This is a genomic window from Nostoc sp., from assembly GCF_036919895.1.
In the GTDB taxonomy this organism is placed as follows: domain Bacteria; phylum Cyanobacteriota; class Cyanobacteriia; order Cyanobacteriales; family Nostocaceae; genus Nostoc.
Map to the genome: position 1 here is coordinate 1 of NZ_JBALBW010000095.1, position 57,671 is coordinate 57,671.

The 57,671-nt window shown below is 39.3% G+C and carries 51 protein-coding genes and 1 pseudogene (1 of these 52 running past the window's edge); 15 read left to right on the forward strand and 37 right to left on the reverse strand.

The features are described 5' to 3' along the window. Positions 1-55: 55 nt before the first annotated feature. On the reverse strand, positions 56-718 hold the full coding sequence (locus tag V7K55_RS19120; RefSeq protein WP_334834112.1) for a hypothetical protein: 663 nt from the start codon (positions 716-718) through the stop codon (positions 56-58). Between the two features lie 791 nt (positions 719-1,509). On the opposite strand from V7K55_RS19120, the gene trmB reads away from it, so the two are divergent. After that, positions 1,510-2,145 (forward strand): tRNA (guanosine(46)-N7)-methyltransferase TrmB, encoded by a 636-nt coding sequence (gene trmB / locus V7K55_RS19125; RefSeq protein WP_334834114.1) that lies wholly within the window; start codon positions 1,510-1,512, stop codon positions 2,143-2,145. 99 nt (positions 2,146-2,244) lie between these two features. Here trmB and V7K55_RS19130 read toward each other — a convergent pair whose 3' ends face one another. The 4 genes from V7K55_RS19130 to ppsA all read right to left on the reverse strand — a co-directional run bounded on the left by V7K55_RS19130 (position 2,245) and on the right by ppsA (position 7,181). Then, positions 2,245-3,846: a dolichyl-phosphate-mannose--protein mannosyltransferase gene (locus V7K55_RS19130; protein ID WP_334834116.1), complete on the reverse strand. Its 1,602-nt coding sequence runs from the start codon at positions 3,844-3,846 to the stop codon at positions 2,245-2,247. A gap of 71 nt (positions 3,847-3,917) precedes the next feature. Then, on the reverse strand, positions 3,918-4,277 hold the full coding sequence (locus V7K55_RS19135) for a XisI protein (protein ID WP_334834118.1): 360 nt from the start codon (positions 4,275-4,277) through the stop codon (positions 3,918-3,920). Next, positions 4,247-4,681, reverse strand: coding sequence for an element excision factor XisH family protein (locus V7K55_RS19140; protein WP_334834120.1), 435 nt, complete (start codon positions 4,679-4,681; stop codon positions 4,247-4,249). Before V7K55_RS19140 ends, V7K55_RS19135 begins: the two co-directional genes overlap by 31 nt. Positions 4,682-4,700: 19 nt before the next feature. Further along, positions 4,701-7,181, reverse strand: coding sequence for a phosphoenolpyruvate synthase (gene ppsA / locus V7K55_RS19145; RefSeq protein ID WP_334834122.1), 2,481 nt, complete (start codon positions 7,179-7,181; stop codon positions 4,701-4,703). A gap of 189 nt (positions 7,182-7,370) precedes the next feature. Here ppsA and V7K55_RS19150 point away from each other — a divergent pair, with 189 nt between their 5' ends. Then, positions 7,371-7,772 (forward strand): hypothetical protein, encoded by a 402-nt coding sequence (locus tag V7K55_RS19150; RefSeq protein ID WP_334834124.1) that lies wholly within the window; start codon positions 7,371-7,373, stop codon positions 7,770-7,772. Positions 7,773-8,039: 267 nt separating this feature from the next. Here V7K55_RS19150 and V7K55_RS19155 read toward each other — a convergent pair whose 3' ends face one another. Both V7K55_RS19155 and V7K55_RS19160 read right to left on the reverse strand, forming a co-directional pair. Next, positions 8,040-8,768, reverse strand: coding sequence for a hypothetical protein (locus tag V7K55_RS19155; RefSeq protein ID WP_334834126.1), 729 nt, complete (start codon positions 8,766-8,768; stop codon positions 8,040-8,042). Between the two features lie 421 nt (positions 8,769-9,189). Beyond that, positions 9,190-11,118, reverse strand: a complete 1,929-nt coding sequence (locus V7K55_RS19160; RefSeq protein WP_334834128.1) for an alpha-amylase family glycosyl hydrolase — start codon at positions 11,116-11,118, stop codon at positions 9,190-9,192. A gap of 307 nt (positions 11,119-11,425) precedes the next feature. On the opposite strand from V7K55_RS19160, the gene V7K55_RS19165 reads away from it, so the two are divergent. The 3 genes from V7K55_RS19165 to V7K55_RS19175 all read left to right on the forward strand — a co-directional run bounded on the left by V7K55_RS19165 (position 11,426) and on the right by V7K55_RS19175 (position 15,136). After that, positions 11,426-12,481: a hypothetical protein gene (locus V7K55_RS19165; RefSeq protein ID WP_334834131.1), complete on the forward strand. Its 1,056-nt coding sequence runs from the start codon at positions 11,426-11,428 to the stop codon at positions 12,479-12,481. A 244-nt stretch (positions 12,482-12,725) separates the two neighbouring features. Further along, complete coding sequence (locus V7K55_RS19170; protein ID WP_334834133.1) at positions 12,726-14,537, forward strand: protein kinase domain-containing protein; 1,812 nt, start codon at positions 12,726-12,728, stop codon at positions 14,535-14,537. A gap of 380 nt (positions 14,538-14,917) precedes the next feature. Further along, positions 14,918-15,136, forward strand: a complete 219-nt coding sequence (locus V7K55_RS19175; protein ID WP_334834135.1) for a hypothetical protein — start codon at positions 14,918-14,920, stop codon at positions 15,134-15,136. 29 nt (positions 15,137-15,165) lie between these two features. On the opposite strand, the gene ribD is transcribed toward V7K55_RS19175, so the two are convergent. The 3 genes from ribD to V7K55_RS19190 all read right to left on the reverse strand — a co-directional run bounded on the left by ribD (position 15,166) and on the right by V7K55_RS19190 (position 17,301). Continuing rightward, positions 15,166-16,377 carry a bifunctional diaminohydroxyphosphoribosylaminopyrimidine deaminase/5-amino-6-(5-phosphoribosylamino)uracil reductase RibD gene (ribD, locus tag V7K55_RS19180; RefSeq protein ID WP_334834251.1) on the reverse strand — a complete coding sequence of 404 codons (1,212 nt, stop codon included), beginning with the start codon at positions 16,375-16,377 and terminating at the stop codon, positions 15,166-15,168. Between the two features lie 174 nt (positions 16,378-16,551). Further along, positions 16,552-17,151 (reverse strand): MBL fold metallo-hydrolase, encoded by a 600-nt coding sequence (locus tag V7K55_RS19185; protein WP_334834137.1) that lies wholly within the window; start codon positions 17,149-17,151, stop codon positions 16,552-16,554. Positions 17,152-17,166: 15 nt separating this feature from the next. Further along, positions 17,167-17,301 carry a hypothetical protein gene (locus V7K55_RS19190; protein WP_334834139.1) on the reverse strand — a complete coding sequence of 45 codons (135 nt, stop codon included), beginning with the start codon at positions 17,299-17,301 and terminating at the stop codon, positions 17,167-17,169. Between the two features lie 102 nt (positions 17,302-17,403). Between V7K55_RS19190 and V7K55_RS19195 the strand changes: the two genes are divergently transcribed. After that, entirely contained in the window at positions 17,404-18,150 is a 747-nt protein-coding gene (locus tag V7K55_RS19195; protein WP_334834141.1) for a creatininase family protein, read from the forward strand. A 95-nt stretch (positions 18,151-18,245) separates the two neighbouring features. Here the strand turns inward: V7K55_RS19195 and V7K55_RS19200 are convergent, their stop codons facing one another. The 12 genes from V7K55_RS19200 to V7K55_RS19255 form a co-directional block, all read right to left on the reverse strand. Next, positions 18,246-19,070 (reverse strand): WecB/TagA/CpsF family glycosyltransferase, encoded by an 825-nt coding sequence (locus V7K55_RS19200; protein WP_334834143.1) that lies wholly within the window; start codon positions 19,068-19,070, stop codon positions 18,246-18,248. Between the two features lie 125 nt (positions 19,071-19,195). Next, entirely contained in the window at positions 19,196-20,347 is a 1,152-nt protein-coding gene (locus V7K55_RS19205; protein WP_334834145.1) for a glycosyltransferase family 4 protein, read from the reverse strand. Positions 20,348-20,461: 114 nt separating this feature from the next. Then, on the reverse strand, positions 20,462-21,355 hold the full coding sequence (locus tag V7K55_RS19210) for a glycosyltransferase family 2 protein (RefSeq protein ID WP_334834147.1): 894 nt from the start codon (positions 21,353-21,355) through the stop codon (positions 20,462-20,464). A 75-nt stretch (positions 21,356-21,430) separates the two neighbouring features. Then, on the reverse strand, positions 21,431-22,447 hold the full coding sequence (locus V7K55_RS19215) for a hypothetical protein (protein WP_334834149.1): 1,017 nt from the start codon (positions 22,445-22,447) through the stop codon (positions 21,431-21,433). Between the two features lie 24 nt (positions 22,448-22,471). Then, positions 22,472-23,743: a glycosyltransferase family 4 protein gene (locus V7K55_RS19220; protein WP_334834151.1), complete on the reverse strand. Its 1,272-nt coding sequence runs from the start codon at positions 23,741-23,743 to the stop codon at positions 22,472-22,474. Between the two features lie 73 nt (positions 23,744-23,816). Further along, complete coding sequence (locus V7K55_RS19225; protein ID WP_334834153.1) at positions 23,817-24,644, reverse strand: class I SAM-dependent methyltransferase; 828 nt, start codon at positions 24,642-24,644, stop codon at positions 23,817-23,819. A gap of 42 nt (positions 24,645-24,686) precedes the next feature. Then, positions 24,687-25,907 carry an O-antigen ligase family protein gene (locus tag V7K55_RS19230; RefSeq protein ID WP_334834155.1) on the reverse strand — a complete coding sequence of 407 codons (1,221 nt, stop codon included), beginning with the start codon at positions 25,905-25,907 and terminating at the stop codon, positions 24,687-24,689. A gap of 33 nt (positions 25,908-25,940) precedes the next feature. After that, complete coding sequence (locus V7K55_RS19235; RefSeq protein WP_334834157.1) at positions 25,941-26,867, reverse strand: glycosyltransferase family 2 protein; 927 nt, start codon at positions 26,865-26,867, stop codon at positions 25,941-25,943. 53 nt (positions 26,868-26,920) lie between these two features. Next, positions 26,921-28,243: a flippase gene (locus V7K55_RS19240; protein ID WP_334834160.1), complete on the reverse strand. Its 1,323-nt coding sequence runs from the start codon at positions 28,241-28,243 to the stop codon at positions 26,921-26,923. Between the two features lie 96 nt (positions 28,244-28,339). Further along, a complete protein-coding gene (locus V7K55_RS19245) occupies positions 28,340-29,293 on the reverse strand; it encodes a glycosyltransferase family 2 protein (protein ID WP_334834163.1) in 954 nt (317 codons plus the stop codon). A gap of 51 nt (positions 29,294-29,344) precedes the next feature. Further along, positions 29,345-30,286 (reverse strand): hypothetical protein, encoded by a 942-nt coding sequence (locus V7K55_RS19250; RefSeq protein ID WP_334834165.1) that lies wholly within the window; start codon positions 30,284-30,286, stop codon positions 29,345-29,347. A 73-nt stretch (positions 30,287-30,359) separates the two neighbouring features. Next, the gene (locus tag V7K55_RS19255; RefSeq protein WP_334834167.1) at positions 30,360-32,564 is read right to left on the reverse strand and encodes a GumC family protein; all 2,205 of its coding nucleotides are present in this window, start codon (positions 32,562-32,564) and stop codon (positions 30,360-30,362) included. A 1,333-nt stretch (positions 32,565-33,897) separates the two neighbouring features. Here V7K55_RS19255 and V7K55_RS19260 point away from each other — a divergent pair. The 5 genes and pseudogenes from V7K55_RS19260 (at position 33,898) to V7K55_RS19280 (ending at position 37,203) form a co-directional block, all read left to right on the forward strand. Beyond that, the gene (locus V7K55_RS19260; protein WP_334834169.1) at positions 33,898-34,314 is read left to right on the forward strand and encodes a hypothetical protein; all 417 of its coding nucleotides are present in this window, start codon (positions 33,898-33,900) and stop codon (positions 34,312-34,314) included. A gap of 86 nt (positions 34,315-34,400) precedes the next feature. Next, positions 34,401-34,745 (forward strand): deaminase, encoded by a 345-nt coding sequence (locus tag V7K55_RS19265; protein ID WP_334834171.1) that lies wholly within the window; start codon positions 34,401-34,403, stop codon positions 34,743-34,745. Positions 34,746-34,827: 82 nt separating this feature from the next. Continuing rightward, positions 34,828-34,941: pseudogene (locus V7K55_RS19270) on the forward strand (DUF3172 domain-containing protein); the annotation flags it as partial. Positions 34,942-35,569: 628 nt separating this feature from the next. Further along, complete coding sequence (locus tag V7K55_RS19275; protein WP_334834173.1) at positions 35,570-36,589, forward strand: RNA polymerase sigma factor, RpoD/SigA family; 1,020 nt, start codon at positions 35,570-35,572, stop codon at positions 36,587-36,589. Positions 36,590-36,708: 119 nt separating this feature from the next. Continuing rightward, on the forward strand, positions 36,709-37,203 hold the full coding sequence (locus V7K55_RS19280) for an ureidoglycolate lyase (RefSeq protein WP_334834175.1): 495 nt from the start codon (positions 36,709-36,711) through the stop codon (positions 37,201-37,203). Between the two features lie 268 nt (positions 37,204-37,471). Here the strand turns inward: V7K55_RS19280 and alaS are convergent, their stop codons facing one another. Beyond that, complete coding sequence (gene alaS / locus V7K55_RS19285) at positions 37,472-40,114, reverse strand: alanine--tRNA ligase (RefSeq protein ID WP_334834177.1); 2,643 nt, start codon at positions 40,112-40,114, stop codon at positions 37,472-37,474. 35 nt (positions 40,115-40,149) lie between these two features. Then, positions 40,150-40,314: a hypothetical protein gene (locus V7K55_RS19290; RefSeq protein WP_334834179.1), complete on the reverse strand. Its 165-nt coding sequence runs from the start codon at positions 40,312-40,314 to the stop codon at positions 40,150-40,152. A gap of 43 nt (positions 40,315-40,357) precedes the next feature. Between V7K55_RS19290 and V7K55_RS19295 the strand changes: the two genes are divergently transcribed. Both V7K55_RS19295 and V7K55_RS19300 read left to right on the forward strand, forming a co-directional pair. Beyond that, the gene (locus V7K55_RS19295) at positions 40,358-40,555 is read left to right on the forward strand and encodes a heavy-metal-associated domain-containing protein (RefSeq protein WP_334834181.1); all 198 of its coding nucleotides are present in this window, start codon (positions 40,358-40,360) and stop codon (positions 40,553-40,555) included. A 735-nt stretch (positions 40,556-41,290) separates the two neighbouring features. Then, a complete protein-coding gene (locus tag V7K55_RS19300) occupies positions 41,291-42,316 on the forward strand; it encodes a GGDEF domain-containing protein (protein WP_334834183.1) in 1,026 nt (341 codons plus the stop codon). 13 nt (positions 42,317-42,329) lie between these two features. Here V7K55_RS19300 and V7K55_RS19305 read toward each other — a convergent pair whose 3' ends face one another. Beyond that, complete coding sequence (locus V7K55_RS19305; RefSeq protein WP_334834185.1) at positions 42,330-43,013, reverse strand: ATP-dependent Zn protease; 684 nt, start codon at positions 43,011-43,013, stop codon at positions 42,330-42,332. Between the two features lie 464 nt (positions 43,014-43,477). Between V7K55_RS19305 and V7K55_RS19310 the strand changes: the two genes are divergently transcribed. Further along, on the forward strand, positions 43,478-44,113 hold the full coding sequence (locus V7K55_RS19310) for a PEP-CTERM sorting domain-containing protein (RefSeq protein WP_334834187.1): 636 nt from the start codon (positions 43,478-43,480) through the stop codon (positions 44,111-44,113). 270 nt (positions 44,114-44,383) lie between these two features. On the opposite strand, the gene purU is transcribed toward V7K55_RS19310, so the two are convergent. The 9 genes from purU to V7K55_RS19355 all read right to left on the reverse strand — a co-directional run bounded on the left by purU (position 44,384) and on the right by V7K55_RS19355 (position 54,399). Then, the gene (gene purU, locus V7K55_RS19315) at positions 44,384-45,238 is read right to left on the reverse strand and encodes a formyltetrahydrofolate deformylase (protein WP_334834189.1); all 855 of its coding nucleotides are present in this window, start codon (positions 45,236-45,238) and stop codon (positions 44,384-44,386) included. A gap of 24 nt (positions 45,239-45,262) precedes the next feature. Then, positions 45,263-45,889 carry a DUF4340 domain-containing protein gene (locus V7K55_RS19320; RefSeq protein WP_334834191.1) on the reverse strand — a complete coding sequence of 209 codons (627 nt, stop codon included), beginning with the start codon at positions 45,887-45,889 and terminating at the stop codon, positions 45,263-45,265. A 77-nt stretch (positions 45,890-45,966) separates the two neighbouring features. Beyond that, positions 45,967-47,703, reverse strand: coding sequence for a GldG family protein (locus V7K55_RS19325; RefSeq protein ID WP_334834193.1), 1,737 nt, complete (start codon positions 47,701-47,703; stop codon positions 45,967-45,969). Between the two features lie 157 nt (positions 47,704-47,860). Continuing rightward, positions 47,861-48,673 carry an ABC transporter permease gene (locus tag V7K55_RS19330; RefSeq protein WP_334834196.1) on the reverse strand — a complete coding sequence of 271 codons (813 nt, stop codon included), beginning with the start codon at positions 48,671-48,673 and terminating at the stop codon, positions 47,861-47,863. Further along, positions 48,674-49,678 (reverse strand): ABC transporter ATP-binding protein, encoded by a 1,005-nt coding sequence (locus V7K55_RS19335; protein ID WP_334834198.1) that lies wholly within the window; start codon positions 49,676-49,678, stop codon positions 48,674-48,676. A 163-nt stretch (positions 49,679-49,841) separates the two neighbouring features. After that, on the reverse strand, positions 49,842-50,000 hold the full coding sequence (locus V7K55_RS19340) for a hypothetical protein (RefSeq protein WP_334834200.1): 159 nt from the start codon (positions 49,998-50,000) through the stop codon (positions 49,842-49,844). Positions 50,001-50,178: 178 nt separating this feature from the next. Next, entirely contained in the window at positions 50,179-51,915 is a 1,737-nt protein-coding gene (locus tag V7K55_RS19345; protein ID WP_334834202.1) for a diflavin flavoprotein, read from the reverse strand. Positions 51,916-52,072: 157 nt separating this feature from the next. Continuing rightward, positions 52,073-52,585, reverse strand: a complete 513-nt coding sequence (locus tag V7K55_RS19350) for a phosphate-starvation-inducible PsiE family protein (protein WP_334834204.1) — start codon at positions 52,583-52,585, stop codon at positions 52,073-52,075. An 83-nt stretch (positions 52,586-52,668) separates the two neighbouring features. Continuing rightward, the gene (locus V7K55_RS19355) at positions 52,669-54,399 is read right to left on the reverse strand and encodes a diflavin flavoprotein (protein WP_334834206.1); all 1,731 of its coding nucleotides are present in this window, start codon (positions 54,397-54,399) and stop codon (positions 52,669-52,671) included. Between the two features lie 208 nt (positions 54,400-54,607). Here V7K55_RS19355 and V7K55_RS19360 point away from each other — a divergent pair, with 208 nt between their 5' ends. Further along, positions 54,608-55,552 carry a 1-aminocyclopropane-1-carboxylate deaminase/D-cysteine desulfhydrase gene (locus V7K55_RS19360; protein WP_334834208.1) on the forward strand — a complete coding sequence of 315 codons (945 nt, stop codon included), beginning with the start codon at positions 54,608-54,610 and terminating at the stop codon, positions 55,550-55,552. A 30-nt stretch (positions 55,553-55,582) separates the two neighbouring features. Here V7K55_RS19360 and V7K55_RS19365 read toward each other — a convergent pair whose 3' ends face one another. The 3 genes from V7K55_RS19365 to V7K55_RS19375 form a co-directional block, all read right to left on the reverse strand. Further along, positions 55,583-56,101, reverse strand: coding sequence for a DUF2079 domain-containing protein (locus V7K55_RS19365; RefSeq protein WP_334834210.1), 519 nt, complete (start codon positions 56,099-56,101; stop codon positions 55,583-55,585). Between the two features lie 167 nt (positions 56,102-56,268). After that, positions 56,269-56,529 (reverse strand): hypothetical protein, encoded by a 261-nt coding sequence (locus V7K55_RS19370; RefSeq protein WP_334834211.1) that lies wholly within the window; start codon positions 56,527-56,529, stop codon positions 56,269-56,271. A gap of 187 nt (positions 56,530-56,716) precedes the next feature. After that, positions 56,717-57,671 carry the end of a protein phosphatase 2C domain-containing protein gene (locus V7K55_RS19375; protein ID WP_334834212.1) on the reverse strand. The gene runs 1,103 nt beyond the window's last position, so the window shows 955 of its 2,058 coding nt (coding positions 1,104-2,058); its start codon lies off the right edge, out of view; the stop codon is at positions 56,717-56,719.

Below are 57,671 nucleotides of genomic sequence, written 5' to 3' on the forward strand. Positions count from 1 at the left end.
AATTGCGATTTGACACACGGTAGTCGATGCGTTATGCAAAATTTGCGCGCTCATCTTACCATATACTGGACAGATTTAGAATGAAATAGCCCTGAGCGTAATCAGAGTAAAGTTGTTCTCCACTCTCAATCAATCCATTATTATTCTTATCATAATAAATGAATGCATTCACATAGGATTGAGTCACTCCACTCAAAAGTAAAGTGATATTATTTGTGCCTGTCAGAGAGAATTTGTAGTAATCAACTGGATCTACATTTCCAACAAACTCGTTAATAGTCTGAGTAGCAGTCAGAGTGCCAATATTATAAGCAGTGCTGAGTGTGTTCCCAGGATTTGAGGCAATGGAAGCAGGTGCAGATGTAGCTGATAGCTGTAGAGAATAGTTGGAGTTGACATTGTTGGAGTTTTGAGTAATTCCAACATAGTAATTCCCAGATCCTAATGTTGTAGTAATTTCACCGTTTCGACTGGAACCAGCATAATCTGAATAAAGTTGTTCTCCAGTCTCAATCAATCCATTATTATTGCTATCATAATAGATGAATGCATTCAGATAGTTTTGAATAACTCCCTTCAGAAGCAGAGTAATATTATTTGTGCCTGTCAGAGAAAATTTATAGTAATCAACTGGATTTGCATTTCCTATAGCATCATTATAGTTAAAAGATGTGAGAACACCAATGTTTTGAGCAGTTGCTAATGTACTTCCTGGCATATTGTTCCTTTGGTAAAATTTGGACAAGGATTCTTATAGATTGAATATCGGAATCCGGTTTGATTTTTGAAAAAGACTACAACAAAATACGGAGTTTTACTAGTAAAGTCAAACCCATCAAAAATATAAAGTTATCAGATGCTACTGCACTTACGCTGCTACCATACTGATAGTATTGGATTCCTACTCATTAACAATATTAAGTATACAGAGAATCGTGCTACTAAAGTTAATTATATTAATCATTTAGAACCAGATGATTTTAGAAATTTTTATTACTCTCGTTAGAGAATATTCAAAACATTGTTTCTCTGTCCTTGATTCCAAACAATGACTTTTTAACTTTGCCGATCAAGCGAGGCTTTGAAAGAGATTCAAGGTCAGCATCTTATTTTCTCTATTCAGAGATATAAAAGAGCGTTTGGTAATTTACTAAAATTACTAGCTTGTCAATAAAAGAGGCTGGGAATTTGAGCAAAAGCGCGATCACAGTAATAATAACCCCATTTTTGCTGTATCAATAGCAATGTAAGACCAATAAACCTTAAAGTAAAAAGGCTGTTGTTGATGAACTCAAAAGCCTACACTTACAAGTGAGAGAGGTGTGGGTAGTTTAGTCAATCATCTTTTGTCTATAGGGAGCGATCGCTTCCTGATTTAGTACAATTTAAAATGTTTGTGACAGTTCATCAATCTAAAATCAGTTTTACCGTTAGTACATTTGGTTAAAAAACCAAACTTATGGCGATCGCACACACCACAGGATATTTTGACGTAAAGGAGAGAGAATTTTGGCAGCAGTCCGAGTCCGCCAGCATGTTAATCCACTCGCTAAAAAGTATCAAACACCAGCAAGTCCCCTTGACTGGGGAAAGATTTATGCAAAGCCAAATCAACCCCTACATTTAGATATTGGCTGCGCTAAAGGGCAATTTTTGTTAAAGATGGCCCAAATAGAACCCAACTGGAATTTTCTCGGTTTAGAAATTCGAGAACCTCTGGTGGTAGAGGCGAATAAATTACGTTCTGAGTTGGCTTTAACAAATCTGCACTACTTATTTTGCAATGTGAATAACTCGCTGGACTCTCTATTATCTTCACTCCCTCCAGGGAGTTTACAGCGCGTTACAATTCAATTCCCCGATCCTTGGTTTAAAACCCGCCATGCTAAACGTCGTGTAGTGCAACCAGAACTAGTGGCGGAGTTAGCCAGTTATCTTGCAGTTGGTGGGATTGTGTTTGTGCAATCAGATATGGAATTTATTGCGGTGGAAATGCGCGATCGCTTCGCTGCCCACCCAGCTTATCAGAAAGTTGGTACAGAAGAATGGTTAGCAGAAAATCCGCTACCAGTCCCCACAGAACGGGAAATAGGCACGCAAAAAAAGGGTGAACCTGTTTATCGGGCTTTATTTGTCAGGCGATAATTTGTGAATGAGGGGTAGCGATCGCCCGATCGCTAGCCCAGGCGAGTATTAATAATGTTTTAAAAGTTACTCTTCTGATTACCCTATATCCCGCTTTACTCAAATCCAAGAGTTAAACCACATTCGCATTTTATAACCGTCAGGGGAAAGAGGTAAACCCAAATAAATAGGCATCCAGAAAATAAAAGCAGCCAGAATCATAAAAGTAATGGTGACACCTAAAACCCGGAGTTGTTGATAATAACTGCGAAGACACTGATCGACAAACCAAGCGATCGCTAAAAATACAAATACTACTGCACACATATAGTGGTAGATGAAAACGCACCTCGTCACTTCCACCCAAGGTGCTAAGTTAGCAGCATAATTTACAACCAAGTACAAGGCAATCCAAGTATCAACACTAAGGGTTGCAGGCACAGAAAAACGCTTTTCCTTCACCCAAGGCATTGCGATTTGTGCGACTAACATTCCTGCTAAAAATAGCATGGCAGCAAGACCAAACCACCATAAAAATGGATTACCCATTGCATGGACATCATAAATAACTTTTCCAGCACCAGCAGGCAAAGGTGGCCCCATTACAGGTAATGGTTCGGTGATCCTTTCAGCCGTCTGATAATAATATGCCATTGGCCGAGTCATCAAAGGCCATTTATACCAGGCAGCACAATAAGGATGCACGTTCGGACTATTACCACCTAGTTGTAAGTGAAATTTCAAAATTTGCCGATGTACTTCTATAAATCCATAAGTTTTATCTAGCTGAAGGTGGGGAATCCAGATGATGCTGTAGATAGAAGCTGGGATAATTCCTAGATAAAACAGCATCTGAAAAATATTTAGCTGAGTTAAATTTTGTAGCGGTGTCTGAGATGGGGGAGATGGGGGAGAATAAGTACTAATTCCTGCCGACGCTCGCGGACTCGCTACCACTGGGCTATCGTGACTCTTGCTTTCTCCATCCTCTTCTGCCTCCTGCAATGAGGGGGATTTAAAAAAGAGTTTGAGGTTAGGAAAAGAATGCATTCCCCGAATTACCCAAGCTACTATCCAAATTAGATAAGCACCTGATAGGAACCATAAACCATTCCACTTAGTACCGATTGATGCACCAAAAGTAATGCCAGCAAAAACTAAGAAAAATCGGCGACGCTCATTGTGGTTATCTAATGCCAATAATAAAAACCAATGCCCTAATAAACCAAAGATGACGATATAAATATTACTTAAAGCATAGCGAGATTCAACTAGAAAAATGCCATCACAAGCTGTAAACAAACCCGCAAGTAAAGCAAAGCTACGGCGATAACTCAACTGATAAGCGATCGCAGCCACAACTAAAGGGATAAATGAGCCAGTAATGGCATTGAACCACCGATAAGTCCAAGGCGATCGCATTGAACCCGTTAGCCCATTTACTGTATCGTGCCAAAAAGGAATGTGACTGCCAATCCAAATGCCGATGCCGATCATATACTGACTTAGCGGCGGATGAGCATTAAAAAATGGTGTGTGCGTGAGATAATTATTACCAAATTTGGCAAAGTAAACTTCATCAAATACCAGAGTATTGAATCGCTCCAATCCCCAAAACCTCAAGGCGAGTGAGAGGATAAATATACCCAACAGCCCAATTCGGAACCATTTTTTGGTTATTGGGTATTCAGTATGGGGCGTGGGGTATGGGGCATTGAGCATGGGTTAATAATTAGCATAATATAGCGATCGCTATATTACAGGCAGTGATCCAGAAGTTCAACTATTGCAGGTTATGCGATGGCGAATTCTGAATCTTTTCGCAGTTCTTCAGATCGAAATCCCAACACAATCCGATCCTTTGGTACACCAGCGCTCACCAGTTCCGTTGCTACCCCATCTTCAGTACCATCACGTTGAATCCAAATTTTGCCATCAATAATATCAATGTGAATCAGACAGCCATGAACGCGTCGAGTCACAGTAGGCGACAAATCATAGGCTGGTTCTCTTCCCAAAATCATCAAGAGATAGCGGTCTTGTTCGTTGTCAAAAATTGTCTCAAATTGAATATTGCCAGCACTGAAAGGAATTTTTGTATGTTCAATCAGAATATTCCGAATCAACTGCCTGTATTGCTCCAAGGTATCCATCTAAAAATAACCTCTTGCTCTAGCTGAAATAGAACAATATTAACTTTGTAATCTTCTACTAAAAGTTTAGCAATTGGCTCATCAAAGATATCGGCATATACTTCGTCACGAACAGCAAGATAGAGGACGCGTTCGGGATTGGTTCTACTCATCACAGAGCGGTATGCAAGGTACTGTCCTAATGCGTGTTCAAGAGCGGTCATGTCCGATACGCTGCGAAACGTTTTAATCTCAACGGCTATCTGCTGTCCTTCCTTTTCAGCAGCAATCAATTTCTCTGCACCCAGGTCAACATACATATCCCTTTTTCCCCACTTCAAATGAAATGGATCGTCGGTAATCGTCCAGCCATCTTTGATTAGGCCATTTTTGACGTTCTGATGGTAGCGGTCTTTAGCTGGCATAAATGACTCGAATTACGAATTATGAATTACTACCCTCGACTTTTGCCACTTCTAGCATTGTCTTTAAAACCGAATCTGGATTCAGACTAATTGAGTCAATTCCTTGTTCAACCAAAAACTGAGCAAATTCTGGATAGTCGCTGGGTGCTTGTCCACAAATGCCGATTTTGCGATCGCATTTTTTCGCTGTTTCTATGACCATTTTCACCATTCGTTTGACAGCCGGACTGCGTTCATCAAACAATCGCGCTACCAACGCCGAATCCCTATCTATCCCTAGTGTTAATTGAGTTAAATCATTAGAACCAATGGAAAAGCCATCAAATACCTCGGCAAATTCTTCAGCCAGAATCACATTGCTGGGCAACTCACACATTACATAAACCTGCAAGTCGTTAACACCCTGCTTTAAACCATTTTTCGCCATCTCTGCCAAAACTAACCGCCCTTCATCGGGAGTGCGGCAAAAAGGAATCATCGGAATAACATTCGTTAAACCCATATCTTCCCGTACCCGTTTCAGGGCATGACATTCTAGGGCAAAAGCTTCTCTGTAGCCTTCATCATAGTAACGTGCTGCTCCTCGCCAACCTAGCATTGGGTTTTCTTCATGGGGTTCAAACTGTCGCCCACCTAACAAATTCGCATATTCATTACTTTTGAAATCTGACATTCGCACAATTACTGGTTTAGGATAAAATGCTGCGGCAATTCGACCTATCCCTTGAGCTAATTTATCTACAAAATATTGGGGTTTATCATCGTAAAGTGAGGTGATTTCAGCAATTTTAGCTTTTGCAAATTCATCTTTTAATAATTCATAATGAATCAACGCCATTGGATGAATTTGAATTTGGTTAGCGATGATAAATTCTGTCCGTGCTAAACCTACGCCATCGTTAGGAATTGCCGATAAACTCAATGCTTCTTGAGGATTACCCACATTCATTAAAATTTGAGTATGAGTACGCGGTAAGTTTTCTAAAGGAACTTCTTCAACTTCAAAAGGTAATAAACCTGCATAAACTTTTCCCTCTTCTCCTTCAGCGCAAGAAATTGTTACCTCTTGACCAGGTTTCAATATTTCTGTAGCATTGCCACATCCGACGATCGCAGGTACACCCAATTCTCGCGCAATAATTGCGGCGTGACACGTTCTACCACCAGAGTTGGTGACAATTGCACTGGCACGTTTCATAATCGGTTCCCAGTCAGGATCGGTTCTTTCTGTCACCAAAACTTCCCCAACTTGAAACTGTTCGAGTTTCTGAACATCTAAAATTAGGCGGGCTTTTCCTTGACTAATAGCTTCTCCAATTGCACTTCCCGTAATCAGGGGAGTTGGGAATTGGGAAGATTTTTCGCCATTCCCGATTCCCCATTCCCTATTCCCCAATACCAACCGATAACTCCGCAACACATTTCCTGTCTTCTGCGACTGGACGGTTTCGGGACGCGCTTGCACAATAAAAAGTTGGTTAGTAATTCCATCTTTTGCCCACTCGATATCCATTGGAGTTAAAATACCGTGGACTTGAGAGTAATGGTCTTCAATTAAACACGCCCAAGTTCCTAGTTGTAAAATCTCTTCATCACTGAGGGCAAATTTGCCTCTTTCCCCGACAGAAACAGACACATTTTTCGTAAATTTGGAACCGTCATAATAAATCATTTTCAGTTCTTTACTGCCCAATTTTTTATCGATAATTGGACGGAAACCAGCTTTTAAAGTTGGTTTAAAAACATAATATTCATCGGGATTAACAGAACCTTGAACAACATTTTCACCTAAACCATAAGCAGCTGTAATCAGTGCTGCATCCTTAAATCCGGTTTCTGTATCAATGGAAAACATCACCCCAGAGGTTGCTAAGTCAGAGCGCACCATTTTTTGCACGCCCACAGCCAGAGCAATGCTAAAGTGGTCAAATCCCTTGGTGTGGCGATAAGAAATGGCGCGATCGGTAAAGATGGAAGCAAAGCATTTATGACAAGCGGCTAAAACTCCCTCAACACCGACAACATTGAGGTAAGTTTCTTGCTGTCCAGCAAAACTAGCATCAGGTAAGTCTTCGGCGGTGGCGCTAGAACGGACTGCAACATCTGTCTCTGCATGGTATCGTTCGCAAAGACTATGGTAGGCTGTGGCGATCGCCTCTCGCAATTCTACAGGGAATGGGGTGTGGATTAATAGCGATCGCGCTTTTTTACCCCGTTCGCGTAAATTTTTGACATCATCAACATCCAAGTCAGCAAAAAGTTTGCGTAGCTTTGCTTCTAAACCTGCTGATTCGATGAAATGACGATAGGCGTAAGCAGTGGTGGCGAATCCGTTAGGAACGTTAATCCCTTTGGGCGTTAGCTGTTGAATCATTTCCCCCAGTGAGGCGTTTTTGCCACCAACTAATGGGATATCAGCAATGCCAACTTCATCAAACCACAAGATGAGCGATCGCTCTTGGGCAGATGGAGATAAAGTGCTTTTAGATATTGTAGTCATAATTACCTTTTAAATTTATACTCAATTTGTAAGTGCGTAACCTTTAGTATATTTTTCCCATCTTTAATTTTAGATTTTTCATTCTGTCGTGTAACTTTAAATTTGGCGATTAAATACAATTTAATAGTCAATAAAAATTAACAATTATTTAGGTTAATAGCTGTATCAAAATACTGGATGCAATATACAATGGCACAACTAGAACGACTGCTAAAAATGGCAGAAGATGAGTTAACTGAGTACAGTACTGATGCCCGCAAAATGGAAAAACTACGCCGTAAAATAGGTTTAACAGTGTCGGCGGCTGAACAGCGACAAGTCAAAGAAGCATTATTAGCTAATAAGAAATCTAATATAATTACTCAAATTGTGGAAGAACAAAGACAAACAGTAGCCTTACCATTTTGGGGAATTGCTGGATTGGGTTTGTTATTCGGAATTTCTTTAAATCAACCCTTTTTTTTATTAGCAGCTATAGTTGGGACTGTATCAGCTTACAGAATTCAAAAATGGGGTTGGCAATTGCAAGCAAGGAGTCTATTGTTACAAACATTAGAAGATATTGAAGCACGTATTGCCCAACCTAAATAGATATATTTTATAGATAAGCTATCTCCGGGTGGTTGTATTTTAATATACAAAAGAATTTATTGTTTACTCTATTGGCACTTTTTAAGTACTTAACAATTCCTTTGGGATCACCATAACAAAAAAATTAGATATTGGATTTGATTCAGATGTTTACGCTTCTGCGTTACGTATAACAAATACTACATGAACATTCAGTGTCTCGCAGAGAAGTAAAAACCAACAGCTGCGGTAAATTCATTAATGGAACTCACCTTAGTGGATACAATATTATTGCCTCTTCACAGCAATTGTGTAACTAGGTAGATGTGAGGAATCTGTTTGAGTTTTCACAAGTCGCCAGTCATTATCTATATATAAATTCTCAAAAACTTGAGAAGTTGCTAAGGATGTTTTTTGAAATTCATTAGCATGATTTATCTCTATGTTGTCTAAACTTAGAACTTTAGGCAAATCATATTTTGGCGCGTTCAGGTTTACTTTAGTATTAACTACATTAGTAAACCAGTTATAGACTGATTCTAAAGTTAGAGGAATTTCTCTATTTTGAAAAGCTTGAAATCTATCTATATTTTGAAGATACCATTTACCATTTTGAACTCCATATTTTTGGATTACCATGAAATCATAAGCTGGTAAACTTAATTGAGAATTCTGTGATAAAGACGGCTCTTTACCCATGATGTAGCGAGCTACACTAGCACAGTAACCATCATGCTGGAAAATTTGGAAAGACTGCTCTTGTATTCTTTTTGGTAAACTTTCATGAAACGATATGGTAGACCAAATTGGTGTCCAAACACCCACTAAAAGCCGTAATTGTTCTGTAACGCTGGCAACAGGATTATGTTCGCTCAACTTTATAAAATAGGGAAGTAATTCAGTTTTGTAAAAATTTATTTCATCATCTAAATAGTCTGGATTCCGCCCTTGAACTCGTGCCAAAATTTCTTTTTTAAATTTTCGTTTTTTTGAAGCGCTTAATTTATTTTCTAGCAAGAGGTCGAACATCACCATTTACCTTTTTCTCATTTTTTTAGATGACTTGGTAAGAATTAAAAACTGGTGAGTTTAATACTCGTAAAGGTATCATCTATTCTTTTATCCTATAAAAAATAGAGGTTTTTAGCTCCTTATTTTGACAGTTCTTAAATGTTTATGTGCTTGATACTATCTATTTTTACTGACAAAATGGTGTGATCCAGATCACTCTAAGCTAAAATATATATTTATCGGAGAAGCATTTAAAAATCAGATATTGGATACATAGATATGTAGCGGCTACTCTTCGAGTTCTCCAACGGAGTACCCATAGCGTACAAGAAGCCCAGAAGCGTTATTAATTCACAAAAAATAAAGTGCGAAGGACAAAAATTTTGTTCCTTCGCACTTTATTGTTTATCTGAATGAAATTAAATTTCTAAGATTCTCTTCCCGATGCCCAGGTATCACGCCATTTAACAGTACCTTCTTTGGCAATCACCCAGCGACGATTTACCAAATTTTCGCGCAGAGGCGATTGCCCTTCCCGCCACATGACATATTTATAAGCAATCAGCTTACCAGCACTTTCATCAAAAGGAATCTCGGCAGACCAGGTATTTGAGTTGATGTACTCTAATGGATATGCTTTGCTGATATCCCAGTTACCCAACTCTGGGCAATCTCCTGTCACCACAACGATTTCACCGGGTTTGGTATCTACGCCATTGAGTTGGACGCGCACAATTGTTTGTGCTTTGATGCGTTCCCCAACGTGGCTGAAAACAAGCACTCCCCGTTCTTGTAGTACTAGGTCATAAATCTTGCCATCTTTTACTTCATACTTATTGCGAGTCACCACACAAGTATGTTCACCATCAGGTAATTCCGTTTCTACTTCTGGGATAGTAACTTCCCCTCCCCGGTTTAAAGCTACAAAACACAGAGAATCACGAGAACGGCGCACATAACAGTAAACATCAGGGGTCAAGTATTTTTGCCAGTGGCTACCCATTGACACGGCTGGATTCAGTCGCCGTAAACCAGAGAGTAGTCTGATACAACGGTAAATCTCGCTATCGGTATCCCAATTTTCCATCATTGGGCGGTTATATGGGTCATTACCGCCATCAGTATCGTTATGTAAATACTGTTCTGTGCCGTAATATATACAGGGAATACCGCGAGATGTCATAATTAAGGCGATCGCAACCTTCAGCATCGCTGGATCAGGATTCAGCGATTGGAAGCGGCACATATCATGATTATCGATGAACGTAACTAACTCTGTTGCCCCGTTATAGCGATAATCCTGGTCAAAAATGTATTGAATTGTTTGGAATCCCATTTCTGAACCTTGACCTAGTGCGGCTCGAATTGCTACACATAGCCCAAAGTCTAGAAGTGTCATGCCTGAGTGGTTAACAAATTCTACCGAGAGATCGTCACTAGGATTACTATAAATCCATTCACCAAAAATAAATACATCTGGTTTATGATTGCTCATCTCGCCAGTAAATTCTTGCCAAAACCAGATGGGCATGTGCTTGACAGTATCAACCCGCAGTGCATCTACACCCCTATCTAACCATTGTTTAATAGCTGACTTAATATACTGCCGATATTCTGTATTGTTTTCATTGAAGGTTGCTAGACCAGATAGTTCACAATTCTGTACTTGCCAGTCGTCTTCCCAGTTTTGCACTTCGCCATAGTGGTGATACCAATTATTGACATCATCATTGAAGTCAGCAATTTTAACACCATCATCATACAATTCACCTTTGCTCCCACTGGTATCAGGGCTGCTATGGTTGCAGACAATATCCAGCACCAGCTTCATATTCCGCTTGTGCAGTTCTGTAATTAACCGATCGAAGGTCGTATTTTTTTCTTCTTGAGTAGCATTTAAAGAAGGATTCTCTCCATTAGCAATGTAGCGAGGATTAATCCGCTTAAAATCTTTTGTCCAATAGCCATGCATCGCTGCATTGCTAATAAATAACTCTTCTACTTGCTCGAATAATGGAGTTAGCCAAAGGGCAGTAACTCCCATATTTTTGAGATAATCTAATTTATCAATGACACCTTGCAAGTCACCACCCCAGTACTTACCCCATTCTTGTCTATTGGGATCGTACAGTTCTGAGTTTTCACCTTCGCTGTTATCTAGATCGCCATCATAAAAGCGATCGACCACAAGAAAGTAAATAGTTTCTTGACGAAATTCAATATCTCTGGTGTAAAGAAACTCTAGGTCAATCTCAGTCTCTGATGGTGGTGTTTCTATAATAGCGTCTACTTTTTCTTGTGCAGAATCAACTTTGTATTGATCTGGGGAAAACTGAGATGGAGGGGTTTTTACCATAAAAAGACTCAAAATTTAATTTATGTAATTCACAGTTGTAGAACTAACAGTACAAAGATTTCGAGTATTGTGTGTAACTACAAACATCGGTATTGTGACATCCTGCTCGCGGTGTAGGTATCTATCGTTAGCTAGTTTATAATTCTATCGATAGATATAATTCATCTGCTAGAGGATAAAAACAAAGAAATATTGATTCAACCAGGTATTCGCTAACTTTTTCTCTAGAAGATTCGCTCCATTGGTAAACTGACCATTGTCGCTTTAAATCTGTTATTACTATCAAGGATTAATTTAGGTAGCAATTATGACCAAATATGACAAGGTTTTTAACTCACCAAAGACATCAGAGGAATCACTAAGTCCAGAGGAGGCGGTGGCGGCGATCGCAACTGTCACTGCGATCGCTGATTCATTGATTGAAGATGTAGATGCAGAAAGTTTAGCGGGTATCCTCTGGGAATTCGAGGTTTTTGAGGAATACTCAGAAGATGAAATCACCGAAATAGTTGATAGACTCATCTCCATTGCACAAGAAGAGGGAATTGGGCCTCTGTTTAATGCGGCTAAAGTATCTCTCTCAGATGAATTAGTGCTGGATGGTTTTGCAGCTGGGGTAATAGTGCTTTTAGACGATGAACTCGCGATCGCCAAACCAAAACAAGCCTACCTCAAAAAGCTACAAGCAGCCTTAGAACTGGAAGATGAAGAAGCAGAGGAAATTATTAAGGAAGTAATTGCAGCTTTTAAAGAAGCAGAAGAGGAAGAAGAATATGCAGACGATGACGAAGATGAGACAGTAGTCATAGAAGACTTTAGCGAACAGACATATCAATCCCCTTTAAGTAATTTTACCGTGCCAATTCCGGTTGATCCGCAGCAGGGCGGTAGAATTCAAAGCCAAGAAGGAGTAGTTGGCTTTTCTGATGACATCGGTACTTTATTGAGGATCGATTATTATCCTTTCCCTCTAGAACAGTTAGAGGAACTGGAATCTGTTGGACAAGAAGAATATTTACAAACAATTTTAGTAGACAAGTATGTACCCCAAGCGATTTTTGCCAACGTACCAGAGGCTTCTGTGCAGTATAGCGAATATCTGAAAGATACTTTGCGAGGTGCTTACTATGTGTTAATCGATATGCCCAAAGGTTCCACAATTTCTAAGCAAGAAAATAATGGAACTGCGATCAGATTAGATGCGTACCGAGGGCTGCTCACCTTTATTAGTGGTGAATTTTTGTATATAGTTAGTAGTCAGCACAGCTTTCTTGACGGCGAAACTCCCGATTCTCTCGAAGAAGAAGCTGAAGATATTAAGGAGAGTATTTTAGAGTTTGTTGAAACTATAGAGTTTGCTTAAAACATCTCCGTGGGTTTCAAACCCTTAACTTTTCTGAGCAAAATCGGCGGTTAAAAACCACGTCTACATAACCAAAAACTCCGAGGTGGGTTGAAATTCTTAGTCCACGGAGGTAAATTTTGCTTGTGTAGACGCGAATGACCTTCGCCCTGGCTTTACTTATGTGATGTACATTTGGAAAGGGCGATGTCTGACGACAAGCCCAGAGGCGGAGTGTCTCCGATGTCTATGCTTGTGATTTTTCATGACAATAACCCTGCTAAACAATCGCTATCAAGTTATCCAGGTAATCGGCGCTGGTGGTTTTGGCGAAACCTTTCTGGCAGAAGATGTTCACATGCCTTCTCGCCGTCGTTGTGTTATCAAGCAACTTAAACCGATAACCAATAATGACCCGCAAAATTACCAACTTATCCAACAACGGTTTGAACGGGAAGCCGCAACCTTAGAGTATTTAGGTGAAAGTAGTAACCAAATTCCTAAACTCTACGCTTACTTTTCTGAGAACGGGCAATTTTATCTTGTCCAAGAATGGATTCATGGCCAAACTCTGACAAAAATTGTCGAAGCCAAAAGATTTGAGAGTGAAACTGCTGTTCGGCAAATTCTCTTGAGTCTGCTATCAGTTTTAGATTATGTCCACAGTAAGGGCATTATTCACCGGGATATCAAGCCAGAGAACATCATTCTCCGTTCGATTGATAACAAGCCAGTTTTGATTGATTTTGGCGCAGTCAAAGAAACAATCCGTTCCGTAGTAAATCCTCCAGGATACCCCACGCGATCGCTCGTTATTGGTACGCCTGGATATATGCCTAGCGAACAAGCCGTTGGCCGCCCAGTTTATGGCACTGATATCTACAGTTTAGGTTTAACGGCGGTTTATCTGCTGACCGGCAAACACCCGCAAGAATTGCAAACCGATCTGAAAACTGGGGAAATACTTTGGCAACAGTATGCTCCTAACGTCTCTTTCCAATTGGCGGCAATACTCAATCAGGCAATTAAGCCTCATCCTGGCGATCGCTACAGCACTGCTAGTAAAATGTTATACGCTTTGCAATCTGCTAGTAATATCCCTCCTGAGTTAGCTGCAAATCCTCCCACTGTTGCATCAACTCGACAAACCCAGCCATTATATTCGCCGCAAAAAAATTCTGTGATTCCAGGGTCTTCCACTCCTGGAAACTGGCAAAAACCAACATTGATTGTTGGTACTTTGCTGGTAGGCGGCTTGATTGGTGCAGTAGTAATTCCTAACATCATTCGTCAGCAGCAACCAGAAACAACCATTGCCACAAGTTCCACTCCATCGCCAGAATCTTTGCCCACTCCCACATCCACCAAATCGCCCGTTTCTTCCCAAACTTCTCCGGTTCCAGTTGCACCCATCTCACGACCACGACAGCGAGTAATTCCCGCCCCTTTGCCAACCTTTAATCCCCCAGTTGTATCCATACCACAGCCAGAAAAAGAACCTGTAACTTCAGATACTCCAGCGCCAGAAGTGCGTTCTACACCACAGCCAGAACCAGAAAATGTTGCTGTTCCCACACCAGAAATGCGTTCCACACCACACAACAAACCCCGTAGTAAATTAGCTGCCACTGCTAGTAGAGAAAGTGTTCCCGCATTCCCTACAGGTACAGCAAGAAACATCGTAGAAGCTACCCTTGGCAAACCAAATCAAGATTTAAGAGGCGCATGGGGGAAGACGCGTGCTGTTGTTTACAAACTAGTGCCAAACAAAATTGACCTTGGCTACTTATTCGATCGAAATTCTAAAGTGCTGCGTCAAACTGAGGTATCTTTTGCCCAATCGGTAGACCCACAGGTAATGGAGACTACCTTGAATGGAATGTTAGATGGTCAAGCTACTGAAGAAATTAAGCAGGGGCTTAAGCAGATACAACAGCGTCAGTCTGATAATTTTAGTTTTAAAAATGGTTCAGTCAAGGGTCAAATTATCCGCCAAAAATGTGATTTTATTTACATCAGTATTTGGGATGCAAATTTACATGATTTTGTCAGTCCCTCGACGGCCAGACAGTGTTAATTTCCTGTAACTCATTGTTCTCAAAAGTGAGATTTTTGTATCTTAGAAGACAGATTCAGGATTGAATATAGTCTTCAAGAAACTGTATTGAGTGAGCTACAATCAACATAATTTCGGTCTTCAGAAACACAAAAACCCAGTTTTTAGAATTGAGTGTATTTGCCTTCTAGTTTTTGCAACTAAACTCATGAAAATCTGTCTTTCCAATCCCCAATCCCTATCTTCCAACTGAGTTTCAAATTCTTAATCTTCATAAAGTTATAAATCCGATTATTAAGTTTTTAATAATACTTGTCTCAGCTTCTACATTAATGTCCTAAAGTGCGATCGAAATTGTGTAATCTGAAAACAGCAAAGCTAAATTATTCAATTGAGGTCTGATGACTCCTACAATTATGCGTCAGCTTTGGTCAGTGGTTGAAACCGCTCAAGCCAAGCTCCTCTTGCAACTGGATGATGCTAGCTTGGTGCAGTGGTTAGTGAAACAAACCGAAACACAAGTGTTGTTAGATTCTAACGAAACTGATTTTCTTAGCCAATACATTGAATCTCGGCTAGCTCTTATCCGCGATCTTGCCCACGAACGTCAGTGTTCATGATAGCAAAATCACGATTAATTGATTGATAGTCAAGTGTTATTACTATTGACTATGGCTTTTTGAGGAAAATAACCTTCTACTAAGCAATCAGAACCGACTACACGCCAACGAACCCGTTCTAGAGACAACGCCTCAGTCATGGTAGTAAAACCTAAATCGCCCACAGGTGTGGGAGCAATGCTACCACCAATGATTTTTGGGGCGATAAATGCTAAAACTTTTTGGACTGCTCCTTGAGCGATCGCACTAGCAGCTAAAGTACCGCCACATTCCCACAACACGCTACAAAAACCCCGTTCATATAAGTACGCCATTGCCTTATCTGGTGTAAGTGATGTTAATTCCACGACTTCCACCCCAAGTTTTCGCAACAGTTCTTGGAAATCGGGGTTAGCACCCTTTTCTGTCAACACCAAAGTTGGAGCATCGGCAGTTTGCCACAGATGGGCACTTTCCGGTAAGTTGAGATGACGACTCATCACCACCCGCAGGGGATTATGTGCCTCTGCATGATGGCTGGTTAAATAAGGATTATCTTGTCTGACTGTATTACCGCCGACAATTATTGCATCGCAAGCCGCCCGCAATTGATGGACTTCATTGCGGGAATCTTGGCTTGTCACCCAGGCGCTATGACCAGAGGTAGTAGCAATTTTGCCATCTAAAGTCATAGCATATTTTAAAATTCCTAAAGGTCGCTTGTAGAGAATGCGATGCACAAAAGCTTCATTTAGCTGACGACAAGCTGATTCTTCTACTCCTACCAACACATCGATCCCCGCCGCGCGTAAACGGGCAATACCACCTCCCGCTACCAATGGATTGGGATCGACCATACCCACTACCACTTTTGCCACTCCAGCTTGGATTAATCCTTCCGAACAAGGGGGAGTCCGTCCGTAGTGATTGCAAGGTTCAAGGCTGACATAGATTGTTGCACCACGAGATTGATCGCCTGCTGCTTGCAGAGCAAACACTTCTGCATGAGGCTCACCTGCACGAGGATGAAACCCCTCGCCAACAATCTCACCATCCTTGACAATCACCGCTCCCACCAACGGATTTGGCGAAGTCCGTCCTAAAGCGCGGCGAGCAAGTTCTAAACACCGCAGCATCATACGAGAGTCAAAATCAGTTCCGATTTTTTCTTTTATAACTGCTGACTCCACTAAATGTATATTTTCCTGAGTGTAATTTGGTAAGGATGCATCTGCTTGAGCGACCACTGGGGAATTATCCATAATTTTAGGCAACACTGTAAATATTCTGCACGCGATCGCACAGCCTTTCCACAGAAGAATCGCGCTTTGCTTCTGATAATTAAAAAGAGCGGGAAAGGGAAAAGCCCAACTCTGGGAGGCGCACTCGCGTTCGGGTGGCAAAACGGCTTTCCCCTTCTGATAACTCCCACCCATTTATAGCGTCGCCACAAGTTCCTGTAAGCGATCGCGTCCATCACGAAAAACAGGCCAACCATCCCCCACCAGCACTGCTTCTATCCGACTCAGTTCTGCCAACTTGCGAACAGAGGCAACAGCCTCCTCTCGATTCAGCAGCTTGTCATCTGGCAATATAGTTAAGCTACCTGCTTTCCTTGCCCTGACTAAATCTCCTGTAATCAAAGTCGTCTCCTCCAGTAACAGAGCTAATTCACCAGGAGTTTTCGAGCCTTGGAGTTCAATTACTTTTAACCCAGGTACAAACTCTTCACCATCAGATAACCAGCGATCGCAAGGTATAGGAAAAGTGTCTTTTTCTGCCACAGGGCCAGCTATCTTAGCATAAGTTTGCTCGGCAATATCTTTACTTGCCCTGACATGCTCAGAATTCGTCAGCACAATCCAAACTACACCACCGAGGGATTTGAGATGATTCCAATCATGGTTTGAGAGGGCTACTGGGTCAATCAAGATGTTTCCATCTGGGCGAATCCAGGCAATCCCATTGAAATCAATATTTCTTGCCGGATTGAAATTAGACCAGCTATAGAGATCGGGACGGTGCAAAGATTTCATGATGATTCTGGATTGTTACTTCCGTAATTGACTATTAATATCAATAATTAAGTATATAGGTAACACTGCATCCTCTCTCTGCGCTTCTGCGGTTCCTTTCTCTTCAACATCCCAACTGATTTCATCGCGATCGCCACCACTGAATAGCAAAGGAGTTCATAATCGTGTTAGGGGAAGTTTAGTTACAAAACCTGCTGTTTTGCAGAAAAAGGTTTTGTCCCACCGCAATTTTATTGAGGAAAGTCATCAAAAATGATACTGCATTTAAGTACTTGGCAAGAAGTCGAAGCTTATTTAGAGCAGTCACGGGGTATTATTTTCCCTATTGGTTCCACAGAACAACATGGGCCAACGGGGTTGATTGGTACTGATGCCATTTGTGCAGAAGCGATCGCTCGTGGTGTGGGTGATGCGACTCAAGCGATCGTTGGCCCTACAATCAATGTGGGGATGGCACTGCATCATACTGCTTTTCCTGGTACAATCAGTTTCCGCCCCAGCACTTTAATTCAAGTAGTGCGAGATTATGTAACTTGTTTAGCCAAATCTGGTTTTACCAAGTTCTACTTTATCAACGGACACGGTGGTAATATCGCTACCCTCAAAGCTGCATTTTCAGAAACTTACGCGCATTTAGAAGATTTGCAGATTCCCAATGCCCAACAAGTGCAATGTCAAGTAGCAAACTGGTTTATGTGCAGTTCTGTATATAAGCTGGCTAAAGAATTATATGGGAATCAAGAAGGTTCTCACGCAACTCCAAGTGAAGTAGCTCTCACCCAGTACGTTTATCCAGAGGCGATTAAGCAAGCATTCCTTTCACCAGAAGTTGCAAGCGGACACACAATTTATAGTGCAGCTGACTTTCGAGTGCGTTATCCCGATGGACGGATGGGTTCAAATCCGGCTTTAGCAACGCCAGAACACGGTAAACAATTTTATGATTTGGCGGTGAAAGAACTTAGTAATGGGTATTTGGAATTTATGAACGCAGAATAAGGAGTCTTGAGTAATTCTTGATTAAGCCTTAATACAGTATTTCATAAATTCATGACGAATTGAGTTACCTACTGACAAGGCTTTGCAAGACTCAATCATGCAACAAACTTGTGAAATCTTGTACTGAGAAATAACAGCATTTTATTTTTTTTTTGTTGGCTTGGCATACTCCAAATTTCCCGTAGAAATAACGTAGCTACAAACCAAGGCTCAACTAAGTAACGTCTCCAAAGTCTTTTCGGTTCAGACAACAACCGATACAACCATTCCAAACCCACCTTCCCCATCCAGCGAGGAGGAGTGGGTAGTACTCCTGCGACATAATCCATACAGGCTCCACTAGTCAAAATACTATTGGCATGAATATGTTCAAGATTTTCAGAAATCCAATGCTCTTGGCGTGGCATACCCATCCCCACCATTAATACATGAGGTTTGTAAGCATTAATTGCAGCCAGAGTAGCGAGATTTTCTTGACTATCTTTATCCATATCAATGTAGCCATGAGCGCAAGCAATCTGTAAACTAGGAAATCTCTGGTGCAAAATACTTGCTCCTTGTTCAGCTACTCCTGGCTTTGAACCTAAATAGAATACACGCCAGCCTTTATTCTCTGCTTCTTCCATCAGAGGCCATACCCAGTCAGCATAGGTTACTCTTTGTTCTCGTTTCATTGGAAAACCTAACAATTTTCCAATAAACAATAGAGGCATACCATCAATATGGATATATTCAGCCTGGGCATAAAAAGATTGCATTTTTGGATCGTTATGAAAGAGATAAAGACTATGCAAGTTATGATTAGCAATAATCCATTTCTCATTTTTATCAATAGATTCTTCAATTAATAAGTTTAACTCTGGGATAGAGAGTGCATCAACTTTAACACCAAGAAGCTTATAAGAAAATCGATTTTTCATGGCTTAATATTTTTATTTTTTGAATTATGAGAGTTAGTGTCACAGGCAAGGTTATTATTTAAAAAGCAATTTGTAAGAATATTTAAATTAGGAAATATTTAAATATTAAGTGTTCTTCGATTAAACTAAGAATGACTGATTTCCATAAGGATTTCAGCGATATTGTGCGCTCTTGCATTCCAGGAATATTTCTCTGTAATTAAGGTATATGCTGTATCCACAAGCGATTGATATTTATCAAAGTTTGAAGCTGCATCCAGCACTGTGTTAGCAACTTCTTCAGTAGAGTATCCTGTTACTAAAAGATGTTCTAAATTCCGAAATTCTTCTAAACCTCGCAAGCCTTCTGGTGTTGATACAACTAGCTTTTTACTAGCGAAATAATCTAATGCTTTATTCCGAGCGCCACCTGCTACTGCTTGTTTAGAAAATGGTAACAAAGCAATATCTGCATATTTAAGATGATCAACAAATTCCTCTCTTTTAGGTAAAAACCCTAAAAAAGAAATATTAGAGGGTATTGGTTCTGAAATATCGCTACTATCCCTACCTATGACAACAAAATGTACTTTCTGCTGATGACTTTCAAGACGTTTAGCAACCTCAATAGTCATTGACACAGACATATCATTACTTGGAAATTGAAATGTTTTAGGAGCAATAAGAACCACTATTTTTGCCGGTCTAAATGCTTGATAGGGGTCTTTATCCAAAAACAATTCAGTATTTAGCAAGTCTTCGGTCACTCCATTCCCAATACTATAAATCTGCTGTGGAGTTTTACCATACCACTGAGAAATTAGTTTAGGAATCGAGTCACCTGCTGCAATAATTGGACTACCAGAGAATATCAAAATTCCCTGAGCAATATATGTCTTAATACATTGTACAAACTCTTTGAAAGGATTGGCAACTGAAAATAAGCGCATCCAGTACTCATACGCTGAAAATGTATGAAAATCTAATACAAGAGAGGAACTGCTGTGCTTTCTAAGCTTTAGTGAAATTAAAGCAGCTAATCCAGGTAAAGTTTCTTGAGCATAAACAATATCTGGGCAAAACTCATCAATACACTTTTCTATAGTCTGAATATATGACTTCAGGCTTCTTGAACCAATGGAAATCGAAGGTGCATACTTAACAGATGAACAATCTAATCCTAGCTGAAAAACATCAAAATCTTTAGTAAGATATTGTCCAAGATAAAAAGGTCTAGTAAATGCACCAAATGGTTGACTAGAATCAAGTGTTGAGACAATTAGTAAGCGTTTATCCATAATATTATGATGAATTGTTTCAATATTTTTAAAATTGACTTTTTAAGAAAAATTTCTCAGCTAAGATTAGATTATTATTAATTGTCTAAATCTTATTTTATACTAAGAGTATAATCAAATTTTCGAGTTAGTTTGGCTGATGTCATCAGAAAATGTAGGAGAAATTGCCAAATCTTTGTAACCAATAATTGCTCTAATATAGGGTAAAAACCAGTAAAATATCCATAATGGCCCAGAGTGTCTGATACAAAATACAGTCCAGGGTCTTAATGGAAATCCTTTAATTTGCAGCGCCTTTTTCAAGCGTTGTAATATACTCAAATTAGTATCTACCCAACTATTGCGGATAGAATTTTTTGTACAACTACCAATATACCCAGGAGCTACCCATATTTGGCAACCTAATTTACGCGCTCTGAGCGCATAATCTAAGTCTCCTAAACTGTGAATAAAAGCTGTATCAATATTGCCAATTTTTGCAGCAACAGCTTCAGGAATGAGCACACAGTTACCATACATAGCATCGCATTTTTGAATAACCGAACTTGGTTCTAAAAATTCAAATTTATTGGAATACCACTTTTTAGATTTTACTGCTCCTCCATAGGTTGCTTTTCCTGTCATTGGGTCTTTAGTTGAACCAACTACAATTGAGTCTGGATAACCTTGTTCCGTCAAATTTTGATGAATCTGTAATAATTTACTAATAGCATTAGCTTCTAGAAATGTGTCATCATTCAACCACAGATAATAGTCATATTGATTTTTTATCGCCTCACCAAAGGCGAGATGCATTCCTCCCACCCAGAATAAATTCCCATTACCCTGAAGAATGTGTACCTCTGGATATTCTGCTTTGATAGCCTGTGCAGTTCCATCAGAGCTACCATCATCAGTTAAATAAACATCAAAATGATTTTTTTGCTCATATAAAGTATGTAGACAGGCAATAGTGGTATTACGCCTGTTATGACAGGTCATAACTATAGCTAAATTTGCTTGTTTCATCCCATTTACCTCATTAATGCCTATGAAAATGCTCAATCCCAATAATCAAGTTATACAGAACTATTTTGATTACGTTTAAAGTTTAGCCATTTTTTCTATCCAGCCACTTAAATTAATATCTAAATTGAAGTTTCGTAATTTTTGTTCCATTCTTCTAACTACCAACATATATCGATGCAGAACTGATACGCGAGGCATGTTGAGTCTAACAACCTCTTGACACAACCATCGATATTTTTCTGAATCAAGATTAAGTTTTTTCAGTCTTTTAATTTGTGCATCCCAATCGTTATAGAAGAATAAATTGAAATAATGAATTGATGTAATATCATTCCAGTCTTTAATTTGTAGTTCGGTTGATAAACGGTTATGTAAAGGCAAAGGATAACTATAATTAGCAGGAAGATGTTCGACGTTTTCTTCTAAGGCACATAAAGTTACCGATAAAACAGACTGCTCAACAAAATAAAGACCTTGAGGAGGAGTGATATCAAGGCGCATTACTTTTTCAAAATTCTCTTTCCAAGTTGTAAATATACCTGCACTCCTTCTCACAACGACCAAACCAGAATTCCAGTAGGCTCTAATTTTTTTCTTACCAATTGGTGTTTCTACAAATACCTCGCGCTTTACCCCCAGCACTTCATATAACTTTTGCCAATACCATTCTTGAGAGTCTCGCAGACCTGTAGAACCAATTCCTTGACCATACTCAGGACGTAAACGAGCGTTACAATTTACGGGTAACAAAAACTCTTTTGGCTCAGAAAAAAAACATTTGTCACTGTCTAGAAAAACTAATATTTCTGCGTCGATATTTTGTTCTGCATAGGCACAAGCCAGAGGTTTATTTGCTAAATAATATTCATGAAATTCTTGATTGATAGGGACTTGTTGATGATTTACCTGCAACGCTTCAAATGCTTTTTGGGTTTGCTTTGATATAGGTTCACCCACTCTAGGATGAAAACTAAATATAGGCGTATCTTTTAATTTTCCACAGAACTTACGAATACTTTCTGCAAGCATTAAAGATTGAGCTTCCAAGCGACCAGGTTCTGTACAAATTATAAAAGCTATAGGTATTGACATATTATGAAGTATTGATTTACTAAGTTAGTCACTAAATGAAGATTTCTTTGCTATCATCAATATTTCCTGAAACAAAGCTGAATAACGACGCGCTTGAAGTTCTAGAGTAAATTCTTGTTCTGCTTTCTCGCGAGCATAGAATGACAGCTTTTTTAATCTCTGCTCATTTTCAAGTACCCAGGCAATTCCTTTGGCAAAATCCTCAATTTCATAAGGTTTAGCTAAATAGCCGTTTTGCTGATGATCGACAATATCTTTTAAGCCAGTAGAATTAAATGCAACAACTGGAGTACCACAAGCTAGTGATTCAGAAGCTGTCTGTCCAAAAGATTCTTGCAGAGACGGCACAAGCATCACATCAGCTGCTGAGTAAACAGTTGCTAAAGATATATCATCATATAAATGTCCCAAATAGTGGGTTTTGAAGCCCAAATCAGGTGGATTCTCAGGTTGAGATGCACCGAAAACAACGATCTCCAACTTATCTTTCCAGCCAGATTTGCTTAATTCTTGTAGTGCTGGTTGCAGGTAATGAAAACCTTTTCTAGAGTCATTGGTTGCATCTAACGCTCCAAATAAAATGAGTTGTTTATCCAGAGGTAAATTCAGTAGTTCTCGCGCTAAACCTTGATCGACGGGTTTATACTTTTGAGTATCCAACCCATTCGGAATTACTTCAATTCGTAAATTTTTAAACAAAGAACTAGATTTCGCGCATTCGGCTAACCAAGAACCTGGCGAAACAATGGTCAGATTTAAATCTTTTAAAGCTTTGGTTTTACGTTGCCATACCCAATGGGATAAATCCCAATCCTTTTTGCTGTTCAGTTGAGGACAGGCTCCACAGGAGATTTGGTAGCGATCGCAATCTCCAGTGTAGCTGCATCCTCCAGTAAATGCCCACATATCATGAATTGTCCAGACCAAAGGGCGCTTTAGTTTAGCAAGAGTTTCTATTTGCATAAAAGCTGCGCTAATCCAATGCAAATTGATTATATCTGGATCAATCTGAGCAACTTGAGAAATAACTCTATCTGGCAACCATTGAATAAAAAACGGAGTATTTTGCTTTTGAGAATAAAGTTTTAAAGGTAAAGTTTCCAATGTCAACTTTGCCTTAGCGATACCTTGCAATAATCTGATCTTAGGTGCAATTACTGTTTTGTCATCAGTATATTTTTCTTGCACCAGCATTTGTGATTGTAAGTTAATATTTTGTAACCCTTTGTGCAACCGATATGCAGCCCGAGCCGCACCACCCGCCACATCCTGGGTACTAAGGAGCAAAACGTTCATATTAGTATTATTGAATTTGAAAAAAATATTCTTGACTTGATTAAGACTAATCCTCTATTGCAGAGAATCAATATTATTTGTTTGGCTTTATGCCCTCACAATATAGCGAGCCTGGTAGATATACTGTCCCATCAGCATTAATATCCAAGACTTCATTACTAAAGTTTGGAATATCACTTGTATGGGCATCCATAAATTTAATATCTAAAAAGCCAACTCTTTCAAAGAGCGTTTTCATACTATAGCTATCATACATCCACTTATGTTTTTCACCCAGGGATGTTTCATCTATCATAGACTTGCGGACATAGCGTGGTATCAACTTCTTTACCATGTCAATATAGAGGTATTTGAATTTGTTTCTGAGTTTATTTTGATTGATATTAAATACCTTTTGTAACAAAGAAGAAGTATTATTGTTTGCTATCTCTTCTTTGATTTTAACACCTGTTCTTTCTTGTACATAGGTTATGGATGGCTCATCATTGTTTTCAAGCACTTCCCGCCAATAAGTTTTCATCAATCCGCCTTGTTCTGTTCTCACCAATTGATCGATTAGCTCAATAATAACCCATTCATATTGTTTCCTTGATTCCTCATTTTCAATAGTGTCGATAATTCTTAAATATTCACGGCATGTTCGTTCTAAGTCAGGAACAACGATGCGTAAAATGCCCTGAGGCTTGAGAACTCTATAGCATTCTTTCACCAGCATTTCTCCTGTTTCTTTAGAGAAATGCTCTAGGACATGACTGCTATAAATTACATCGAAATAATCTTTAGGATATGGAAGTGGTTGCAGCAAATTATGGGCAATTACTTCAGGATGCTCAGAATTAAAATCTATATTGATCCATCCAGATGAAAATCTGTGTCCACATCCAAAATTTAACTTTTTCATGTTTTCTCTCCTTTCAATTATGGAAGTATGTAAACTACTGACTTATTTATATATTGGTGTACGCTGAAAACTAAGAGTCAGAGATAAAGAGGTTGTGACATACATTAACCAATTCCAACTGGGAGTTAATAATCTTGCTTCTGAAAAATTCACGATGACGATGATAACTAGCATCTGCATTGGCCAATAATCTTCAGGTTTTTCTGCCACCGAAACAATTCGAGTCAGTGCCATTACGAAGAACCGGATAAATCCTGCTGCAAAAGTCAAGAAACCTAAAAATCCTAATTCTAACAATAGTTCTAAAAAACCATTGTGAGCATTACTTGCCCAATCATAAGTAGCTCTCAGATTAGATGCAGCATTACTAGTCCAAAATCCAGAAAATCCATAACCTAGCCAAGGTCTTTCCAAAACCTTAGATATCACTAGTTCCCAGAGATCAGAGCGTCCATTGAAGGTAAGGTCTTTACCAGAAGTACCAACTACAGTTTCGGCATTATTGATCAGTAATATTGAAAAAATAATGAGTAGCATTAAAGCTGAAGTAATCATAATAACTTGTAATTTATAATTAGTTTTTTGAAAGGATCGATAAAAAGGCAAAAGTAATATCATTGTCAATAGGATCGCCAAAGATGTTGTTGAACGTGTGAGGATAATTAGACATATAGATAACCCACATAGTGCCCACATCAACCAGCGATATCGATAGCTACTAAGGGCAAGATGTAAAAAAACTCCTGAGCTCCAGTTCATCATGTAACCTAATTCATTTTTATGACCATAAATTCCGCTCCACATATCTACTAATTCAGGTGATTTGTGAATATAACCTGGTATGAATGCAGAGAATATCATAGACAATAATGCAGATGCACCAAGCGCCCAAGCTATTAGCCTCATTTGTTCTCTAAGGGGATAACGCATTGCCAAATAGATTGCAAGAAAATATATTCGAATTAGACCTTTTATATCTTTTAGAGTAGAACTTACGTCTTCTGACCACAATATGGAAAATATAACTATTGCTAGTAAAAAAAACTGTAATGGACTTTTTGTAATTACATAAACAAAACCTTTCCAGTACGAAATTAGAAAATAAAACAATATTAAATATGAAATTATATTGAATAAAGTATCTACCTTATCGCCTCCAAGGGTAGACATAGAGACTTCTTGTGCAGGGTGTATTGTTAATACCCCTGCTGCAATGAGTAGTAGTAAGATAGTTAATATTTTTTCTGTTAACTTTACGTTCATTATTGACATTTAATTAATTAACTAAAGATATCACTATTTTTTTATCGCTGAGTAATTCAATCTTTTCTTCACTTCCTCTTTAAAAATATTCAATATAGTTGCTTTATATACTGTTTTTTGAGTAAAATTATCTGCCTCTACATTTCTCACAATATAGGGTGGATGTTTTAAAGGAAATTCCATTGGCTGCATCGACATATTGATGAACGAAAATTCCTGGTTGGAAGTGAAGTGAGTCGCGTCCGCACCAACGCCAACATTAGAAATCAAATTGACATTGGGAATAATGCTTAAGCTACCCTGTATCCAGCAGGCAAATGTCCATTGGTAATCCCAGGTTATACCTGTAGGATTGTTATAAACAGACTGAAATATTCGTCGCCAATAACTTACTGCTTTCGGATCGATAAGAATGTCATGTAAGAGGTTTTCTGATTGCACTTCTTGCCAGAGTTTGATAGTCAAATCATAATGCTGCCAAGCACGTCTCCAACTTGCCCAACCCCAGCAGTGGTTGTAGCGAGAAAAATAGTAACTGTAATTGGTACGTTTTCGTCCAAATTGAAGATTTTGAGCAGAGATTGTGGCAATTCTGGTATCGTCTCTATATTTTTCTAGCAGTTCTTCGCTAAATCTGAAAAATGTCGGATGAGGGATACAATCATCTTCTAAAATAATTGTCTCTTCAACATTATTAAATACCCAATCTAAACCACTAGATACTCGTTTTGCACAACCTAAGTTGATATCAGAATAATTCTTGATCACCTCGCATTCCCAATCAACTCTTTCAATAATTGCCCGAGTTGCTTCACACTTTTCTGCCTCATCTTCGCGGTCGGTGCGGGCCCCATCTGCAATTACAAAAAGTTTTGTTGGTTTTGCTTGGCGAATAGCTTCAAAAACCTTCTCTGTTATTTGTGGGCGCTTGAAAATAATAAAAGTTACTGGTGTTTCCATCTTGGATTAATTTGGCTAAATATACTTGCTATATAAAAGTTAGATAATAACGATCAATATTTATAAAAAGGAAGAAGCGATCGCACCTGAATCTTAAAAATCTTTTGTGTTCTTGAATCAAATGCGTTGCATATAAAAGTAGCAGCAGCTTGTGAAATTATTGTTGCACTCGCAGCCCCAAGTCCACCATATTTGGGAATAAGGAATAAATTGAGAATAATGTTTAGTATCGCCCCAAATAAAGTTTTACCTAAAGAAACATTGTTCAAACCTTCAGCAATAAACCAAGGTGATGTGGCAAGACCCATAAATACAAACAAAGAAGTCCAAATATGAACTGATAATATTGGTCCCGCTTCCGCATATCCACTCCCAAACATCACCATAATTATCTTTTCGGATAGGAATGTCATTGGCAGAGCAATTCCTAAAGATATACATGTCATTAGACTGAGTAATTGTCCTATTCGCTGATAGTAAAGACTTTCTGATTTTTCCTTAGCTGCGTAAATTGAAGGAGCAACAGAAGAAACAATAGCCCCCGGAATAAAATACCAAATTTCAGATACACGGACAGCAGCAGAATAAATTCCAACCTCACTATTTCCGATCATTTGACCTAACATCACCTGATCGATTCTCATAAAAATCATGATAGCGAACCCCGAAAAAATTAGAGGTAAACTCTCTTTAAGAAGGGTTTTGGCAGCAGACAAACTCCAACGCCATAACCACAATGAATACCCTTTAACTTGGTAAACAATCAGTAAGCCAATTGCACTCATTGCAAATTCTGCTAATGTTGCCCAAGCAAAAGCTAACAATGATGCTTTTGTTAAAATTAGTCCGATTTTAATAGCAGTATTTAGCAGAAATGCTATGTTTCTAGCGATCACACTGTATTTTGACTGCACCTGTGATTGAAACCACAAATCAACGGTATCAGTCGCCCTAAAAATTCCTGCCATTCCTAAAATTGCAACTAGCGATATCTTCAGTGTTTCATGCTCACCTAAGAAAAACATGGTGCTAACTGCAAATAAGACAGAAGCAATTCCACCAAGCAATTTTAGCCAAAAAGTGGTTCCTAAAATTTCCTCTCTATTTGATGATTGACGGATAATATGGCGAATGACTACATCATCCAACCCTAGAGTGAAAATTGGGCTAAATAAGCTAACAAAAGCTAAAGCATAGTTAAAAAGACCATACTGCTGTACTCCTAAGTAGCGTGCTACCCATACTCCTACAACCAAGCTTGCACCCATACGGAGAATGCGGTCAGCAAACAACCAACCTGTATTGGCAATAATTGCACGCAGCCCAGAACGAGATGTAAATTTTGATAAACTGGGAATTTTTAATTTACTTAGCATGATTTTTAGGAGTTAATTGTGTGACACTTTCTCATGTACTATCTTTGTTTTTTAAGGTGAAACATTATGTTTATTTATCTAGGCTTAATTTATTGCCTACAACATTTTAAATTTACCAGCCATTAGAGTTTTCAAAAAATAGCTAAATAATAAAATTATGCCCTTCGTTTTCCAAAAGAAATTATGCTCAAACAAAAATATTATTTTCATGTATGAAATAAAATCTTCGTGTTTTGGACATGGTATTGTTTTTAACTCATTGAGAGAGGTAAAAGCCAATAACAACGGTAAACTTAAATTATTTTTTTGCAAAATGTAATTAAATAGAGAATTACGTTTCCAGAATCTCTTATATTCATAGTTATTGTCTATATCTAAGAATTTCTTGTTATGATAATGGTTGTTTTGATGTATTCTATACATCACTAAAGGTTTAGACATGTAAAACTTTTTAGCACCTACCAAAGAAGCGCCCCATATCAGACAGTCATCAGCCCTTACACGCCAATCTTCTATATTGGGAATAGGTAAAAATTTTCTAATTATTTCTCTACGTATTGATAATGTTGAAGTTATGGAGCCAATCCATTCACCACTATATAAAGTTCTGATGACTGAATAACCTAAATCCAAATCAACGGTATCAACTTGAAATGTTTCTTCCACTGCCCCAAATTTCTTATAGGCACAAAATATAAAATCACATTCATTACGTCTATTATAAAAATTTAGGGTGGTTTCTAAATATTGAGGTTCATAAATATCATCGGCATCTAGAAAAAATATAATATCCCCAGTCGCAGCTAAAAACCCTTCGTTAAAGGATGATAATTGCCCTTGATTTTTATCTTTTAAAATAGATTTAACATTAGCTAATTGAGTAAATTTAGTGATGACTTCCACAGAATTATCTGTGGAAGCGTCATCAACAATAATAATTTCATCAAATTTAATAGTTTGATTTAAAGCGCTATCAATTGCCTCTGAGAGAAATCCAGCGTAATTGTAATTATTAATTAAACAAGATGTTTTGATTTTATTTATACCCATATAAAAATGCATCTCCAATAGTAAAATGAAATGGAGTTTTACAACTTACAACTACCAATAGGCTGGATATTTTGAAGGATTTGTTGGTATATCGTCAGTTCTACATCTCACCCAGTATTCATTATAAAGAGACTGAAAAAATGGAATTTTATCCCAACGATTGCCTTTAATTCCAAAAAGAATTTGAGTTGCTCCTCCAAGATGCATAGCCTGTTTCCCCAGAGATTTAACGTAAGCAGCTAATGGAAGTCCATAAGCACCACATCCTATAATAGCTATGTCAAAATCTTGATCTTTAATGTTGTTACACATCCAATCATAAGCATCAAACCAAGTATTAAACTGAGTTTGAGTTCCAGCCAGAGACTGAACTGCTTTGAAGGTAATTAACTCAAATTCAGGCAGAATATTTGGATTTTTAAAAAGTAACTTTCTATTGTTTTTATATTGTGATAGGATAGTTTCTGCAAAAGGATGAATGACTAAAACTTTTTTCCCTTCAAGATTCTGACTCCAAGGGTTGTTGTGATAATAAGGCTCAAGTGTATTTAATTCAACAAAAGAAGCTTGTGGACAAGAGTTTCTGATGATTTCTGGCTCTCCAATTTGAAACCATACTCCCAAAGCATCTATAGATTTCGACGATTCTAGAAAAAGTTGACTAAATCGATTTAGATGCTTTTCATCTACTGGAAAAAACCCAGAATCATTAGACATCGATTCAAATATAGATCCCTTGTAACCTCCTTTTAGGTATTCATGTACACAATAAGCTTCTGTGCTGCCAAAGCGACTAATCATAAAAGGTCTACTATCTGTAATCAGATTGGTAAGTAATTCATTACTTTGTTGAGGAGATAATATTTGCTTATAGATGTCATAATTTTTTACCTGATTTTTGAGAATTATTGTCTTTGTATAAAGAGAGCCTTTCCATTTGGCTAATGGAGTATTTGATTTTAGGAATTGCTTGAGATTTTTGCTTAATGTCATTAATTTAATCCTACAGTCAAAAACTTTGGTTTAGATGTTTGTAGTAAGGCTCTGAGGCTCTACATACGAAAATTTAACGCTCTTTGGTAAATTTGGTTAAACTGCTAGATACTAAATCTTGTTCAATTTGTCGTTTTTTGCTTTCAGGTAAATAATTATTAGACTCATTTTTAATATTCACACCATTAATGACTATCCCTAACACCTTCTGACCTGACTGATTTAAAAATTCTTTAGCTGCATTAGCACTGTTCAAGTCGACTACCCCAGGACGAACGACTAATAGAATGCCATCAGTAAGGGTGCTTAAAACAGCAGCATCTGCTATTCCCGAGAGAGGTGGTGTATCAAAAATAACTAGATCGTAATCTCTACAAAAGTTACTTATCAATGTTGCCATCCGTTGAGAATCTAGCAGCGCTACTGGGTTGGGAGGCAAAACTCCAGAAGTAAGAACCTCTAAATTAGGCATAACTTCTTGAACAACTGCATCTAAAGAAACTTGACCTACAATGACATTACTTAGTCCAACTGTATTGTTTAGCCCCCAGATATGATGCTGTATAGGATGACGCATATCTGCATCCACCAACAACACTCGACGGCCTGCTTGAGCCATAGTCACAGCTAAATTTGCAGACACGTCAGACTTTCCTTCTTTGGCAACGGAACTGGTGATTACAATGCTTTTTAGCGGTTTATCAGAACAGAGAAACTTCAAGTTTACTTGAAGTATTTGATATGCGTTACCAAGAGGGAAATAAGGAATATCTCTACCAATGATTTTGGGGATAGGTCTATCAATTCCTCCTATAGAAGAATGAGCTTTACCATTTTTGCCTTGTGCTGGAATTACTCCTAAAACAGTGTATTTCAAGACTTCCTTAGCTTCTTTAACTGTCTTGACTGAGCGGTCTATCAAGTCTAAACTAAAGGCGACAATGACACCTAAGAAAAGACCAACTGCTCCTCCACCAACAATAAATAGCGTTTTGCGAGGCCCTTCTGCTTTTTCGGGAACTAAAGCTAAGGAAATTACACGAGCATTAGGAATTTTTTGGTTCTCTGCAATATCAATTTCTTGGCGTTTCTTTAATAGTGTTTCGTAAGTTGTTTGAGCCGCTTGTAGTTTTCGTTCTAACTCTCGTTGCTTCTGTTCTAGTTTTGGCAAATTATTTGCTCGTTTGATGTAAGCAGCTTGCTGTTGGGAGAGTGTGTCAATTTGTCTTTTTAGACCGATACGATCTGCCTGAGCACGAGTAATATCTGCAATTAAGCTTTGGCGCAGTTGTCCAACCTGTAAACTTGCCTGTGTTACCTGTGCTGTACCAGCGACTTGTCCTGTCCTCTCTTTTAACAAGCTCTGAAGAGCTACAACTTTTGCTTGTAAGTCAATAATTATAGGGTGTTCAGGTGAAAAACGGGTACGTTCTACTGCCAGCTTGCTTTCTGTTTCTTGGAGTTGGGTAAGCACTGTTTGAACTCCAGGTGCTTGACTCAATTCAGATGCAAGTACACCCTGTTGTGGATTTACCTGAGCTTCCTTGCTTAACTGTTCTAAACGACCTGTGACATTATTTAGTTGAGCTTGAGCTTCAGAAAGTTGGTTTCCTAACTTAGAAATCGTATCGACTGCTGCGGTTGCTTCTTGTTCCAGAACAACAATTTTATTCTGTTCTTTAAATACCCGCAGTTTTGATTCAGCTCTTGTAACAATGTCCTCAGCTTTGGGTACTTCCGTTACAAGAACTTCTTTGGCTGTTCGTGCTTCCTCCTGATTAGCCTTGATATTTAGGTCAATATAACTTTTGATAACTTCATTTACAATTTTGGCAGCCAGTCCACGATCGCTACCTTTATAAGAGATTTGTACAACATCGGTGCCTTTGATTCCTTCTATTTTTAGTTGCATTGCCAAGTCAGGAATCGACAGTAGTTTGCCTTTACTATCTTTGAGTTGAAGTGAATTAATTGTTTTGCCAATCACTGGATTTGAGCCAATAACTCTCACCTGAGTTTCCAAGGGATTGTCGTTTAAGTTCAAAGCTTCCAATCTTCCTATATCTTCTGATACCCCTGTGAGGGAGGAAGAACGATTTGTTTTAATCATCAAACTGCCTTCTGCCTTGTATGAGGGTTTCAGTGAAAACGCATACAAGCATCCAAGAGTAACAGCTATGCTAAAAATTCCAACTAGAGGTAGCCAACGCCGTTGAATAACTTCTAAGTATTTCTGAATATTTACTTCTTCAAACTGTGGTAAAGATTCCATCGTCATAATAAGAAAAATTTAAAGTTAAAGACTATTTGCTGTAGATTCTCTTAGTAATATTTGCGTTGGTTATGAGTTAACGAAATTCTATCAAAGCCAGACTCAAATAGACTCAACTTCTTTTTAATTTTAATGAAACTATTGTAGTAATAATTTATCAAAATTTGCTAGCCTATATTCTGATAGCTATATATAGAGTGTTGACGATTTTATTAACTGATTCTAAATTGTTTTAAACCCAGAGTATTATCTGACAGCTTAACCCACAGAATATATTCGACTAAACTGCGTCAAGCATATTTTCTGCATATATTACCCACATTCACAGGGTTTTAGATATTGCTGAGAGAAATAACAGGATAACTCATATTTTTTAGCAATTTATTAGCACTCCTTTTTTTGTTGATTCAGTTTTACGTTAATGCTGATGTAATTATTGATTAGTAATCCGACATTCAATATCATATTATGTAAGAACACTTAAAGCGATAACTTTACAAAAAATTCATATAATATACCAGGACATTAGCTGCCGATTCGCCAATTTTGAAAAGATAAGAGCAATTAATACCTTAATGGTAAGGGATATAGCAATTTTGCCAGCCACGAGTAATGTAAGCGCTTCAGAGATAGACTCTGTGTAGGGAGAAGAGATAATTGGAAAGATTGTATGGATGTTTACGTAAGCTTATTAGAAGCTTTCAGCAACAACTAATTCTTACTCTGAAATAATGCTGAATAATGCCAAGTTTGGGGAATTATACGGAACTGACAATACTCAGATTACATAATCCGAGTATCTAAATTGTAATAACTCTTACTCCGTTTAATTTGCCTAGACTGGTGAAAGGTTTGTTGATGTGCCTTTATGTGTGAAAATTACAACACAGTTCCCGTCCTTGGGTTTATATCCCAGTATTTTAGGTTCAAATGTAAACTTGCAATCATCTTGTAAGATGTATTCTGCAATAGACGCAAAATACATCTTACAAGATTTAGCTAAATAATATTTATGTTGTGTTATCTATGTAACCGTATGGTAACACGTAGAAAAGATAAACGGCTAGTAGTACGGGTAACAAAATATGAATTAGCACAGTTACAAAGGGAGCCAGATAACAGGGGAGTGTCGAATTTTGATGTTTTATAGGGTGGATTCCTCAACAACCTCCTCCTAGACAAAAATTTACCTCTGATTAGACTTCATTAGATTTTTAATGAAGTTTAGCTATACTTCTTAGTACCTGTGTTAGTCTGAAGTACTAAAACTAGACTGCTATTGTTTGATGTCTGTATCTAGCGAATTGTAATTATTAAACTGACATTAAGAGATTGAATTATGAAATCCTCTTTTATCTCCTTAGTGGTTGTGATTGGTGTACTTGTTCTACCTCAGAGTGTCTATGCTAACCAAGATAATGTTCCGATCGCAACAGGCGATGCTCTGAAGGAGCAATTTCACGATCGCAATCGGGCTGGAGTTTTATTGACGGAACCCGCGACAATTACCACTACATGGAGAAATTTCACAGGACAGGCTAATAATTCCAAAAAAACTGCTGAATCAATTTCGTTAGTTCAGGAGCAAGGATGTCAAAAGATTAACCCGCTTGAATTCATCAATAACCCTGGTGCTTTCTTTAAAGAATGTCAGAAGCCAACAAATATCCCAAGTTCTCAAAGCACTGAGCCAATTGAGTATTTTAAGGTTCCTAAGCTCGATTCTGGTATTAGTGTAACAGTTACTAAATTTTGATATCGGAATTTTTTTACTAAGGATAACTAATTTTTGGTAGTGTAATTTACCCTGATAATTTACGCTAAAACATGGATGAAATGTTTATGCTGGCTGCTTTAACTCAAAGCAGAAAAGCTCTGCCGGAATGTTTGCTTAGTCCATCAGTAGGCTGTGTAATTGTAGATACCCAAAAGACAGTAGCTCAAGGGTATAGGCAAGTACCAGGAGAACATCATGCTGAGGCTTACGCACTTAAACAGATTCAAGGTAAAGCTTTCAACTTGTTGAGAATGTATGTAACTCTTGAACCCTGTTCTTTTCATGGACGCACACTTACATGTGCTTTAGCGATCGCAGAGGATTGTCGTATACATGAAATATATTTATCTCTAATCGATCCAGATCCCTGCAATCATAACGTAAATCTTTTCGCTTTAATAAGATATTAGTAGCGATCGCGGGTGTTCATGTCTTGCCAAGAACTATCCTTGGTGCTAATGTGACCACTGTTACTACTTTTATTCTAAAAATGTCTCCAAAAGCAATCAGATTGATAGTATCGCATTCAATGCAGATGTCTGCGTGCAGTATGACAAAAGTGCAATTGTCACACATACCTGCGTCTTCGTTATTCTAAATCCTTAATTACAAGTATTTAGCCGGACTCCGCAAGAAAGCTGTTCTTGAGCATGAAAGTGCTTTTGTTAAAATTTAGCGATCGCCTGTTATGTATCCAGCTTGAGATGATTTAATTATCTAGCAATAAATAAAAGTAAAAAATGAATATTTTATATATAATTAATTCCACTTAATTAGAATTACATAGAAGTATAATCAGCCTATTAAAAAATTAAAAGCTCCGTGGTTAAAAAGTTTGGAGCTATGTTGATATCTGCTGTTATTAAGTTCTCTTTTGGGAATGAGATTTTTGCTCAATCAAGTTTTTATTTTTCCCATTAACTACATTGAAGAATTGAACTACATATAATTATGTTTGAAAATCTGCAATTTTCTATGAGAAACAAGTGTAATTACTTCAAAAGATATAGTGATAATACTTTAGGGGAATTGATTTGTGACTGGTGATAATGTTATTATTATGAGGTGGGTTGATTTTGGGTTTATTATCTCCAACAATTAACTTGTAATGGATCATAGTCCAAAATTCATCAGTATTGCCAATTAATATGATTAGCAGTGTGGAATGGCTATGGGTCTGAATATATAGACTTGATACCAATAAATTGATGAGGTTACAGAGGAGCAAATAACCATGAGCAACTTAACATCTCCACCTACCGAAGTTCAAAAAACGAAGAAAAAAAGTTTAGCCGCAGATAAAAAACCTCGAGCTACAGATGATATTGTGCGTAGTTATCTGCAAGAGATCGGGCGTGTAGATTTGTTGACTCGCGAACAAGAGGTTATTTTTGCCCAACAAGTGCAGCTGATGATGAATTTATTAGCTGCTAAGGAAGAATTGGCTGTGAAATTAGACCACGAACCCACGCTACAAGAATGGGCAGATCGGGTGGAGTTAGCTGTTGAGGTACTAGAGCAACAGTTAAGTCAAGGACACCAAGCCAAGAAAAAAATGATTCAGGCTAATCTCCGGTTGGTGGTAGCAGTGGCGAAGAAATACCAGCACCGCAATCTGGAATTTATGGATCTAATTCAAGAAGGGACTTTGGGTTTAGAGCGAGGAGTGGATAAATTTGATCCTGCTCTTGGTTATAAGTTTTCTACCTACGCTTACTGGTGGATTCGTCAAGGAATCACGCGAGCGATCGCTCAACAAGGACGAACGATTCGTTTACCGATCCACGTCTTTGAGAAACTGAACAAAATTAAACGGGTACAGCGAGAATTATCTCAACAGCTGGGTCGGGTTCCCACTACTGCTGAAATTGCGACTGCATTATCTTTGACACCTAGCCAAGTTAGAGAATGTTTGTATTTGGCGCGTCAACCTTTTTCGCTAGAGGCGCGAGTTGGCGAACAACAAGATACAGAATTGCAGGATATCCTGGAAGATGATGGGCCTTCTCCTGAAGATTATGCTGTTGAAGAATCTTTGCACCAAGATTTACACGACTTGTTGGCAAAGTTATCTCCCCAGCAGCGAGAAATATTAACCTTGCGATTTGGTTTGACTGATGGCTATGAACTTTCTTTAGCGCAGATTGGCGATCGCATGGGGATTAGTCGAGAACGGGTACGCCAGATTGAGCAAAAAGCTCTCAGTCTTCTCCGACGACAAAAGGAACAAGTACGGAGTTATCTAGCTAGTTAAAGTCATTTTTTAACAATTTAGAGCATTAAAACTCAGGAACTCACCATAATGGCTGTATGTATAAAATTCAGTCATTTTGGGGGAAAATAAACCTAAGTAATCTCTATCAAAGATTTGATATGGGTACATCAAAGATGGTGCAACAATTGCAAGCGCAATGGGTAAATTCTGAAAATTTTCAGCCTTATGGACAGGTGATTTTTGCAAGTCTTGATGGCAAAGGTTACGATTCGGAAGATGCCCTGTTAAACCTGCAAAACGGGATTCCACGATTTTATATTATGCGGTTGAAGGAGAGAGGGCGAAAGTTTCACAAAATTACTCGCCATCAGCAATGCACTCAATGTTTAGGTTCTTTGTCAGGGAAGGATTGGTTAATTGCTGTTTGTCCTCCTCATAATGATATGAATGAACCAGCATTAGAAGAGATTGCTGCTTTCCGCATTCCGGGGAATTGTTTTATCAAGCTGCATGAGGGGACTTGGCACGCTGGGCCCCATTTTGACCATGAAGCTGTGGATTTTTATAATTTGGAATTAGCTGATACGAATGTGGTGGATCATTTTACTCATGATTTTTTTAAGAGTCATCAATTAGAGTTTGAGATGGTTTAAGGAAATCAACGAACCACAGAGGCGCAGAGAACACAGAGAGAAGAGAAATAGAGAGGATTTTTTCATCTGTTTTGGAATATTTAGGACTTACGCAGAAAGGCAGTAAAAGCCTTGATTTTCCGTAGGGGCAATTCATGAATTGCCCCTACTATTGTGTCAAATTAATTTTGACGGTTAGAGAGACGCGATAAATCGCCGTCTCTACAGGGGATTTATCCATCAATTATTTATTGACAGACTACTAAGACAGATGCTGTAACAAAGAGTTTTAACTCAATGCCGACTTTAACTCACTTTCTGCTTGTGCCAATGCATCTGGTAATTTACTCGCATCGCGTCCGCCGGCTTGGGCTAAGTTCGGTCTTCCACCGCCGCCGCCACCGCAGATTTTAGCGATCGCACCGACAAATTTACCAGCTTGCAAACCTTTTTTGTTGACTTCTTGACTAAAAGCTGCAACTATGCTTACCTTGTCGGCTTCGGGAACAGAACCTAGTACCACTGCACCGTTACCGATTTTTTGCAATAAGCGTTCGGCTGCGGTTTTCAATGATTCTGGATCGACATCTTCTAATTGGGCGACGATGATTTTATGATCGCCTACAGTTTCGGCTGTTTGTAGTAAACTGTCAGACTTAGCGATCGCTAATTGTACCTTCAAGGTTTCCAATTCCTTCTGGCTAGTTCTGAGTTCGCTTTGCAGACTTGTAATTCTGTCTGGCAATTCTTCGGGTTTAACTTTAAAGCGATCGCTCAAATCTTTAACTACTTTATCCCGCAGGTTGAGATAATCTAGGATTGCCGGCCCTGAAACAGCTTCAATGCGCCGCACTCCAGAAGCCACGCCAGCTTCCGAGATAATCTTGAAAACACCAATTTCAGCCGTATTGCTGACATGAGTTCCACCGCACAGTTCCATTGATACGCTAGGGAAGTCAATTACCCGCACTTCATCGCCGTATTTTTCGCCGAACATGGCAACAGCACCTTTAGCTTTCGCCTCTGCTAAAGGTAATACTTCCACCTTTGCAGCATGGGCTTCAGCAATCCAAGTGTTTACCTGTTCTTCAATTTGTTGCACTTCCTCTGCTGTTAACGCGCGGGGACAGTTGAAATCGAAGCGCAACCGATCGAAGGAAACCAAGGAACCTGCTTGAGATATGCCATCATCAACAATTTTTTTCAATGCTGCTTGTAACAGATGCGTTGCAGTATGGTTTGCTTGGGCGCGACGGCGACAAGCCGGATCGATTTGGGCGTTGACGCGATCGCCTACGCGCAGTGTACCGCGTTCGATCCGTCCGAAGTGAACAAAGAAATCAGATTCTTTTTTAACATCTTCAACGCGAGCAACAATCCCATCACCAGAGATATAACCGCGATCGCCAATTTGTCCCCCGGATTCAGCATAAAATGGCGTTTTGTCAAGAACAATTTGTACCTGTGTTCCCGCTTCTGCTTCCTCTTGGGAAACACCTTCTAGCAAAATCGCTTCGACTTTCGCTGTCGTTGCAGGTTGGGTATAGCCTAAAAACTCGGTGACTTGGATGTGTTCTGCTAGCTTGTCGAGGGAACCTTGCACAGTTAAATCGATGGTTTCATGTGCATCTCTACCACGTCCTTTTTGGATTTCCATTTGTGCCTCAAATCCCTCAACATCAACTGTGAGATTATTTTCCTCGGCAACTTCTTGAGTAAGTTCGAGAGGAAATCCGTAGGTGTCATAAAGGGTAAATGCACTTTCACCACTAATTTGAGTGTTTCCTTGCTGTTTTACCTCTTGGATGATTTCTTCTAGGAGTTTTTCGCCTCTATCCAGAGTTCTGAGGAAATTCGATTCTTCCCGTTGCAACTCAGCTTTAATTGCTGCTTCCCGTTGGCGCACATTAGGGTAAGCTGATTCAGAAAGAGCGATCGCACTTTCGGCAACTTGGGTAGTAAATTCGCCAGAAATCCCAATTAATCGCCCATGACGCACCACGCGCCGAATTAATCGCCGCAACACATAACCTCTTCCGACGTTAGAAGCGCGAATTTCATCAGCGATCATGTGGACAACAGAACGAACGTGATCGCCAATAACTTTTAGAGAAACTTTGGTTTTCTCATCGCTGCTGTGGTAGTCAATGCCAGCAATTTGGGCGGCTGTTTGAATAATTGGGAAAATTAGGTCAGTTTCATAGTTATTCGGCACTTTTTGGAGAATTTGCGCCATTCTCTCCAAACCCATACCGGTGTCAATGTTCTTGTTTTGCAGTGGCGTTAAATTACCGGAAGCATCCCGGTTATATTGCATGAACACGAGGTTGTAAAACTCGATAAACCGGGAATCGTCTTCTAAATCGATATTTTCGTCACCGCGTTCTGGGTGGAAGTCGTAATATATTTCTGAACAAGGGCCACAAGGGCCAGTCGGGCCAGATACCCAAAAGTTATCATCTTCGCCCAAGCGTTTAATTCTCGCTACCGGCACACCAATTTGATCGCGCCAGATAGCAAAGGCTTCATCATCATCTTCAAAGACGCTGACGACGAGATTTTGGGGGGAAAAGCCAAAGACTTGGGTGGAGATTTCCCAACCCCAAGCGATCGCTTGTTCTTTAAAATAATCACCAAAGCTGAAATTACCCAGCATCTCAAAAAACGTATGATGCCGTTTAGTGCGTCCAACATTTTCGATATCGTTGGTACGGATACACTTTTGCGAAGTCGTAGCCCGCTTAAACTCTGGTGTCCTCTGCCCCAAGAATATCGGCTTAAATGGTAGCATCCCCGCGATCGTTAGCAGCACAGTTGGGTCTTCTGGCACGAGAGAGGCACTTGGAAGGATTTGGTGACTCCGTTGGGCAAAGAAGTTAAGGAATATGTTGCGAATTTCGTTACCGCTTAGGTACTGGGGATTTGAAGACATAGGTATTTTTAACTTTAGACTTGGGCGTAGCGGCACTAGATAGGTGTATTTTCATCAATAGCTTTATATATTCTTGCATTTTGTTTCATATTACCGCCAGTAAATTGTGCAAGTCTGTAAGCTATATCCAGTGATGAGGATGCTTTTAGGCTATTATCTGCCTCTAGCAGGATATGTGACTGCCTTTCGATAGTTAGCATTAATTCTTAAGAAATACTTTAAAACCCCGTACCAAGGTAATAAATGGTACTACAGATGAAAGTATCAAATATTGCTTGTGAGGGATGTGCAGAAACAATTACTGAATCCATCCACGTTATGGAACCTGAGTCTAAGGTGGATGTCGATGTTAAAGCTAAAACTGTCACGGTGGAATCCGCAACTTCTGAATTCTTCTTCAAGATGTTGCAACCAATTAAACAAAAAATGCGAGTTAAGTAAACAAACCCAGATAAAGCGAGTAGGCAGAGACATTTTATTTCTCCTGCCAATACATTGTTAAACCAAGCTTTACACCCCAGTTTCAATTGGAGATTTTTTACCCTATAAATTCGCTCTGCAATTGTAGAGTTTATTAGTGCCAGAAAGCTCCATGTCCATATCAGCAGAGAGTTTTGCTATCTATTTAGTTCTGCATTATTTTTGCCATACACTCCTACCTTAATACCTAATGAGAGCCTAGTTTATTAATAAAAATGCAGAAGTCTCCTATGGTAAATAACATTTTTAATTCAATGATAAAATTTTGGTTTCAAGCGTTGAGTTAAAACTTTTTATATTTTCTTAATTTTTCTACACAAAAAGAAATTTAATTGCCTAGGATGACGGTTATTACAAACTATTCATTTTAGTAATTTTATCAGGAAAATAACACTTAAGAAACTACAGGAATAGTTTTTATATATCTAATAAATATTCAGTATTTTTACTGTTTGAAAAATATTGTGTAAAGAAGACATTAGTTGTCAGAAGTAGATATTTCAACAACTGTAGGAGTAAAGATAAAACCTTAAAAGGAGATTAAATTTGGAAAAATAATGTAGATTAAGTGTTCAAAAAATAATATATCAAGAAATATAACTCAGCCTAAAAAATCATATCTAGCATTAGGCAACAACAGCAGCATGTTACTCAAATTAATTTCTTTAAAATTTAAATAGGATAAAAAATAAAGCAATGAATATTTCTATTCTGGTCTTTGGAAAAAATCATTTTATCGCCACACTTCCAGATCAGATCCGTTATGCGACTGCTTTTAATGTAGAAGACATAGACAATCTGAATCAAGCAGTGTCGCGGATTAAAACAACGCCCCCCGATATAATACTTGTGCAGGCTAGTCTTGATGGCAGTATAGAACTGTGCAGTTGGTTGAAAGACCAGACAAAACTATCTTGGATATACTGTATTCTTTTCGAGGATCGTTCCCAACAACTTACTGATAGAAATAAGGGTTGGCATAGAGAATTAGAGATGAGCGCCGCGGCCCTAAAGCAAGGAGCCGATGCTTATATTTGGCATCTTATCGATAAAAAAACAGACCATAATTTGGCGGAGTTGACTGCTAATCATGGATTAATACTTGCTCAATTGACTGTTGGCTTGCGAAAAGCACAAAAATATCGAGATTTGATTCGGACAAATGATATGTTATCAGCGATCGCCTTAGCTGATTCGTTGACAGAATTAAGTAATCGTCGTGCTTTAGAATGGGACTTACCGAGGCAAATTGAAAGAGCTAGAAGTCAAAAAACTTCTCTGAGTTTGATTATTCTAGATGTAGATCATTTCAAGAAAGTTAACGATACTCATGGACATTTAGTAGGCGATCGCATTTTGCAAGTATTATGTCAGCGTTTGCGACACAACCTACGCTGTCAAGACACAGCATTCCGCTATGGTGGCGAAGAATTTGTGATTCTTCTGGCTAACACTACTGATGATGAAGCACTATTAATAGCCCGTCGTCTTAATCGCGTAGTCAGCGACGAACCATTTGCACTCAGTAATAAACTGACAATTAATATCACTATTAGTCTGGGTACAGCCAGTCTCCAAGCTGACGATGACAAACAAGGAGAGAGTCTGCTGAATCGCGCCGATCAGTGTCTGTTACAGGCTAAAAATGCTGGGCGTAATCGAGTTATTCACTCAAAATACTTATCTCATCATGTTTCACATTTAAAAGCTGTTTCTTCATAAAAGTAGGGATTTGTCATTTGTCATTCCCCATTCCTAACTCAGCATGACAATCTTCTACCGAAGCGCGTTGTCGCATGGTATTAACTAAAGCTTCATAACTAGACCAATTTTCTTGCAGTAGGGTTTTTGCTTGGAGGGCATGAAACCGCAGTTTCTGTTGATAAACTGATTCAGAAAAGCCCAAAATTGTCAAGACTCCTATCAGCTTGCTTTTATCATCAGCGCCACCCTCAGCATCATTAAAAACTAGAGTTTCAGCAGCAATACCCGCCATCCAAACAGTGCAGTAGCGGTCTAGCATTTGGGCGGTGATTTTACCCACTTCTAATTGAGATGCTAATTCGCGATCGTCAAAGCTAACGCCACCTTGCCCAGGTTGCCCCTGTTTCCAGGCTTCCCAAGCACTGAGTGTGTAGCCGGTAACGGGAATCCCCAGCAGGTCAGCAACCAAAAAATGCCCTGCTTCGTGGTGGACGATGCGATCGCGGTGTTCGCTAGAAAAACCAGCAATCCAATCTAAAAAGATAGTACCACCCTTGCCTTGCAAGCTAAAACTATCCAACGTAGCTATGCCTAATATGGTGAAGGTTGCAAGTGCCGGCACTGCTGGCGACAAATTCAAAAATGGCCCCAGCAGTACTGATAGGGTCATGAGAAAGATAGATATTGCAACTAAATTTAAAGTAGTCTGGCTCATTGAGAGTTTTTTGAGTGCAGCTTAATGTTTCATTATAAAGCGATGTCTACGACAGGCGTAGATACAGCACAACTTCTGTATTAAGTTCCTTTATCAATCTCTTTAAACAGCCTGTCAACTAGCCGACAAGCATCTCATCAAATTAATGTAGATCGGTAAATTGAGTTAAACAATAAGAGTCATTTAATAAATTGCAATTATCTGAAAAAAAGGCTTGTTACCAATAGTATTAGCGCCAGAAGTTAATTCCGTTTGACTTGATTAAATATCTCCAAAAAAATCATATGTTTTGGAGATATTTTTGTTTCTTTTAGGAAACAATACAAATGGATAAGTTTTATCATTAAGTAACAAAATCTTAATTTATCTATCTATATAAATAGGTATCTTTGATGCTAAACTACCATTGGTTTTGGGTTGCACTGTAACTTAACTCAACCGACAGGAGCCGATTCTTCCTGACTATGCTGAAAACAATTGCACTGAAAACTTCCATGAAAACTCTAGCTCTACTATCTGTCACAGCCTTCGCCGCAACATCTGGATTAGTTTTCGGCACAATGCAAGCTGCCTCTGCTTTAAGTTGGAACTGGAATTATTCTGGTACTGGCATAGCAGCAAATGGTACTTTCACAACAAATAATACCCCTAACGATTTAGGTTTTTACCTGATTTCTGGAATTACTGGTACACGAAATGGTGAAACAATTACTGGTCTACAACCTGCCGGAACTCCAATACCAGGAAACGAACCTTTTAATGTTGACAATTTAATTAGTCTTAATACTCAGCAGTTAACAGGTGATGGTTTTGGGTATTCTATATTGGGGGGAAACTATTCTAGTCCGTTTTTCGCTAGTTTTTTGCCGACACCAAGTTATTTAGAGGTTTTTTCTGCACCGCCAATTACACTAGGGTCGGAAAGTTTTGGGCCGGAAGATAGTGAGTTACCCATTAGTTTTTCTGCAACCATAATCACTGTCCCTGAACCCACCTCAGTTCTTAGCTTACTTGCCCTCGGTACTCTCTGCGCTGGTTCAGCAATCAAACAGAATAAGCGATCCAAATTCACTGAGAAGAAGCTTAAAAAAGTTTCCTAAAAACATGCAGAAATCTTCAGCTAATTAAACCTTAGCGTAGGCTGTTGACTTTGATTGAATTTAGGTTTTTTTGGTTCATGTTATTTTTGTGTCATATATTCTGCATGACTTTTAACTCCTAAAAAGGCATAGAGTCAACAGCCTAACCTTAGCGTGGGTTAACACAGATGTCATTGATATTAGTGTCAGCTTAAGTTCTATCAAATGGAATTCGCGGCTACACAAACAAAATCTGCGTATGCGGAATAAGACAAAATTAAATTTTCAAAATCACTCAAATACCACTGTCCTATTACCGTATACCAATACACGATTTTGTAAGTGCGATCGCACCGCTCTTGCTAATACAACTCTCTCCAAATCTTTGCCTTTTCTCACCAAATCATCAACTTCATCCCGGTGGCTAACTCGAACTACATCTTGTTCAATAATTGGCCCTGCATCTAAATCAGCAGTGGCATAATGAGCCGTTGCCCCAATAATTTTTACCCCACGTTTAAAAGCTCGGTGATAGGGATTCGCACCGATAAAAGCTGGTAAAAATGAATGATGTATATTAATAATTTGCGGAAATTGACTAATGAAATCTGCACTAACAATCTGCATATATTTCGCCAATACAACTAAATCTATTTTGTACTGGTGGAGTAATTCTAGTTGTTGGGCTTCTTGTGCTGATTTATTATCTTTAGTAATAGAAACGTGCTGAAAGTCGATATTAAATTGTTCTGCAACTACCTTTAAACTAGCATGGTTACTAATAATTAAAGGAATTTCAGCAATAAATTCTTTAGCACGTTGTCGCCAAATCAAATCAAATAGACAATGGTCTTGCCGACTTACCCAAATAGCAATGCGTGGTACTGTATCAGAAAAACGTATTTCCCACTTAGCACCTAAAGGTTGAGCAATGGAATTAAAAGCAGGGGCAATGAATTCTCGCGGTAAATTAAACCCCTCTAGCTGCCATTCAATGCGAGTGAGAAATAACCCAGCAGCAAAATCTGTATGCTGATCTGCATGGATAATATTACCACCGTTAGAATAGATGAAATTAGCAAATTTCGCCACTAGTCCCTGTTGATCTGGACAGGAAATCAGCAATGTTGCTGTCGGATTTGTCATAATATCGCCAGATTTTTTAATTAATTATTTGCTGTTTGTCGGACTCGGTTTAGGAATGGTGAGCGAAGAAGGTAGTTTCTGACTATTATCTACCGGTTGCTGCCACTCTGATAGTTCCCGATTCACGGCATTTGCAAAATCTGTAGATACCAACAGTACATTTATATTTCCATCGGGTTTTGTCGGAGGGTCAGCTTGAGCATACAAGAAACGTCCGTTAAAGTTAGATTTACCCAAAATCAACTGATGGTTTTGCCGGTTTTTTAAGGTGATATTGATAGTAGCTGGGGGTTGATCTAAGGTAAATTGTCCAAGCTCCTTTGCTGGAGTTGATAAGGTGCGATCGCTATTACCTTTGACCAACAAATCCATTAAATAAGAAACAATAGCATCATTGGCTGGCCCCGATATTGGGGATTTGATGACCCACTTTGGGTTACTAGATTCAGGGTTACGTTCTAGATTTAGGGTGAGTTTTTTTGTTTTGACTGTTAGAGATTGCACATCATCTGCTTCAAAAGAGAAAATTTTCTGCTTTTGCTCCTTCGTTTCTTCTCGGACAGCCGCACCCCGAATCTCAGAAAAGTAAACAAAACCACCTAAACCCAGCGCTAGCAGTATCAAAATTAAAGTCGTTCTCGGCAATTTCATTTTTTAGTCATTTGTCATTTGTCATTTGTCGTTCGTGAAGAGTTAGTATTTATAACTCCTAACTTCTAACTCACTTCTTACCGTCGTTTCCACCAGATAATAACTGCGATCGCAAATCCAATTAAAGGCAAAATTAAAAGAGATGACAATATTAAAAAATTACCTTGTGTGGTTGTCAGGGTTATCCGACGGTTTTTCGGTTCCTTGGGGCGAATGGAAAGGGGTTGCTGATCCTGTTGACTCAGCCAAGTAACTGAGTTGAGGAATACATCCCCATTTAATTGCTGTTGAAACAAGCCATCGGTGGCGAAACTAGAATTTCCTAAAACTACTAACCGCGACTCAGTAGCAGTTTGAGATGAGGGAGTTGGGGAAGCAGTAGCCGCAGGTGTCGGAGTGGTGGTAGCTTTGCCTTGGGTGGTTGGTGATGGCAGGGGTGAAGCTTGTGGAGTCTTGCGGGAGGGCGAAGGAGTGGGGGTAGCTTTGCCTTGAGTGGTTGGTGATGGCAGGGGCGAAGGTGCCGGTGCAGCTTGGGGAATGGAAGCAGATTTAGCTGCTTGTTTTCTTGTTAAAGCAACGCCCAAGGTTAAAGGCCCTTTTAGGTCTTTACCTTCATTAAACTCCAATTTTTCGCTTTGGAGGTCGCTTTCTGCCCAGCTTTTGGGATAGGGTTTGGTTCGTAGCAATGGAGTAGCCTGAACACCAGGCACAGAGGTAATTTCCAGGGGACGGGAAATCGGATAAAAAGAATTACCGTTACCGAAATCTTTGGTAATTGGATGTTGTCCGTATTCTGTGACTAAGGGTGCAGCAGGGCCAAGTCCGACTACGCTTTCGCCAGAGACATCGACTGCTAAACGATTGTCTAGACGAACACCCCACTCTTGTAGCAAGCTGTCAAGTTTGGGATCGGTATTCGGATCGATCATCAGCAGTAAGTTACCACCGCGATTCAGATATTCTTGCAAAGCTTTGACTTCGCCTTCAAATAGCCCTCGCTTGGGGCCTGCTACTATTACTACAGACGCATCTTGAGGAACTTTAGAAGTTTCTCCTAAATTCAGAGGTGATGTTGTAAAGTTTTTGTCGCCTAATCCCTGAACTGCTTGTGATATTGCATCTTTACCAGGCGAAAGTTGGCGTTCGCCATGACCCTGGAGTAAGTAAACTTTGGCTGTGGTTGAATTTGTTAGTTGTTGCAGCCGACTAGTTAATCTGATTTCTGACAAACGCTCATTTTGATTTACTGTTTGTACTAATTGCCGTTTATCCCCAGATTCTAAATAAACTTCCCCGTAATCTTTAACGCCAAACTTTTCTGCCAATCCTGGCCTAGCTTGGGGGTCAATATACTCATATTTAAATTTTGAGCTTTGCCGTTGATAATTTTCTAGTAATTCTCGGTCTTGGGGATTTTGGTTAATATCAAATACCCACACTTTAACTGGTTGTGGTAAAGCACTCACCAATTCTCGTGACTGAGGCGCAAGGGTAAACAATTGACTTTCTGTTAAGTCTGCCCGCAAGTGATAGCGAGTCCCCAAAAAGTTAATCAATCCCAAAATTGCCAACACTGCTAGAGTTGCTACTAAGGCATTAGTCCCAGCTTGGGTAGAGCGACGTTTCCACCAGTTAGTCTCATAGCTTTGCCATATTATCCCTAATCCACTGATTACAATTCCTGTAATCAGAAATGCTAATGGAATTAGTCTCCACTGTTCAGAGACTAACCCAACTGTTAAGCCGACAGCAATTAGGAATGGGCCTAACCAAAACAGATATTTCCACAGTTTCTTTTTTGCAACTATATTCATATTCTTAAACTGAAGTGAGGAATTAGGAATTATGAGTGTTCGACTATCTTAAACTCTTATTCCTTTGTGTCCTTTGCGGTTCATTTTTCATTATTTTGCTTAAGTCCTGATGACTTTTAACTCCTTACTCCTAACTGTCAACTCATAACTCATAAAACTACTGCCTTTGAAAACGTAGTGCATCAATTGATTGAGCGGTGAGAAAGATGCCCAGAAAAATGTAACTGGCGAATAAAATTAAGGCGCTGGTATCAAAAATTCCTTGAATTAAAGTGTTGTAATTTTTCAGCAACGACAGATAACCTAAAGCTTCACCTACTGGGCCAGGGACAATTCTGGCGATTAAATCAATCAATAACAATAATAAAATTACTGCAAATGTGAAAACAGCAGACAGAATTGTGCTGTCTGTTAAGGAAGAAATAAACATTCCTATAGATAAAATTGCTGCTGCTAGTAAGATTAATCCAAAATGACCCAGTAAGGGAATTGAGAACGCCATTGGTGGATTCGAGCCACTGATTGCGATCGCTTCCAACACTAACATGGGTACAACCATTGTGGTAAAAAATGTTAGCACACCTAATAACTTACCTACGGCTACCGCCCAATTGGTAATTGGTGATGTGGCTAATAGTTCTAAAGTGCCGCGCTTCCGTTCTTCGGCATAGAGTCCCATCGAGAGAATCGGCAAGATAAACAACAATAGCCACCCCATACGATCCAAAAATGCCCGAACGAATTCGTAGGGGACATCTATCGGCGGTGTTGGTACTCCGAGTTGTTGCCCTTGTGCATCTATGGCCGCCACTCCTAGCAAAATGCCATCTGGCCCTAGCAAAATCATCACGAAGAATAACCCGGCGATGAACCAAAATATGCCTGCGATCGCATAAGCTAAAGGCGATACAAAATAACTCTGTAACTCTCGGCGATAAATGGCAATAATATTACTCAGCACTATACCCATTTACGCTGCCTCTCCTTTGTTGTCTGCTGCTAAGTCTACTTCAGTCTCGAAGTTCTTTTCTTCTGTGGTTAGTTGCAAGAATACATCTTCTAAGGTAGCGTTAACTCGCCGCAGTTCATGTAAACCGAATCCTGCACGCACTAATGTGGCCACAATATCCTTTCCTGGTTCTTTTCCTGGTTGCGATATCACCCGCAGGTAAGCGCGATTTATCTGCGGTTGATGTCCTCCGGCTGTGGGAATCGATTCTATCAAACTCACACCTGCAACATTTTGCAATACCTGTTTCGCTAAGGCAGCTTCTCCTTCTATTTCCAATTCATATCCCGAACCACCTGTCAACTGAGTCATCAAGTTTTCTGGTGTATTAGTTGCCACAACTTTGCCGCGATTTATGATGGCGACACGGCTACAAGTCATGCTCACTTCTGGCAAAATGTGCGTGGAAAGGATAATTGTGTGAGTACCAGCGAGGCTTTTGATTAAATTCCGCACTTCTATGATTTGTCGAGGATCGAGTCCAACGGTGGGTTCATCGAGAATAATCGCTGGTGGATCGTGGACGATCGCTTGAGCAATTCCGACACGTTGGCGGTATCCTTTAGAGAGTTTGCGAATAATCACTCGCCGCTTATCTTCTAAGTTGCAGCGTTTGATGGCGGCTGTTACCTTGTTGGGGCGATCGCCTGCTGATACTCCCTTAATTTGGGCGACAAAATGCAAAAATCCCTCAACCGTCATGTCTGGATATAACGGCGGTGTTTCCGGCAAATAACCAATTCGTTGGCGCACAGCCAGGGAATTTTCATGGACATCATAACCAGCAATGCGGGCATTTCCATTTGTTGCCGGTAAATAACCAGCGAGAATCCGCATGGTTGTGGTTTTACCAGCGCCATTGGGGCCAAGAAGCCCTAAAATCTCCCCAGGTTCGACGCTAAAAGTAACATCAGTAATCGCTGGGGTAGAGCCGTATATTTTACTCAGATGTTCAACTTCAATCATCCGTATAGTGGCGATCGCAATTTATAAGATACCCAACAATCTTAGATCGCAATATTGAGTATGGGGGACTGGCACTAAGATTAGCCGACAACGGGTAAAGTTCCTGAAAACTCTAATCCCTTTGCATATTAAAGAAGGGGGAAAAATTAAAACCTCTCTCCTCTTAATGAGAAGAAAGGTTTTCTAAATCCCGTGAAAAGTCAGCATTGTCAACGGAAACAATCGCATTGTTAGTCGAAACAATGGCATTGTCAATGGAAACAATGCTATTGTCAATCGGAACAATCGTATTGTTAGGCGAAACAATGGCATTGTCAGCCAAAACAATGTCATTGCAACTCTAAAAGACTTGTGTGTACCTGACTTTTCACGTTATGTAGGAAAGCGCAGGAAGAACCTAACCCCCTCCTTCCCGACGTGGGAAGGGGAAAATTCAAAGTCTCTCTCCTCTTAGGAGAGAGATTTAGAGAGAGGTTTTCCATATAACGTGAAAAGTCACATTAATAATAGCTGCCAGATTTTCGATGCTCCAAAGCAGTGATACCATCATTTTCCAACACTTCACCATGATTGATGACGGCATAAATTAACCATCTATCGCCACATTCAAGCTGATTTTGCACCGTACATTCTAAATAGGCTAATGCCTCATTCAAAATCAAACAACCATTATCAGCAGTTTTTGTGGAAAGATTTGCAAAGGGATTATCGCCTAAAGTGCTGTGACGAGAAAAATAGCGTCGGACATTTCTGCCTTCTTTAAGGATATTCAGCACAAATTGATCGCCAGGATGATGCATTAACTCTGCATTTTGCTCGTTTGCGATCGCAATCATAATTCCTGGCGGGTTAAAAGTTGCCTGAGATATCCAAGAAGTTAAAACCCCTTTGTGGGTTTCTTCATCACGAGTTGTCACAACACACAAAGAACCAATAATCCGCCCCACCGCTTGTTCGGTACGATCAACATGGGTTTCTGTTACAACCTGGCGGGAAGTCCGCAATTTTTTGGTTTTCTTTAAGTTTTGAGCAAAAGACGCACCCGCTTCTTGACACTGCTGAAGAATTTCAGGAGTCGGGCTAAAACGCACTCGAATTGTTTCAAATCCTAGTTGATAATTAGCATCTTTGAGCTTGCTTTCGATTAAATCTATTGCCTCGCCACTCCAACCGTAGGAACCAAACACCCCTGCTAACTTAGTTTTAGCCGCCACAGAGAGAACTATTCCTAAAGCTGTTTGAATTTGAGTCGGTGCATGGCCGCCTAATGTAGGTGAGCCGATAATCAAGCCATCGGAAGTTTCGACAATGCGGTTAATCTCGGCAGAATCTGCTAATTCACAATTGATTGATTGTACATTAATTCCATTTTGAATCAAACCTTGTGCGATCGCATTCGCCATAATTGCTGTATTACCATAAGCAGAAGCATAAAGCAAAGCGACACTCAATTCTTGAGATTTTTGTCCTTGACACCATTGACGGTAGTCATAAGTAAAACGGCTGAGGCTATAACGCACAACTGGCCCGTGTGCTGGGGCATAACATCTGGCTCCTAAAACCGATATTTTATCTAAAGCTACTTCAACTTGTTTAGCTTGCGGTGCATGAAGACATTCAAAATAATAACGACGTTCCGCATCTAACCCCTTCCAATCTTCATCAAACAAAGTATCTTCGCAAATATGAGCGCCAAAAAGTTTATCTGTGTAGAGAATTTTCGTTGCAGAATCATAAGTACAAAGTCCATCAGCCCACCGGGGAGTAGGTACGGTGACAAATGAGAGAAGATGTCCTTGTCCTAAATCTAGAGTATCGCCCGATCGCACCGCTTGAATAGGTGATTCAAATTCGGGAAAGGCAGTTTTTAGAGCATTAGCGGCGGGGCGAGAACAAATGAGAGTAGCTTGAGGAACCAGAGAGAGCAAAACTTGTAAGGTTGCTCTACGGTTTGGGTTGACATGACTGAGAACAATGTAATCTAGGGTAATGAAATCTAGACGTTGTGCAAGTTGCTCAAGGTAAATTTCGGTAAACGATTCGCCGGGAGGGTCAATTAAAGCCTTTTTATCAGCTTGAATCAGATAAGAATTTGCTGTAGTTCCCCGTTGACGGGAATATTCCACTTCAAATTTTAGTCTGTCCCAAGTCCGCGATCGGAGAATCAGAGTATTTTTACCAATTTCAGCAACTTGGACATCTCTGCTGTGGTTGGGCGTTAATGTTGCAACAGACATAATAACCTTTCTTAATTGGGAATTGAGAATTGGGAATTGAGAATTGGGAATTGAGAATTGGGAATTGAGAATTGGGAATTGGGAATTGGGAATTGGGAATTGGGAAAGACTTGTTGCAAGTTCTCACCTTGTCCCCTTGTTTACCCATTCCCTACTTTTAATGACCATTGGTTTGTATTAATTCAGACTTGGCTCGGTTTTTATAGCGTTTAGATGCTTCTTGTTCTGGATCAATACCTTCAAAGGTAGGGGGTAGCCAAACTCGGAGAACCAGTAGCACTCCTAGCACTAATAAAAAGGCACAAGTTGCTAAAATTTGACTCCAATTAGTTTCTAGAACACCTTTAACAATTACTTCTCGCAAAGCCGAAACAATGGAAACTTCAACAGCTACGCCAATAGATACTCGATGTTCCTGTAGGTAAATAATTAACAATCGGAATAGCTCAACTAAGATCAGTAAAAAGAGAATATCGGCAGTAACAGCATGAAAATCTAGAGGCGGAAGTAAGGAGAGAAACATATCTCTCACCTGAAGCACCATGAAGCTAAATAAACCAATACACAGAGAAATTACAATTATATCTTGGATAAATTCCAAACTTCGTACTACGCGCCCCCGATTGATTTCATACATGCTAATCGGGGTATTATCAACAGATTTATACATAGCTTTCTGTAATTGAATAGTGAGGAGTGAGGAGTTGAGAAGATTAGGCAGAACAGGAGAATAACCAATGCCCCATGCCCAATTTAATAATGATTGCCAATTTTGCGGTGATGGGCGGCAGTAAGTGCATCTAACTTGGCAACTCTTCCAGTTTGGACTGTGCTATAAATTACCCAATGATCTCCACAATCCATGCGGCTAGTAATTTCACATTCCATGTAAGCTAGAGCTTCAGCTAAAACCGGCGATTCATTTTTAGCTGGATATGTTTTCACTCCCGCAAATCTATCTGCACCAGGAGCAAAACGTTTGAGGAAATGTTTCATTAATCCTTGATATTTCCCTTCTTCTAAAACATTTAAAACAAAGCGATCGCCAACGTGCATCAAGGATTCAATTGCCCGGTCTTTAGATACTGCGATCGCAACTCCTAAAGGCTCAAGACTGGCTTGTGTCACCCAAGAAGCCAACATTGCACTCTGAACTTCTCCTTTTTTGGCGGTGATGATGTATAATCCTGTGGTAATCCGCCCTAAAGCTTTCTCTAACTCAGTATTGATAGATTTGATTTGTTTAATGGTGCGATCGCGGTTCAACCATTGACCTAAATCTGTCCCCGCTTCATCACAAAGCTGTTCCGTTGCTTGAGTAGGGATTTCTTTAACTAAAATAGGAGGAAAAGCTTCAGTTAATCCCAGTTCTTGAAACTTATTGCGTAAAGGATAAATGGGTTCATCTTCTCCCCCTCCCGACTCTAATAAACCAACAGCCTGTTTCTTGTTAACAGCAGCTAAAATAGTGCTTAAAGCCACTTGAGCCATCACCGAAGATTGAGGTGGCATTGCAATTACTAAACCAGAAGATTGTGCCACTAATTCTCTAACTTCTTGAGGCTCTGAACTATTGAGAGGAAATAATTCTACAGCTACGCCTGTTTTCGCACATCCATGAGCTATGGTACGGACTAACTGCTCGCTATGCCCATAATCTTCAACATAAAATAGAGCTACTAAAGCCTCTGTTTTTGCTTGTTCTAAACTCCAGTTTTGATACCGTCCAAGCCATTCTGAAATATATTCTTGTAGTAACGGCCCATGTCCTGTAGCAACTGTTTTTATTTCTAACTTTTCAATCCGCTTTAAAGCTGCTAAAACAGACCGGGCATTAGGCCCCATGAGACAATCATAATAATATTGAAAATCTTCCTCAAGTAAGGTGATATTTTCATCATAAGTATGGTCATCACAGTAGTGCATCCCAAACACATCACAGGTGTAAAGAGTGCTAGTTTTGTGGTCATAAGTAAAGATTGTATCAGGCCAGTGTAAGTTAGGTGCAGAGATAAATTCTAATTCGTGTCCGTTCCCTAAATCTAATCGCTCTCCACTTTTCACCTGCATTGATTTAAAAGGCTGGTGAACCATATTTTCTAAAAATTGAATAGCTACCTTAGCACCGACAATAGTAATGGAAGGAGCTAATTGCAAAATATTTTTTACTAAGCCACTGTGATCGGGTTCTGTGTGGCTAATAATCAAATAATCTATTTTAGTTGGATCGATTAATCCCACCACTATCTCAAGATATAATTCCTCAAACTTGCGGTGAGATGTGTCAACTAAGGCAACTTTTTCTCCCTGAATTAAGAAAGAATTATAAGTCGTACCATTCCGTAAACCAAACTCGACATCAAAACGTTCTCTATCCCAGTCTAGACAACGAATAGCAGTTGTTTGAGGAGCAATTTCAACAGTTTCAACCGTCAAACGTCCTGGGTTGGGAGTAACTTGAGTGGGCTGTATGAGTGCAACCATTTGTTTTCTCCAAAAAGATTGTTATGTGAAGCGAGCGTTATGTCTCTTATATTTACCTGAAATAGTCAATTAGTAAAATGCCAATTTCTAAAGCTAATCATCAGAAAGTTTTATTCATCATTTAGATTGATTTACCATTGAATTACTCAATGTTTACCATCAATAATGAATGTGAGAAAATGTAAATAATCAGTTAAAATCTTTAGGAATGTCGTTAATATTTTTTCCTCCTCCCATACAAAAAATCAACGGCGAAATCGCCCGCCACGCTGGTGTTGATCTGTATGTGCTGCGCCTGGATCTCATGCACCCGTGGGTTAACGGCAATAAGTGGTTTAAGCTGAAATACAATCTTTTAGAGGCCAAGGAGAAAAATTTTACAACGCTGCTTACTTTTGGCGGCGCTTATTCCAATCACATCTATGCAACTGCGGCGGCTGGTAATCTTTTCGGTTTTCGTACCATTGGTGTAATTCGTGGAGAGGAGACGCTACCACTAAACCCAACGCTGAGTTTTGCTCTCCAACAGGGTATGCAGCTTGTGTATTTGAACCGCGAAATGTATCGACAGCGCAACACAGCAGCGCTACAGGAATATCTGCAACAGCGCTTTGGTGAGGTGTTTATCATTCCCGAAGGCGGGAGTAATTTAAATGGTGTACGCGGTTGCACAGAGATCGTTGGTGATGCGATGCCTACGCCTAGCTACCGATTTGATTATATATGCGTAGCCTGTGGTACAGCTACCACACTGGCTGGTATTGCGCTTTCATTGTATGAGGGACAAAGAGCGATCGCTTTTCCAGTTCTCAAAAATGGCGAATTTCTTGCACAAGAAATCGAAAGTTTATTGACAAATTACCTCGCCTCTGGTTTACCTGCACCATCTAACTCCCCCGCTTCCTGGGAATTGATGTGTGATTATCACTTTGGTGGCTATGCAAAGGTGAACAATGAATTACTGGTATTTAGCCAACAATTCAAGGAAGAACATGGCATACCTCTTGATTACGTATATACCGCCAAAATGTTTTACGGAGTAATGGATTTACTACAGCAAGGATTTTTTTATCAAGGAGATTCGTTGCTGCTGGTACACACAGGAGGTTTACAGGGAAACATCGGCATAGAGAAGCGATATCTACAACGTTAAGCATACTTTATGCAAAGGAAAATTGCTGTATCATACCCTTACAAACAAATAAACGTCATCAGCTTCGTACACAAGTTTGAAAGTAGAACTGTTTCTCAGTTGGTATATTAAATCAGGATTAAACTCAGGTTTATTATTTATTAAATCTAAAAGTATGTACTTAAAAATTTCATTATCGTTTTCCCCTTTCCATTCTTGATTGACTAACTTAATCGTTTGACGTTTAGCTAAATGGGGAGCGATCTTTGCTGTAGTTAAAACACTTTCCTTAGTTTCAACTAAACTTACAGCAGTATATAGAGAAGGAAGATTAGGCAAGTTTGATAAATAACGGGTTACGAAAAAATCATATTTAGCTAACACTAAAAAAGAAAGAATAGCAGAAGTTATTAATATTTTAGGTTGTAACCAACGCCTCTTATTTTCTCGCTGATATTCTTTTATAGAATATATTAACCATACAATAATAAAAGGGAAAATAGGTAATGAGTAATGATGAGCTAAATCCCGTTGTGCTGCATAATCAGAAAAAATATTTAATAATAACATAACAAAAATACTTTGCCTTATACCATTTCTTTGTGAGTTCTGATTTGTTCAGATTTTAATGATTTTAAAAGGTATTTATGATTAAAACAAAGAGAACAAAGAGCGTTCCGCAATTGGGAACGCTCGTTTTTAGTAAATTCTGTTAAGATAATATGAATTAAACGACATCAAGCATGGATATTTGCTTGTTCCTGCAACCAAGGATCTACAGATTGTCCATCTTTGCGGCGTAATTCAATTTCCACTACCATTACTTCTTTGGAACCAGGAGGTGCAGGTTTTTTGTGGAAAATAATCTCATAATCTTCTGGATTGTGTTTGTGTTCTTTCAACCATTCTTGCACCTTGGTTGTGGCAAAAAATGATTGCCCTTGCTCAAACATTCGGGTAATCTGCAATTGCAGTGTATAAGGATTTATCCGGCTCATTTTTTACCGCCTTTGTTAAGTAAATTTTAAGACAAGTAATCTGCTTACTCTAGATAATCTAATATTAGTGCGAAGTACACACACCAGCCCAACTCCTGAGCAATATTTGATTCTAATCAGGTTAGAAATGGGGTAGGTGACGAATCGCCAATGTCATGTATAACCTATTATTCCCATTCCTCATTTCCTATTTTCCCTCCGAACACAATTGCTGCACTTTTTGAGGAACTTGCCGACACATTTGCTGGAATGCTTGGGGATTAATTTGCCACCAAGTAAATAATCCTAAACTTGTACCACCGACAAGCAACGCTAACACTCCCCCAAGCATCACTAAACGTTTACTCCGATTAGGTTTTGTAATTAAAGTTGGTGGAATTTCTGGGCTTGTAACTGATTCCTCTGAGATATCTAAATCTACATCCAAATTTAGATCCAAATTTAGATCCAAATCTAGCAAAGTTTGCGAACTTTCTGTGACAGAAATTAATTCCTCTTGTTCCTCTTGTTCCTCTTGTTCCTCTTGTTCTTCTTGTTCCTCTTGTTCCTCTTGTTCCTCTTGTTCCTCTGCTTCTTCTTGTATTTCTGCTTCTATAATTTCTTCTGGCAACGCCGGAGTCGCAGGTACTAAATATTCTGGAGAAACACGGCAATAACTGAGAACAACCGACGTATTATCACGCCCATTTTTTTCGTTTGCTAGGTTAATCCAGTTGCGGACGGCATCTTCAACTGTCATGTCACCTGTTAACACGGGTATCGCATAATCCTGCCAAGATTGTTCCACCCTGTTATTATCACTTAAACCATCAGAACACAGTAGTAATATGCCATCTTCTTCCACAATGAATCGCTGAACCTTGAGACGCAAAGATTCTGAATTTCTTGTCCCCAATGCTTGAGTTAAGGCAGTAGCATCTGTTCTAATCAGTGCTTTTCGATACAAATTTTTAGCAAAGCGGACTTCCCGCGTCGCCACATCATCATCTACTGTCAGTAGCTGACAATAGTTTCGAGTAATCCAGTAGGCACGGCTATCACCAACATTAGCCAAGTAAAGTTCATGGGTATTATTTGATTGCCATCCAGTACTGGTCTGCACTCGTTGTGGAACTTGCAACGCCATGACAATGGTTGTAGCC

Bases quoted from the DNA above. Each gene is read 5' to 3' on its own strand.
- V7K55_RS19120 (WP_334834112.1), bottom strand. From the start codon at position 718: ATGCCAGGAAGTACATTAGCAACTGCTCAAAACATTGGTGTTCTCACA.
- V7K55_RS19130 (WP_334834116.1), bottom strand. From the start codon at position 3,846: ATGCTCAATGCCCCATACCCCACGCCCCATACTGAATACCCAATAACC.
- V7K55_RS19135 (WP_334834118.1), bottom strand. From the start codon at position 4,277: ATGGATACCTTGGAGCAATACAGGCAGTTGATTCGGAATATTCTGATT.
- V7K55_RS19140 (WP_334834120.1), bottom strand. From the start codon at position 4,681: ATGCCAGCTAAAGACCGCTACCATCAGAACGTCAAAAATGGCCTAATC.
- ppsA (WP_334834122.1), bottom strand. From the start codon at position 7,181: ATGACTACAATATCTAAAAGCACTTTATCTCCATCTGCCCAAGAGCGA.
- V7K55_RS19150 (WP_334834124.1), top strand. From the start codon at position 7,371: ATGGCACAACTAGAACGACTGCTAAAAATGGCAGAAGATGAGTTAACT.
- V7K55_RS19160 (WP_334834128.1), bottom strand. From the start codon at position 11,118: ATGGTAAAAACCCCTCCATCTCAGTTTTCCCCAGATCAATACAAAGTT.
- V7K55_RS19165 (WP_334834131.1), top strand. From the start codon at position 11,426: ATGACCAAATATGACAAGGTTTTTAACTCACCAAAGACATCAGAGGAA.
- V7K55_RS19170 (WP_334834133.1), top strand. From the start codon at position 12,726: ATGACAATAACCCTGCTAAACAATCGCTATCAAGTTATCCAGGTAATC.
- V7K55_RS19175 (WP_334834135.1), top strand. From the start codon at position 14,918: ATGACTCCTACAATTATGCGTCAGCTTTGGTCAGTGGTTGAAACCGCT.
- ribD (WP_334834251.1), bottom strand. From the start codon at position 16,377: ATGGATAATTCCCCAGTGGTCGCTCAAGCAGATGCATCCTTACCAAAT.
- V7K55_RS19185 (WP_334834137.1), bottom strand. From the start codon at position 17,151: ATGAAATCTTTGCACCGTCCCGATCTCTATAGCTGGTCTAATTTCAAT.
- V7K55_RS19195 (WP_334834141.1), top strand. From the start codon at position 17,404: ATGATACTGCATTTAAGTACTTGGCAAGAAGTCGAAGCTTATTTAGAG.
- V7K55_RS19200 (WP_334834143.1), bottom strand. From the start codon at position 19,070: ATGAAAAATCGATTTTCTTATAAGCTTCTTGGTGTTAAAGTTGATGCA.
- V7K55_RS19205 (WP_334834145.1), bottom strand. From the start codon at position 20,347: ATGGATAAACGCTTACTAATTGTCTCAACACTTGATTCTAGTCAACCA.
- V7K55_RS19210 (WP_334834147.1), bottom strand. From the start codon at position 21,355: ATGAAACAAGCAAATTTAGCTATAGTTATGACCTGTCATAACAGGCGT.
- V7K55_RS19215 (WP_334834149.1), bottom strand. From the start codon at position 22,447: ATGTCAATACCTATAGCTTTTATAATTTGTACAGAACCTGGTCGCTTG.
- V7K55_RS19220 (WP_334834151.1), bottom strand. From the start codon at position 23,743: ATGAACGTTTTGCTCCTTAGTACCCAGGATGTGGCGGGTGGTGCGGCT.
- V7K55_RS19225 (WP_334834153.1), bottom strand. From the start codon at position 24,644: ATGAAAAAGTTAAATTTTGGATGTGGACACAGATTTTCATCTGGATGG.
- V7K55_RS19230 (WP_334834155.1), bottom strand. From the start codon at position 25,907: ATGAACGTAAAGTTAACAGAAAAAATATTAACTATCTTACTACTACTC.
- V7K55_RS19235 (WP_334834157.1), bottom strand. From the start codon at position 26,867: ATGGAAACACCAGTAACTTTTATTATTTTCAAGCGCCCACAAATAACA.
- V7K55_RS19240 (WP_334834160.1), bottom strand. From the start codon at position 28,243: ATGCTAAGTAAATTAAAAATTCCCAGTTTATCAAAATTTACATCTCGT.
- V7K55_RS19245 (WP_334834163.1), bottom strand. From the start codon at position 29,293: ATGGGTATAAATAAAATCAAAACATCTTGTTTAATTAATAATTACAAT.
- V7K55_RS19250 (WP_334834165.1), bottom strand. From the start codon at position 30,286: ATGACATTAAGCAAAAATCTCAAGCAATTCCTAAAATCAAATACTCCA.
- V7K55_RS19255 (WP_334834167.1), bottom strand. From the start codon at position 32,564: ATGACGATGGAATCTTTACCACAGTTTGAAGAAGTAAATATTCAGAAA.
- V7K55_RS19260 (WP_334834169.1), top strand. From the start codon at position 33,898: ATGAAATCCTCTTTTATCTCCTTAGTGGTTGTGATTGGTGTACTTGTT.
- V7K55_RS19265 (WP_334834171.1), top strand. From the start codon at position 34,401: ATGCTGGCTGCTTTAACTCAAAGCAGAAAAGCTCTGCCGGAATGTTTG.
- V7K55_RS19275 (WP_334834173.1), top strand. From the start codon at position 35,570: ATGAGCAACTTAACATCTCCACCTACCGAAGTTCAAAAAACGAAGAAA.
- V7K55_RS19280 (WP_334834175.1), top strand. From the start codon at position 36,709: ATGGGTACATCAAAGATGGTGCAACAATTGCAAGCGCAATGGGTAAAT.
- alaS (WP_334834177.1), bottom strand. From the start codon at position 40,114: ATGTCTTCAAATCCCCAGTACCTAAGCGGTAACGAAATTCGCAACATA.
- V7K55_RS19290 (WP_334834179.1), bottom strand. From the start codon at position 40,314: ATGCTAACTATCGAAAGGCAGTCACATATCCTGCTAGAGGCAGATAAT.
- V7K55_RS19295 (WP_334834181.1), top strand. From the start codon at position 40,358: ATGGTACTACAGATGAAAGTATCAAATATTGCTTGTGAGGGATGTGCA.
- V7K55_RS19300 (WP_334834183.1), top strand. From the start codon at position 41,291: ATGAATATTTCTATTCTGGTCTTTGGAAAAAATCATTTTATCGCCACA.
- V7K55_RS19305 (WP_334834185.1), bottom strand. From the start codon at position 43,013: ATGAGCCAGACTACTTTAAATTTAGTTGCAATATCTATCTTTCTCATG.
- V7K55_RS19310 (WP_334834187.1), top strand. From the start codon at position 43,478: ATGCTGAAAACAATTGCACTGAAAACTTCCATGAAAACTCTAGCTCTA.
- purU (WP_334834189.1), bottom strand. From the start codon at position 45,238: ATGACAAATCCGACAGCAACATTGCTGATTTCCTGTCCAGATCAACAG.
- V7K55_RS19320 (WP_334834191.1), bottom strand. From the start codon at position 45,889: ATGAAATTGCCGAGAACGACTTTAATTTTGATACTGCTAGCGCTGGGT.
- V7K55_RS19325 (WP_334834193.1), bottom strand. From the start codon at position 47,703: ATGAATATAGTTGCAAAAAAGAAACTGTGGAAATATCTGTTTTGGTTA.
- V7K55_RS19330 (WP_334834196.1), bottom strand. From the start codon at position 48,673: ATGGGTATAGTGCTGAGTAATATTATTGCCATTTATCGCCGAGAGTTA.
- V7K55_RS19335 (WP_334834198.1), bottom strand. From the start codon at position 49,678: ATGATTGAAGTTGAACATCTGAGTAAAATATACGGCTCTACCCCAGCG.
- V7K55_RS19345 (WP_334834202.1), bottom strand. From the start codon at position 51,915: ATGTCTGTTGCAACATTAACGCCCAACCACAGCAGAGATGTCCAAGTT.
- V7K55_RS19350 (WP_334834204.1), bottom strand. From the start codon at position 52,585: ATGTATAAATCTGTTGATAATACCCCGATTAGCATGTATGAAATCAAT.
- V7K55_RS19355 (WP_334834206.1), bottom strand. From the start codon at position 54,399: ATGGTTGCACTCATACAGCCCACTCAAGTTACTCCCAACCCAGGACGT.
- V7K55_RS19360 (WP_334834208.1), top strand. From the start codon at position 54,608: ATGTCGTTAATATTTTTTCCTCCTCCCATACAAAAAATCAACGGCGAA.
- V7K55_RS19365 (WP_334834210.1), bottom strand. From the start codon at position 56,101: ATGTTATTATTAAATATTTTTTCTGATTATGCAGCACAACGGGATTTA.
- V7K55_RS19370 (WP_334834211.1), bottom strand. From the start codon at position 56,529: ATGAGCCGGATAAATCCTTATACACTGCAATTGCAGATTACCCGAATG.